Source organism: Citrobacter sp. RHBSTW-00986, assembly GCF_013783065.1.
Classification (GTDB): domain Bacteria; phylum Pseudomonadota; class Gammaproteobacteria; order Enterobacterales; family Enterobacteriaceae; genus Citrobacter; species Citrobacter braakii.
Genome location: NZ_CP056200.1, coordinates 1 through 57,671, shown reverse-complemented (window position 1 = coordinate 57,671; position 57,671 = coordinate 1). Strand labels below are relative to the sequence as shown.

Below are 57,671 nucleotides of genomic sequence, written 5' to 3'. Positions count from 1 at the left end.
AGCGAGACAGAATATATTGTTCTGGAAACTCTCTGGCAAACCCCAAAATAGCAATCGTTACTTTTTTATCGGTTTTTTTTATTTGTGATTCGGTTAATTGTATTATTTCAACTTTTCTAACTAACTCTTTTATTTTCAATAAAACTGATAATATAGAAAAAGGTGACAGTAAATTCCTCATTACAATGCTCTTTCAGGATAAAAAAATAAAAAGACGCTTTTTTTTATTGACTGGATCTGATTTTCATTTAAATGTCATTTATTTAAGCGGATAGTGACTGGGGGAAACGTGAATAAGATATACGCGATAAAAAAGAACAGTAAAGGTGAGGCGGTGGTCGTTTCAGTAGTCAGTGAAGGTATAAGGAAGAACATCACTCCACGGGTATCAATAAGCGTACTGCTAGTGAGTATGTTGGGGATATTATCTTCTGCTGTATCAAATGCTTCTGTTGTCAGCAGTGGGGTTAATTATCAAACATATCGCGATTTCGCTGAAAATAAAGGCTCGTTTAAACCAGATGCAGAAAACATCCCGCTATATGATAAAAATGGAAATGTCGTCACCACGTTAAATAAAGCGCCCATGATAGATTTCAGTTCTAATGACAGGACTGGGGTTGCTACATTAGTTGCGCCACAATATATCGTCAGCGTTAAGCACAATGTGGGCTATAAAAAGGTGAAGTTTGGTTACAACGACGACACTACCTACACCCTGGTTGACAGAAATAACCACAAGCGAGACTTCCATACCCCCCGACTAAACAAAATTGTGACAGAGGTTAGCGCGCTGGATATGACTGACGCGGGAACGGCCAAAGGCACATATCAGAATCAGGAACGGTTCCCCGTTTTCTATCGGGTCGGTACGGGAACGCAATATGTAAAAGATGAGAGTGGTAAACTGACTAAGCTGGCAGGGGCATACTCGTATAAAACCGGGGGGATCGTAAATCATCCGTTTATTTCGGACTGGAGTTTTGTCACTAATACAACAAATACGCCACTTTCCACCTATGGCACACCTGGCGACAGTGGTTCCCCACTTTTTGCCTGGGATGCTAAGCAAAATAAATGGGTTGTCACTGCCGTGCTCAATTCTTACGCGGGTGTGAATGGAAAAACTAACTGGTATACGATCATCCCTGTCGGAGATGTGGCTGATACCATGAAACAGGACGCTGATGCTCCCATTAAATCACAACAAAATGAGGGAGATATTCGCTGGTCATATGATGATAACACAGGCGTTGGCACATTAACCCAGGGTGCAGCCTCATGGTCAATGCATGGCAATTTCGGCCCTACAGCGCCAACCTCATTAAACAGCGGTAAAGATCTCACCTTCCAGGGCGGTGGCACCGTTGTATTAGAACATGCCGTTAACCAGGGTGCAGGAACGCTGACTTTTGATGACGATTATACGGTAAAACCGCTCGACTCTCAGACCTGGAAAGGTGGTGGGATCATTATCAACGGCGATCATAGCGTTGACTGGCAAGTTAATGGTGTTCAGGGCGATAACCTGCACAAACTTGGTGTCGGGACATTAAAAGTTAACGGCACGGGAATCAACCCCGGAGGGCTGAATGTTGGCGAAGGAACTGTCGTCCTGGCACAACGGCCGGATAGCGATGGTAATGTTCAGGCCTTTAATAATGTCAGTATTGTAAGCGGTCGCCCAACCGTTGTTTTAAGCGATGACAAACAGGTTAATCCCGACAATATCAAATGGGGCTATCGCGGCGGTAAGCTCGATATCAACGGTAACAGCCTCACCTTCCATCAGCTGAACGGCGCCGACGATGGGGCGATTCTGACCAACAGCGGGAGTCAGGCCTCCGTCAACCTGGATTTCAACAAGCCAGATGTCACGACGGCGGTTGCCAACATCTGGCATGGCCATTTTACCGGTAATGTTGATGTTAAAAATACCGTGACGCCCGGAACGCAGAACGACTTTGTCATGGATGGAGGGATGAACACGGAGGGAAACTTCACCCAACATAATGGCCGCCTGTTTATTCAGGGGCATCCGGTTGTACATGCCGTCAGTACTCAGGCTGTCGCGGATAAGCTGAAGGCGCTTGGCGACAATTCTGTCCTCACTCAGCCGGTTTCCTTTACCCAAAGTGACTGGGAGACCCGCCAGTTCAGCCTGAAACAGCTTAATCTTTACAATACTGATTTCAGTTTGGCGAGGAATGCCAGCCTCAATACAACGCTTTTTGCAGACCATTCTGCCGTGACGCTGGGTAGTGAAGATCTCTATATCGATCTCAATGACGGTAACGGTGTGAAAACCACGCCGTCATTCGGGCAGTCAAAAGCGACAAACGACGCCGATCGGAGCCGTTTCACCGGCCGCGTACAGCTGAATAACGGTTCTACTCTTAACATTAATGAGCATTTTACCGGCGGGATTGACAGCGCAGACAGCTCGGTGACGGTGGCGTCCACCGATGCCGTTCTCAACCAGAAAAGCAGCTTCAGCCACTCATCGCTGTCGCTGGCGGATGGCGCGAAGCTGACGGCAACCTTGGGTCTGATTTCTGACAGTGAAGTGGCTGCCGGTGCGGGATCGACACTTTCGCTGTTGTCCGGACAGTACTCGTCTGAGCGCTGGCGCTTTAACGGCCAAGGCACCACGCTGAATGTCGGCACGGGTAGCGTAATAACGGGAAATATTCAGGCGAATGATACTGCCAGCCTGAATTTTGGTACAGCAGAGGAAGCCAGTGAGAATCTGTTCACGGCTTATGGTGGCAACCTGAATGCGCCCCTCGCCGGTGCGACGATGACGAATACTCTCTGGCAGGCAGACGGACAGTCCATGGTGAAATCCCTCAACCTGGACGGTTCGCAAGTGCGCTTCAGCAAAGCCGGCTCACCAGGCTCTCTGACAGTAGACACCCTGACTGCAAGCAACAGCCAATTCGTCATGAACACTGATGGAAAAACGGTAGATACGGTAACGGTTAACCAGTCGCTGTCCGGTAAAAACAATGCGCTGGTTGTTGTCCCGTCTGTGGCTTCAGTGAGCCAGGGAATGTCATCCGTAGCGTTAGTCACAGCGCCGAAAACGACGGCTGCCGATGTGTTCACGCTCAAACCAGTGACACAGCGCGCGGGTATTCATACCTTCACGCCGCAATTGGGCATCGTGGAGAGCGAAAACAGTAAACAATGGCGGCTGGAAGGATTTGACGTGCAGCAGGACAACGCGGCGCTGCAGGCCAGCAAATCAGTTATGAATGCGGGATTTAAAAATTTCCTGACAGAGATGAACAACCTGAACTACCGCATGGGCGATCTGCGCAACACCCACGGTGAAACCGGGGCGTGGGCGCGAATCTTCAGCGGTACGGGTTCCGCTGAGGCGGGCAATTCCAACAGTTGGACACATCTGCAGATTGGAGCCGACAGAAAGCACGCGTTTGACGGCGGTGATCTGTTTACCGGTGTGACGGCAACGTTCACTCACAATAGCAGCCATGGTGATGGCTGGTCCGGTCAGACAAAATCAACCGGTATCGGTTTCTATGCTTCCGCGATGTTTGACTCCGGGCTGTATGTGGATGCAATCGGTAAATATGTCCGCCACGATAACCACTATTCGGCAAGCGAAATCGAAATGCCGGAGCAGGATTACCGCTCACATTCCTGGTATCTGGGCGCAGAAACCGGCTGGCGCTTCTCGTTACCTGACGAAACCTTTATTCAGCCGCAGACGGAATTGGTTTATGGCTCGGTGTCAGGAAACCGGTTTGACTGGCAGTCTGCAGGCTCAGACATCCGTATGCAGCGTAAGCAGGATAATCCATTGATAGGTCGTACCGGCGTTGATATCGGTAAAACCTTCACAGGTAAAGACTGGAAGTTGACCGCGCTGACGGGCGTTCATTATCAGTATGACCTGTTTAATCCTGCGAAGACGGTCATTCGTGATTTTGCCGGGAAAACGTCCATCAGAAATGGTAAAGATAGCCGGGTAAACTTTAATTTCGGTGTCAATGCTGAAATAAAAGAAAACACCAGGATTAGTCTTAATGTTGAGCGTTCGGCGTTTGGTCATTACGATATTGATAAGGCAATTAACGCCAATATTCGTTATTCATTTTGATTTTAAATTTTGAGCAAGTAAAAGCCTGAATCGATAGTTCAGGCTTTTTTATGGATTAATTGCAAGTGATAATTAAATCCATTTACACTATAAATTGTGGTACATAATTTTATCGCAATGGACTATTTTTTAGGGTGGTTTTTGTACTTTTCATACCTTATAGTCACTTTTAGTTAAGGTGTCTAATACATTTGATAGCGAAGAGTTCTTATGTCCATTGCTTTTTTATTGGCAAGTAAAAATGCTTTTTTCAATTACGGATTATCATTGCTCGCCAATGACAATTCAGATATTAAATGTTACGAGTACAGGAATTTTTATTCTGCTCATGAAATACTGAATAAATATAAAAAAGTCTATTTGGTTTGTGACAGGGATGATTACTTATCTTACTGCTTTTTGATGGAAAAATTCCCGGTAACCTGCCTCTGCTTTAAGCAGGTATCATACCAGAATGAGAAGCTACGTGTGTTCTCAAGCCGAACACCTTCGCCTGCTTCAGTGTTCAATGGCTTGACGGATGATGAACGAAAAATAGTCTATCTGTATTTTTTTAAGAGGAAGAGAATCGGAGAAATCGCGACGCTAACGCAGCTAAAAGAGAGCAGTATTTATTATAAAATACAATCGATTAAACGCAAACTGGGGGCTGAATCCAGCCGAAAGCTTCCGATATTGCTTAAGAATTTTTTTCTTGCACCGAATGTGTGATTACCATATTTCCGCACTATTTCTAATTGAAAATATTAAAATTGTTAATTATCTCACCAAAGCCACTGGGTAACTCTTTGTATTTTAAAAAAATACATAGTTAAAAAACAAATAATTAGAATTATACACTTTTTCTATTATTAAAAAATTCCGAGTTTACATGGCTGATAACCCATGAAATTATATGCATGCAAAGCATGGGGGTGACTGTATGAATAGCCAAAGTGCTTTAAGTAACCTTATTTTCCCGGCTAAGGAAAATTTTGCACACAACAATCTGTTGGTGCTGAAAAAAATCCGTTTTTATAACTGTGCGATTATCTATCTGCGGGATGCGCAACTGCTTATAAAAACAAAAGATGGGCAGTCCTTTAATGTTCCCCCTGAATCACTTTGTTACGTCGAAAAAAACACCGTGATTGATATTACATTAAAAGTGTTAGGCAAAGGTGTTCCCTATGAGCTCTATCAAGTTGACAGTGATGTATTGAGTTGTATCTGTAAAGTGATGGAACCGCTTCTGTTGGATCCGCAAAGCGTTAACCAGATGCGGCGTAAAATATTTACTTGTCCTGTTGATGAAACAGATACAAAAATTTTCAAACGATTAACTGGAAGCGATGTCCCACAACACCGACAAGTTTATAAAATAACTTATCTTCTTTCTAAAATGAGGGATATAGAATCGTTAGTTTATTCCTTGTCAGTATCAACGGATACCACCTTTACTGAGCGGCTGAAGTCAATCATTGAAGCTGATCTCTCTAAATCTTGGAAGCTGGCAGATCTGGCGAGCATTTTACATATGTCGGAGGTATCGATTCGTAAAAAGCTGGAGAAAGAGAGTAATAATTTTAATACGCTAGTGCTGGATATTCGCATGCATCAGGCAGCAAAACTCATCACCACTACCGAGAAGCATATTAATAGAATCGCCAATGAAGTGGGCTACACCAGTACATCTTATTTTATTCGTAACTTTAAAGAGTTCTTTGGCATTACACCGAAGCAGTTTGCTTTGAAAGTAAAAAAATAGTCCTGATGATTTATACATACAATTTTCCTTAAATTATTCTTCTATATCTTTAAGGAACTCCACAGAAAAAAACGGCTTTGGCGCAACAGGTGGGGGGATTGCTGAAATCTTTATCCGTCCTCCCCCCCACAAAAAATAAAGCCGCTGACCCATTAATCAGCGGCTTTTCCATTACCTGCAACTACGTCAGAAGTTATATTTCACGCCCAGCATACCGCGAGTATCGCTGTAGCCTTTGTCACCAACCTGTTGGGCCACGTTGCTCCACACGTTGAGGCGCGGAGTGATTTGACCTTCAACGCCGACTTTCAGCTCGCCAATGTTCTTGGTGCCACGCATGTCGTTGCTCACATCATCCATCTTCACGCGAGTCGTCTGCGTGTTGTGGATCCAGTTGGCTTCAACAAACGGCTGGAACTCACGAGATTTACCGTCGTCGATGGCGTTGTGACCGTTGATAAAGGCTTTTACCCCCAGACGGGTCATCAGGTTGCCATCGGTGTTGTCCTTCACGCGGGTACCGTTCGCTTCACGGTGGCTGTCGGCCTGCACGTCCATCCACACCACCTGAGCTTTCGGTTGCAGCCAATAGCTGTTGCGCTCGTTTTCACCCAGTTTGAAGCTGTAACCGGCTTCAACAGAAGCGGTGATCCCGCTGGATTTATATTTCTCCGTCGCCTGCTCCTGACCCATCACCTTGTTATCAAACCAGTTGTACAGCATCCAGGTGTCTACATAAGTGCCGGTCTTGTCAGCGTCATTAGCATACCAGGTGCCGTACAGTCCCACGCTGTAACCAGTGACCTGACCACGTGAATGGTAGCCGGTCAGACTGGACTGCGTGCGGTTCTGGCTGTTGGCATAACCAGCCATCGCGCCGAGGTGCCAGCGGTCGAGGCCGTCGCTGCTCCACTGCGCCAGGTCACCGCCTAACTGCAAGACATAGCTGTTGCTTTGGGTTTTCAACTGCCCGCTACCGTCTTTGAAGCGGGTATGTGCCCCGACGTTACGCATCCACAGACTGGTGACTTTTTTCTCGCCCGTCAGCATATCGACGTACTGCGTTTCCCCCAGACGATCGTGGAGTCGGGTCATGAACAGCGTGTTAGCAGCGTAGTTGTTCGCCAGATAACTGCCTGCTTCCGGGCGGTACTGCTGCTCAGTGACAGGGGGCGCAACAGGTTCTTCCGGCTCAGGGATAATCGGGTCGACAGGATCGACCGGGTCTGGGTCAACAGGACCTGGGTCAATAGGGTCAACCGGGTCCGGGTCAACGGGATCTGGGTCAATAGGGTCAACCGGGTCCGGATCGACGGGGTCCGGCTCTTCCGGATCCGGCGGAGCAGGAATAAAGCTCGTCAGATACCAGTTGCTGCCCTTTTGCACCACGTTATAGTCGTACGCACCGGCAACAATACGGCCCGCTTTCTCAAAAGTACCGTCAGAATTACCGGCCACTTCGATGATCTCAATTCCCTCAACGGTTTGCGCCCCGGTTCCGCCAATATTGTTCACTGCCACAAATGCGTTACCCGCGGTGTTGCCGAGCACTTTCAGCTTGTCGGTTTCGGAGGCATCGTCATTCAGGACGGTATTGAAAACGAGTTTTCCGCCGTTGCCGGTAAAATCTTCATTGATAGTAAGCGTCTGCCACGGTTCGCCGTCAGCATGCCCAAAGTTCACCACTGACCCGCCGTTCAGCGTCAGGTCAGTGAGCGTTGAGCTGTTGGTCATGTTCCAGGTCGCATCGCTCATTTGCAGCGAGATAACCCCGGTCCCGGCAGTGGCGCTGGTGACGTATGACGCCCCACTCCACAACGAGTTGTCAGTCATATTGAGTTTGATGGTACTGTTTTGCTGCGGCTGGGTGTTGTTTGCGGCAGTAGCACCGGCGGCGTGAAGATCGCCGTCGATAAGGAAACGCCCGCCAGCAGAGCCGTCAACAGTGCCGCCCGTTTCTGTACTGATGGCATAGCTTTCATTGCTGTGATTGCCCGCCATGGTAATGGCGGAGCCACCTGCCAGGTTTATCGTACCGCGTGAAATCGCATACAGGCCGCGTGGCGCTTTGCTGTATGACGCCGCTTTCGCCGAATTGTTGACGTTGATCGTAGCGTTTTCGCCGAGATTCACGGTCGCATTGGTGGAATAAACCGCATGTGCGCTGACGCCGTTGACCGTAATCGTGGCATTGTTGCCCAGTTCCGTTTTGGAAGATGAGGCGGCATAAATCCCTGTCGAGGAAGCACCCGACGTCTCGATGGTGGCGTCATTGCCAAGGCGGATTGAGGACCCGCTCTGCCCGGTGCGGAGACCTTCTGAGCTGCTACCGGTCGTCACAATGTGTGCCCGGTCGCCGACGATAATCGTATTTTTAGCCAGCGTTTCGTCTCTCATCGCGTTTGCCGTGATGCCGCGCCCCTGGTTACCGGTGGTTTGAATATACAGATCGTCGCCGACGTAAATGTTGGCCGAGCCTTTCCAACCCTGCCCACCATTATAGGCGTTGTAACCGGCGTTAATACCATCACCATCCTGGCCGTCCACATAAATACTGGTGCGATCCCCGGTGATAATAAAGACTGGATTATCCGGCGTATTAGCCCCGTGTGTGCGGATACCGTCAACATCTTTACCATTATTAGTGGCATTCTTTGACTGTGTGCGAATCGTCAGGTCGTCACCGAAAATAACGCCCGGGCTACCCGTCGTGCTGTTCTGAATAACGGTAACAGAGTGTTCAAAAGCTTCTTCACCGGGCCCATTCAGCGTTAACCCATGGCCAAAAACGGGAATGGTACCGGCATTCCACTGATAAACATAATTCGGCGTAGCGCTTTTTTTTTCGAAACTGCCATTTGCCTGTGCAGGAAATAAAGCCTGCAACTCCGGCGAAAGACTGCTCACCAATCCACTGGCAGGAAGACTATCAATATCAATCCAGGCCGCGTGGGTTGAAAATACCATTGACGTTAACGCGGTTGATACCGCTATCGCAATGCGTGAGTAATGCTTAGGTTTTTTCATAATAGCCTCCTGCTTTCGGGCGTAGGGCGTCCACCACATCGCAAAGATGTGAAAATAGTAAAAATCAAAAATACGTTATAAAATATTCGACAGTATTTGATGAATGCTATGGCCTAATTTATCTTCAAGCCTGAGCTTGTAGACATATATTTTCTTAATATCTATATTATCTATTTTGGTAATTTGCTGAATACTTTTCCCTGACACAAACCGCTTCAGTAATATCATTTCTGTATAGTTGAGTGAGCGTCCGCGTTTACTGTTCGCAAGGTGGCCGGTAAATAATCGGCGAATTTTCTGATGCTGAACTTCATCATCATCATCGGAATATATAATCCCTTGTATTTTATTGCTTTTCGACAGCCAGTAGTTGGCTAACGGCGCGAGATTCCTGTCCGCTATCAACACAATATACATACCGCTGTAGGCCAGCCGGTCAACCCATTGCGGGTCGGCGAACAGGCGCAGGTTTGGGAAGGAAAAGTCCACAAAAATAAACCCACGCGACAAATGATTTTGATTATTAAGGAGAAGTTTTTCAATAATTCCTTTTTGCAGAAAACAATTTCCCTCTGGCCAGATCGCAAAAGTGGCTCGGTGACAGTAGCTGGCGCGTACCACAGTATCCGGAAATAATTGACAGGATAATTCACAGCTTATGCAACGAACACTCTGTGATGGTGATCTCTTCATCAAAAATGACTCCTGTTATTTTTCCATAAATATTTCATTGGTAAATAAATGTGTCAATCCGACACGTATGACATTCCTTGTCAGTTAATAACAGTGACACCTAAAAAATGTAATAAACTCCTGATATGTTATTATGTATAGGCTATAAGTAATGCGATTGCGCTAAGCTTTTTTCTGCTTTATCTCAGAATAACAGTCTGGGTATTAGGAATTTTATGCATAAATCCAAATCCCAGAATAAAAATTAAAAAAGCACTATTTGCTAAAAATTAACCAATGAAAGGGACTCTTATTAATTACACAATCCTGATAACTCAATCCCCCTTGAAGTGCTGTTGATAAATATAATGAGAATTCAGATAAAACTGTAATGAATTCTCATTATTTAACATTAGTTAATACTCACCTAAGAATTTACACACGTAACACATTGTATTTAAAGTGTTTTTAATCCTTAAGTGAAATTCTTATCTTCGATCACGTACAAAGAGTGAGGCATATTCACGATTTGGATGTAAAATTTAAGGTATGTGTAGGCACACGCGGTGATACGTTATAGTTACTGAGGGCTGGGCAATTGTACCTTATCAATCAGTTGGTCGAATTTAATCCTGACAGCAAAAGTCTGGTCAATCGTCAGACCGGGCGGTCAATACAACTTCAGCTCCCAGCTTCGCTTTGCTTTCTCTATTTAATTACTCACGCAAGTGACATTGTTTCGCAGAACACATTGATAAAAGTGGGTTGGGGTGAGAGAAATAATGTGACCACAACCAACACATTTTACCAGGCTATTCTGACGCTACGTAACGCGCTGGCGGATGTGGGTCTGCCACGTGATACGGTGAAAACTATTTCACGACGCGGACTCAGATTAAATGGAAATACGCAGATAGAGGCGATAACGCATCCTCAGAGTGAAGTTTTCCAGCAACCGCTAATAGAGGAATACGCGCCCCCAAAGATAATTCCTCCCGCGGCACAACAAACGACGCGGGTCCCCTGGTGGAATATTATATTTAGCGCTGGCATCGTTATTGCCACCTTGTTTATCTGGCTGGTGTGGTATCAGACACGTCCTGTTATGCCGTTTAGTAAATTCATTTCTGTTTCTATGCAGGTCCCATCTCGGCAAAACTGTAAAATTTATTACTCACTGAATGATCACGATCAGGAAAATTATTTCAATCTGATACAACTGCACCCTTCTCTCTGTGAAAACAACAAGCATGTTTTCCTTTCTGGCTACCGTAAAGCGGAGAGGATCGTGGCATTTGTTTGTGATAAAGATGCACGGGTAGATGCGTACGCGTTTTGTACTACCCATTATTACTGGATGCGCGGGCAATGAAAAAAATACACCACCTTATTTTAATCGTAATCGGCGTGGCGACATTGCTCGGCTCAGGCGGATGGCTATGGCATTCACGCTATGCCGAAAAGCAGCTAAATTGCGTTGGAAATGTCGAATGGAATATTGGCAGCAACCGCTTTGCAGGTACGGTTTCATTTCGGATGTACAAAGATGCAGGGCTAGCGACCATTACCGGAAAACTGTACGGACGTAATACCTCAGACATTAGCAGGAACATCTATTTCAGTTATACCCGGCAGCACGAAGCCCGAGTGCTACAGGCAATGCAGGTGGTCAAAACCTTCGCTGATAGCGCCGATGAAGCTGATATTAACAACACATTACCCGGATTTTACCGTCAAAGCGGACGAAACCTGAGCCTGGTTATGGAGGAGTATAAGGGCGCATGGATTTTTGCCAGCTCAAATGTCCCCTCACTGTATTGCCGCAAAAGGTAACGTCATATCCGGATACAAAAAGCACGCCCCCTTCAATAGAATTCATATTTGCCATCATCGACTTACGCGACATGGGTCACTGAATCCACTCATATCCCATTGCTATTCTTCATCCCGAATCAGGAAACATCCTGAATACCACGATATCCATTGCGCAATAATTAAGCGAAATGGGCGTTTTATTTTGCCCAGAAGACTTCAACCTACGGATGGATATTTGGAGAAGACGTGGACAGGGGCGTTTATCTCTCTCGCGAGCAATGTCTGAGCGTTCAGGCGTTATCGCATTTCAGGAAACGGTGTGTTTCCGGTGTATTTTTGGCGTACATATGAGGGATACGTAATGTTTACTTTTAAAAAGTGCCTGATTGCACTTTCTATAAATTTGGCCGTTGTTTCATCAGGTTTTGCTTGTACGACCCTATTGGTCGGTAATGAAGCATCAGCGGACGGCTCCATGCTGGTAGCCCGTAGCGCTGACAGCGATGCCCTGAAAGCGCAGCATTTTGTCATTCATCCGGCCAAGCAGAATCAGACCGGGGTATACAGCACCAAAGCACATAATGGCGCGAATGACTTTACCTGGCCGCTACCCAAAAACTCTCTGCGTTATACCACCGTTCCAAACTGGAAAACCCAACTGCACGGCGCGACCGGATTTAACGAATTGGGCGTTGGCGTGAGCGGTACAGAATCTATTTTTGCCTCAGCAAAAGCGCTGGCTGCCGACCCCTACGTTGAGGATAAAGGGATCACCGAAGATGATATCCCGGATATTCTGTTGTCCCAGAGCAAAACCGCGCGTGAAGCCGTGGCGCTACTGGGTCATATCGTTGAGACCGTCGGCGCTGGGGAAGGTTTTGGCGTGGCCGTCGTCGACGATAACGAAATCTGGTACCTGGAAACCGGCAGCGGTCACCAGTGGATGGCGCAGCGCCTGCCGAATAACCAGTATTTTGCCACTGGTAATCAGGGCCGCTTACAGGATTACGACCCTAAAAACCCGGACATGATGGCGTCAAAAAACCTGATTCAATTTGCGACCGAAAAAGGTCTCTACGAACCGGCAAAAGATGGCAAATTCAACTTCTCCAAAGCCTATACCCGTGATGATGAGCGTGACCGCACGTATAACGATCCTCGCGTATGGACCATCCAGAAAGAGTTCAATCCTTCCGTAAATCAGGATATGGCCAAAGGGCGCGAATTCCCGGTTTTCATGACGCCAGAGAAGAAGATGACGCTGGATGATGTGAAGGCCGTGCTGCGTAACCATTACGAAGGCACCAGCCATGACCCGTACACCAACGGTCTGAACGGCAAAGAGCCATGGCGTCCGGTTAGCGTCTTCCGCACCTATGAAGCGCACGTGATGCAGGTCCGTCCGTGGTTGCCAAAAGAGATTGGTGAAACGACCTACATTGGTCTGGGTATGGCCGACCTCACCGCGTTTGTTCCGTACTACAGCGGCCTGAAAGCGTATCCGGCAAACTATACGATGGGTACCGATAAAGCGGACGATCAGTCCATTTACTGGAAATACCGTAAGTTACAGACGCTGACGATGACCGATTATCCGAAGCTCGCGCCAATCGTCAAAAAAGCCTACAAAGCATGGGAAGATAAAGTGGCGAAGGAGCAAAAAGAGGTCGAAGCAAAATATCTGAAGATGGCGAAAACCGATAAACCTGCCGCAGATAAGATGCTGAATGACTTCAACTTGCGCATCATGGCCGATGCCGAGAAGCTGACGGAAGATCTGACTAATCAGCTCTTTACCATCCGCACTAAAGACATTCAGTCTGATATCTTCTTCGCAAACGCTGCGAAAAAAGACTGAGTAACGACACGATGACATGCTGGCGCAAAGCGCTTATTAGCTTTGCGTCAACGTGTCACACCGCGCCTTCACGGCGTCATGCAGCAGACGGACAGCCGTTGAAAGCTGCTTACGATGTGGGCAAATCATATTCAGCGGGGCTTTCTCGCCCAGGTAATCAGGCATCAGTAGCTGCAATCGTCCATCACGCACATCCTCGCTGACATCCAGCCACGACTTGTACGCGATGCCTTCTCCGGCAATCGCCAGCCGTCGGATTACTTCAGCATCGTCGCTCATAATGGTGCCGTTAACCTGCACACTGCTAATCTCGCCGTTATGCGTAAACGTCCAGCGATCGTGCAGGCGTCCGCGTAAGACGAAGGTCATGGCGTTGAGCTGTGTTAAATCATCCGGAGTTTGCGGCGCGCCGTTTTGCGCAACCCATTCCGGTGATGCCACCAGCACGCGTCGGTTACCCGGTGCGACAGGCAGCGCAATGTAAGATGCGTCTTCGGTGTTGCCATAGCGAAACGCCACATCGACGGGGTCTTTAAAGACATCCGTCACCTGGTCGGAGAAAAAAATCCGCAGGCGCAGCGCGGGATAGCGGCGTCGAAACGACTGAAAGACCGGCAGCAGTAGGTTCCGACCGAGATCGGAAGGTACAGCGATTTGCAGCGTGCCTGAAACTTCATCTTCCGGGGTCTGAATTTTTTGCAGTCCGGCATGCATCACGTCCAGCATCTGGCGGGCATAGGGTAGCCAGACCTCACCTTCCGGCGTCAGGCGCAGACTGCGCGTGGAGCGGGCGAACAAGCGGATAGCCAGCGTAGATTCCAGGCGCTTAATAGCAGAACTGACCTGAGCTGGCTGAACGCCGACTTCGCGTGCGGCATCGCTAAAACTATTCAGCGCCGCGGCGCGGACAAACAACGTGAGATCTTCAAGCCGGAACATTTTCACTCCCCGAGTATAAGTCCTGTCGCCGAAGGGCTATTTTTCCCGTTCTGCTACCGGTTTACCATCGAATTATTCAACAGATAGAAGGTTTATTAACCGGAGAGATTATGAAAGCCATCGCTATTACCCGCGCCGCAACCGACGGCAGTAACATTGAATTTTTACAAGAGATTGACCTGCCCATGCCCGTCGCCTCCGGGCACGATCTACTGGTTGAAGTGAAGGCCATTTCCGTCAATCCCGTAGATACCAAGGTCCGCGAAGGTTTTAACGCTGATGTGCCCCGCGTGCTGGGTTGGGACGCCGTTGGCGTAGTGAAGTCCGTGGGTGAAGCAGTCACCCTGTTCGCTCCTGGCGATGAAGTCTGGTATGCCGGTGCGCTGGGTCGTGCTGGCAGTAACAGTGAATTTCAGCTGGTTGATGAACGTATTACCGCGCTGAAGCCGCAATCGCTGGACAATGCTTCTGCCGCGGCACTGCCGCTGACCGCCATCACCGCCTGGGAAATGCTGTTCGACCGCCTGGGCGTTGAGGAAAATGGCAATGAAAATGATGTGTTATTGATTGTTGGCGCTGCTGGCGGCGTCGGTTCTATCCTGACGCAACTGGCCAGTAAGCTGACCAAAATGACAGTCATCGGTACCGCTTCACGTCCACAGAGCCAGAAATGGGTCCGTGAAGCAGGCGCTCATCATGTGATTGACCACAGCAAGCCGCTGATGGAAGAGCTGGCTCGGATAGGCATTAAAGAGGTGACGCACGTTGCCAGTCTGAACAATACCGAGCAGCACTACCCGCAAATTATTGCCGCCCTGGCGCCGCAGGGCAAACTGGCGCTGATTGACGATCCGCAAACCCTCGATGCACGTCCACTGAAGGCCAAAAGCATTTCGCTGCACTGGGAATTTATGTTTACCCGTTCGATGTTTACCACCCACGACATCATTGCGCAGCATCAGCTATTAACCCGCGTGGCACAGTTGATCGATGACAACACCATTCGCACCACGCTGGGCGAGCATTTTGGCGCAATCAACGCGGCGAATCTGCAAAAAGCGCACGCGCAAATTGAAACCGGTCGTTCAGTGGGCAAGATTGTGCTGGAGGGGTTTTAACATGTCTGATTCAGAGGTGATTTCAATTATTGCGGTACTGAAAGCCAGACCGGGGAAAATCGACGCACTAAAACAGGCGCTGCAGGCTCTGCTGCTGCCCACGCGCCAGGAGCCGGGCAATATTGAGTATGCCCTGTTCCAGTTGCGCGACACACCGGATGTCTTCTACGTTCGTGAATCCTGGCGCGGTCAGGCCGGTCTGGACGAGCATATCGCCCTGCCCCATTTCCAGGCGTTTATTCTGCAAATGAACGAGCTGCTGGCCGAACCGCTACGACTGGATTATCTGACGCCGATTGCGCCGTAAGATGACTGCCGAAGCCCCCTGCGGTGTGGGGGGCTGTGCCCGTCATGTCTCACTCGCTTCGCTATCTCTGCTATGATGCCTGCACACAAATAAAACAAAACAGCATGCAGAGGGAAAGATGAGTTCCACCAGAAGAGGGATGATGAACGTCCTGATTGCCGCCGTATTATGGGGAAGTTCAGGCGTTTGCGCGCAGTACATCATGGAACAAAGCCAGATGTCGTCGCAGTTTCTGACCATGACGCGCCTGATTTTCGCGGGGCTCATTCTGCTGATGCTCTCTTTCGTTCACGGCGACAACGTATTCTCCATTATCAAAAACCGCAAGGACGCCATCAGCCTGCTGATTTTTTCCGTGGTCGGGGCACTCACCGTACAGCTAACCTTCCTGCTGACCATCGAAAAATCCAACGCCGCCACCGCGACGGTGCTGCAATTTTTGTCACCGACCATTATCGTGGCGTGGTTCTCCATGGTGCGCAAAGCGCGGCCGGGGATTTTAGTGCTGACGGCGATCTTCACCTCGCTCATCGGTACCTTCTTACTGGTCACCCACGGTAATCCGACGTCGTTATCTATCTCAGCTGCCGCGCTGTTTTGGGGAATAGCCTCGGCGTTTGCCGCCGCGTTCTATACCACCTACCCCTCAACGCTCATCGCGCGCTACGGCACGTTGCCGGTCGTCGGCTGGAGTATGTTAATCGGTGGAATGATCCTACTGCCGTTCTATGCCGGGCAGGGAACTCATTTCGTGGTGAATGGCAGTTTAATTCTGGCGTTTTTCTATCTGGTGGTCATCGGCACGTCACTCACGTTTAGCCTGTACCTAAAAGGCGCGCAGATGATTGGCGGACCGAAAGCGAGCATTTTAAGCTGCGCGGAACCGTTGAGCAGTGCGTTGCTGTCCCTGCTGCTGTTAGGCATCACCTTTACCCTGCCAGACTGGCTGGGTACGCTTTTGATCCTCTCATCGGTCGTGCTGATCTCAATGGACTCACGTCGCCGCGCCAGAGCGGTTTAACCCCAACCGGCGCGGCAACGGGTGACGATTACCAGCCCGGAACTGCGCCGCCGTTAAAGATAGTTTCAGCCGCCTTCGCCACTTCCGGTGACTGATAAGATTGCAGGAATTCTTTCACATTCTCGGCATCTTTATTGTCTTCTCGCGCCACCAGAATGTTCACGTACGGTGAATTTTTGTCTTCGATAAATACGCTGTCATGTACCGGAGAAAGCCCGGTTTGCTGGATGTAGGTGGTACTGATAATCGCCACATCCACTTTTTGATCGTCCAGCACGCGCGGTAGCTGCGCCCCTTCCAGTTCCATAATTTTCAGATGTCGCGGATTATCCGTAATATCCAGCGCCGTTGGCAGCAGGCCGGTATCCGCTTTCAGAGTGATTAACTTCTCTTTTTGTAGCAGCAACAGAGCCCGCCCAAGGTTGGTCGGATCGTTAGGTATCGCAATCGTCGCACCGTCTTTTAGTTCAGCAACGGTTTTGATTTTCTTCGAATAACCCGCCATCGGGAACACAAAGGTATTGCCCACCGCTACCAGCTTATAGCCGTGCGCTTTATTATCTTGTTCAAGGAACGGACGATGCTGGAAGACGTTGGCATCCAGCTCACCATGATTAGTGGCATCGTTGGGCAGCAGAGAACCGCTAAATCCCACCAACTCCACCTCCAGGCCATATTTTTCTTTAGCGACTTTCTTCGCGACTTCCGCCACATCCTGCTCAGCACCGTTAATCACGCCCACTTTAATATGCTTTGCATCATTGTTCTGCTGATCGCATCCTGCCAGCAATAATCCCGCCAGTAATAACGCCGCCCCAGCCCCGAAATAAGGTATCTTCAGTTTCACGTTTTTTCCTTTTGCAATAACCGCCTGATGAGTAATGAAATGACTATAGCGGGAAGGCCGCTGCGGTTTAAAAAACGAAAAAGCATCAGCAAGAATAAAAAAGCATAATGCGAAAAGGAAAATGAGTCGGAATGTGCCGTTAGGTCATCCCTTTTGCAGTCCTTCCGGTCATCAAAACGTTTTCGACAAATAATGGCGCGCGGAACCGGTTTCTGGAAAGTTATCGAGGGTCATTTGCAACTGATAGCCGTTTTTCTGATAAAACGGCAGCGCCTGGAAACTCATCGTGTCCACCAGCGCATGCAGGCATCCTCTCTCACGCGCCGTCTGTTCAGCGGCCTGCATCAACTTTGTGCCGTAACCGCCTTTACGCAGCGAGTCATGCATCCACAGGAAATCAATGCACAGCCATTCGCCTTTGATTTTACCGATCAGCCCGCCCAGTATTTTATTGTGCTCATCGCGCCAGTACACCGCCAGGTCGCCAAAATTGGTGGTCCTCAGGAACTGGCGATTGTAGGCGCGCAATCCAACAAGCAGAGCATTTTGATCGTCTTCAGTAATGGTATCTGTAATCTGTATTTGCATCCTATCCTCCTGAAAAACTAAAACTTCTGGCTGATTTTCTTTTTAGAAATTAACACAGGCTGATGAGTGAGGCGCATGCCGTCTACACTTACTCTTGAGATGATGCGCATCGACAACAAGGATTATTATCATGAAACAAGCCGTTTTACCGCTTATTGCCATTCTTTTCATGCTGCCGGGTTTGGCGCAGGCCGATTCGGCTTATGGCTCTCTACAGTCCGTTCATGAAAAAAACACCGTATTGAAGGATTTACGCAAGATTTGTACCCCGCAGGGGTCGCCATCGGATGAGGTGTGGGAAAAAACGATTATGGCTGATACGCGTAATCAGCAACACATCCGCGAAGCCATTCTGGCCATACAAAGAAACAATCAGAACAACTACTGGGAAGCGCTGGGCAAAGTTGAATGCCCGGATTTGTAACTATCGCATTGAAAAACGAGTGCTGTAACCGGTTTCTGTTTTGCAAAATCGCCTATTGTGTAGGGAAATAAAACACATCAAGGAGCAAGATAATGCGATACCGTTTTCCCGAAAACTTTTGGTGGGGCAGTGCCTGCTCGGCGCTGCAAACCGAAGGGGATAGTCTGAACGGCGGCAAAAGCCAGACGACATGGGACGTGTGGTTCGACCGCCAGCCTGGGCGTTTCCATCAGGGGGTTGGCCCGGCGAACACCTCAACCTTTTATCAGCACTGGAAACAGGACATCGCACTGCTCAAACAGCTGAAGCACAACAGCTTCCGCACTTCAATCAGTTGGTCACGACTGATCCCGGACGGTACTGGCGACGTCAATCCGCAGGCGGTTGATTTCTATAACAACGTCATCGATGAGCTGCTGGCGCAAGGCATTACGCCATTTATCACCCTGTTTCACTTCGATATGCCGATGGTGATGCAGGAGAAAGGTGGCTGGGAAAACCGTGATGTGGTTGAGGCGTTTGGTCGCTACGCACAAACCTGTTTTACCTTGTTCGGCAATCGGGTGAAGCACTGGTTCACCTTTAACGAACCGATTGTCCCGGTAGAAGGCGGCTATCTGTATGACTTCCATTACCCTAATGTGGTGGATTTCAAACGCGCGGCCACCGTGGCTTATCACACCGTACTGGCGCATTCCACGGCGGTGCGCGCGTACCACGCCGGAAGTTATGACGGTGAAATCGGTGTGATTCTGAATTTAACGCCCTCTTATCCGCGCTCACAACACCCGGCGGATGTAAAAGCTGCGCACCATGCGGATCTGCTGTTTAACCGCAGCTTCCTTGACCCGGTGCTAAAAGGTGAATATCCGGCGGATCTGATAGAGCTGCTAAAAGAGTACGATCAACTCCCAGCATGTCAGCCAGGCGACAGTCAGCTCATCGCCGATGGCAAAATCGACCTGCTCGGTATTAATTATTATCAGCCGCGCCGCGTGAAATGTCGTGATACTGCCGTCAATCCTGACGCGCCGTTTATGCCGGAGTGGCTGTTTGATTATTACGAAATGCCGGGGCGTAAAATGAACCCTTACCGTGGCTGGGAAATTTACGAGCCAGGTATTTACGATATTATTACTAATCTGCGTGATAACTACGGCAACCCGCGCTGTTTTATTTCTGAAAACGGCATGGGAGTCGAAAATGAGCAACGTTTTATTCAGCAGGACCAAATCAACGACAGCTACCGTATTGAATTTGTTTCCGCGCATCTTAAATGGCTACATAAAGGCATTAGCGAAGGGTGTAATTGTCTTGGCTACCATATGTGGACCTTTATTGATAACTGGTCCTGGCTCAACGGATATAAAAACCGCTACGGTTTTGTCCAGTTAGATTTAGATACGCAAAAACGTACGGTGAAGAAAAGCGGCGAATGGTTTGCCCATACCGCCGAAAACAAGGGTTTTGATTGAGTCAGCCGTCAGATAGCGGTGTTGCCTGAAAGCTGCGCGCCATCAGGCAACAATCTCACTGTATTCTGACCTTCATCGTGACCAGAAGCGCCGTCAGCAGCATCAGGCTGCCGGAAAGCATCAGGGGCGAAAGCAGTCCGAGGTTATCGAGCGCATAGCCTCCCACCGCTGCCCCGCAGGTATTGGCAAGCTGGATCACGGCGACCTGGACGGATCCGGCTTTTTCTGCCTGATCGGCAAGCGATCGGGTGATCCACGTCGACCAGCCGACCGGAACCAACGCAAACGCCAGGCCCCAGATAATCGCAATACCTGCCGCCACAACTTTGTCGCTACCCCACAGGATCAGGACCAGCGCGCTAAGCGCCAGCACCAGCGGCGCACCGGCTAAGGCCAGTTTGACCGAGCGCTTCAGGACCACCGAGGAGAGCGACGTCCCGACAAAGCTGGCGATACCAAAACTCAGCAGCACCAACGTCAGGCCATCAACTTCAAAGCCTGCCAGATTCATATAGATCGGGCGAATATAGGTAAAGAAGGCGAACTGTCCGGCAAAGGACATAAAGATGGCAATCATCCCGGCCATCACCCCCGGGCGCTGCAGCAGGCTGAACATATTTTGTTTCTGATGCGAAGGTTCACCTGGCAACGACGGCAGCGCTCTCACCACCCAAATCGTGCACAGCACGCCCATTACCGCCGCCGCATTAAACACGTTGCGCCAGCCGATAATACCGCCCAAAAAACTCCCCAGCGGCGCGGCAATCACCAGCGCGACAGAGACCGCACCAAAAATCACCGACAGCGCTTTCGGTACCGTACGGGCGGGAACCAGACGCATGGTCAGCGACGCTGACATCGCCCAGAATCCGCCAAGCGCCAGACCGAGGCAGGCGCGGCCAATGAGCAGCAGTGAAAAAGAGTTGGCAAAGGAAACCAGCAGGCAGGAGAGCGTCAGCAGCACCGAAAACACGATCACCACGTAGCGACGATCGGTCGCCTGGATAATTTGCGTCACAAACAGGCTGGCGAACATGGCAACAAATGCCGTCACAGTCACCGATTGTCCGGCAACACCTTCAGAAATCCCCAGATCCTGCGCCATCGGCGTTAACAGGCTAACGGGCAGAAACTCAACGGTTATCAGGCAGGCAACGCAGAACGCCACAGCGAATACCGCCGACCAGTTCGGTCGGGCATTTGCCTCAGCGCGGGATTTTTGTTCAACAGCTTCACTCATTTTGTTACCTGCGTGGGGTTATTGCAGAAAAGTTACGCAGTGTAACACTAAATTTGTGACGCATTTAACGTTTTGGCAACTACTTTCATCTTACACAAAATCCAGGCCACACGGATTTTTAAAGATGAAACGCGACTCTTTTACCTGTCGGTAACTTAACATCAATGCTCAGTTCGCCACCTAACGCTGTGACATAACGCTTAAGCGTCGACAGACGAGGATCGTTATCCGCCTGTTCCATTTTTGCGATTGTTGGCTGCTTAACGCCCATTGCCGAGGCAAGTTCCGCCTGAGAGAGATTCAGTTCTTCCCGTAACATATTTAACGCAATCACCTGACGTAGCACTTCTACTTTTTCAGCAATGCGCTCCTGGCTTTCCGGGCTTTGTTTCGCCATCAATTCTTTAAGCGTCGCCATAATTTTCCTTACTTATTAAGGTGATTTCGGTACTCAGCGTCAGCAAGCCTGATCATCTCTTTATAGAATTTCTTCTCGTTTAACCCTGTTTTATCGCCTGCGCATAACACGATGCCATGGCGAGAAGGATCAAACACGAAGAACGCCCGAATCGGGTTGCCCTGATGCTGCACTCGCAACTCTTTCATATTTGAAAAAGCAGAAGCATTTACCGTATCAGCAAACGGCCTGCCTAACTGAGGACCATACTCGGATAAAATCATCATCGCTGCGAGCATATCTTCCTTGAGCGCCTCGGTCTGTACGTCAAACCATTTATCGAAAACATCCGTTGTTTCCACTTCCCACATCAACGATCCCTCATAGCTAATAAGCTATAGGTAAATTATAGCCCATTAGCTATTAAATCAATTTATATTTGCACAATTAATTCGCCAACAGGCATGACTGTCAGTGCAGCCAGTGCACGCCATCTTCGGGCTGGAAAAAGGCGTTATAGCGCATCTGAAACGCATTAAACTCCTGCATATCCGGCTCTATCTCGCGCAGAAAACCGAGCGCCAGACGCACCTGTGCGTCAGTAATCAGCGTGGCCAATCGGGCTTTTTGCAGCCAACGGTGCCATTGCAGCAGATTCGACTCACTGCCGTCGACAATAACGATTTGCCAGATCAACAACACCTGGGCAGCATTTTGCAGATGTGATTCATCTGGACGGTGGAGATACTGTAAAAAAGCCTCACCCTGTACTTTTCCCATCTGATCGATCATCGACTCTACCGGCACAACATCAATATTCAGTCGCTCGCTCAGACGGCGAATTGCCCGTCGAGATCCGGACGTCAACACCCGAAAACCCACTACAAAAACAACGACCAATGTGGCCAGCATTATCCAAATCATGCGCACATCCATTACCAGACAGGATGCCCATCATAACGGCAAATTCCTCTCTGTCGACGACTGAACGTATCAACACGATTCAGGATGGATCCGCGACATAAAAAAGCCCGCCATCCAGGCGGGCAAAAGTTACCAATGCACACTTAACTTAAGCGACTTTCAATTGTTGAATTTTTTTCTCGCGGCGAATTTTACGTTCTTCAAACACGGCCACGATGGCCATCAGGCAGATACAACCGATGGCGGCGGTATCCAGCGCGGCGAACGTGCCCGCCCAGCCGGTCAGACCGAAAATCGGCGTGCCGTCGGCAATCATCCCCAGACCCAGCTTGGCGAAGCTGTCACCAATCAGATATGCGAAGGTGCCTTTAATCCCATCGGCTGCGCCGATCGCTTTTTTCGGTACGAATCCGACGGCTGCAACGCCGATTAACAGCTGAGGACCAAACACCAGGAAGCCCAGCGCAAACAGCGAAGCCAGATAGACATACTGGTTGCTGGCGTGCTGATAAACGCCCAGGGTCGCGATAATCAACGCCAGCGCCACGCAGGCTACCAGCGCACGACGACCGTTAGCCAGGTCAGAGAGCCAACCCCACAGTAACGTGCCGACCAACGCGCCCACTTCAAACAGGGTAAAGCCCTGAATCGCCACCTCTTTGGAGAGCTTCAGCTCCTGGAAAGCATAGACAGTGGACCACTGGTCGATACCGATGCGCACCACGTACAGGAAAATGTTGGAGAAGCACAGCAGCCAGATCACTTTGTTTTTCAGCACGTACTCAACAAAGATCTGCCATTTGGTCATCTCATTTTCTTCAGTCTCTTTGTCCTCTTCACTTATCTCCTCGCCGAACAGCTCTTCAGCTTTACCGAGGCCATAAGACTCCGGGGAGTCGCTGCCGTAGCGCAGGCCGATAAAGCCGACAATCAGGGCGATAATCGACGGGAAGATAAACATACCAATGACGTGACCGTCGAACAGATAGTTGGCGCCAAACAGCGCCACGCCAGCCGCACCCGCACCACCGAGGTTATGGGAGATATTCCACATGCCGAGGTAAGAACCCCGCTTGCGACGCGGCGTCCATTTGGTGATGGTGGAATAGCTACACGAACCACCGGTACTCTGGAAAAAACCGCTCAGCGCGTAGAAGGCGATCATCAGGAACAGGCTGGTTGAACCCGCCCCCATGCTGGCGCTGAAGCCGAGCATACAGATGGCGGAGAGGATCAGCATAAACGGCAGGAACTGCTTGGTATTTTTGCCGTCTGCGTAGTAGGAAACCAGCGTTTTACCCACGCCGTAGGTGATGGAGAAGCCCAGGCCAATCATTCCCAGCTGCGTCATGCTCAGCCCGTAGGTGGAGATCATGTCATTCTGCGCGATGTTGAAGTTTTTGCGGATCAGATACATGGTCAGGTAGCCAATAAAGACCACCAGATAGGACTGCATGAACGGTTTGAACCACATTTTGCGCCGCACATCGAGCGGCAGATCCAGGGTCGGCTTGCGTACCTGGTTTAGAAAGGCCAGCATTTGACACTCCCGAGCTAATTTTTATACCTGCGAATGGCAGGCATTGTAAAAATCAGCCGGGAGACGCGCCTGAGACAGCGTCCAGGTGAAACCGGGAAAATTTCTTAGTTTTACCCTACTCGGGGCAAAAAGGTGAGGTGCATCACGCTTCGTTGAGTTCGCGTGGAGCCTGGGCGTTCAAAAACGGCAGCAGCAGCAGCGCGGAAATCCCCGCCGCAATGGCGATCACCACAAAGAATCCGGTCCAGTGCCAGACCTCCATCACCTTCGCCAGCGGCCAGCCGGAAAGCGATGCCCCCAGATAGGCAAACAGCCCGACAAATCCGGTTGCCGCGCCCGCTGCCTCTTTGTGCGAGCACTCCGCCGCCGCCATGCCGATCAGCATTTGCGGGCCGAAGACGAAGAATCCGGTGGTGAAGAAGCACGCCGCCTGCATCACGTAACTGGCGAACGGCATCAGCCACAACGAGCCCACGGAGAGCAAAATTCCGGCAGCGAAAATCAGGTTCATTGGACCGCGGTTGCCGTTAAACAGTTTGTCCGAGCCCCAGCCTGCGACCAGCGCGCCGATAAATCCGCCCAATTCGAACATGGTCACGGCGGTATTGGCGGTCACCAGATCCACGCCGAGCGTCTCCGACATATACAGATTGCCCCAGTCGTTGATGGCGGCGCGGACGACGTACACCAGCACGTAACACAGCGACAGCAGCCAGATATAGGGATTCAGCAATACATAGCGGGTGAGGATCTCTTTACGGCTCAGCCCTGCGCCTTCCTGCTGCTGGGCGATTTCCAGCTCATCATGGCGCCAGTCGCCAATCGGCGGCAGACCAATCGCCTGCGGCCTGTCGCGCAGCCGCCAGCAGAGAAAAATCCCCACCACAATCGCCAACAGCCCGGCGATCATCATCCCGGCACGCCAGCCGTAGTGCAGCGCCGTCGCCGCCATCACGATAGGGATTAGCGCCCCGCCAACATTGTGCGCAGTATTCCACAGCGCCCACCAGCCTCCGCGTTCGGTACGCGAATACCACGCGGTCAATAAACGCGCGCAGACCGGCGATCCCCAGCCCTGGAAAAAGGCGTTCAGCGCCCAGAGCACCGCAAAAGCCCAGAGCGAGGTGGAGAAGCCAAACAGAATGTTCACCACGCCGGTGGCGATAAGCCCAAACCCCATAAAATAACGGGCGTTGGAACGGTCACTGACGATACCGGAAACAAACTTCGACAGGCCGTAGGTGATGTAAAACAGCGTCGCCAGCAGACCAATGTCGCTGCGGGTCAGCACGCCGCTGGTGAGGATATCCGGTACGGCGGCGTTGAAGCTCTTGCGTGTGAAATAGAACAGCGCGTAGCCGAGCCAGATAGTGGTCAGAATATGCCGCCGCCAGTAGCGGTAGAGGGCATCCACTTCACGCTTATCGGTGATGAGCGGCGCGCTGACTGGGGATTTTAAAAACGAAAACATGACCGCTCCTTACACATAACGCTGGGGTAACGACACGCTGACCCGCGTGCCGTGCGTACAGGAAATCGAGAGCGATCCCCCGAGGGCGGTAATACGTTCACGCATCCCGGTGAGGCCAAATCCCTGCTGATTCGACCCCGGCGGCAGGCCGCTGCCGTCGTCCTCAATCACCAGCATCAGCCGTTCATCCTGCTGCCAGCCCTGAAGCGTCACCGCGCTGGCGTTGGCGTGCTTAACGATGTTGTTCAGCCCTTCCTGACAGACGCGAAACAGCGTCACCCGCTGACTTTCGCTGAGTGCAAATTCGTCAATTCGCCAGTCAAGGTGGCTGACGATGCCACGGCTTTCCAGCTCCATTTCACGCATCAATGAGCGGATCGCTTGTTCCAGCGTGAGATCATCCAACTGGCGCGGACGCAGACGACCCAACAGACGACGCACCGAATCGTACACGCCAAGAGAAAGTTGTTCGATATGCGCCCCGCTGCGCTTCACCCCTGCGTTTTCCGGCGCCAGCCGCTGGACAATGCCCGCCTGGGTGCGAATGGCGGTGATGGTCTGACCGATATCATCGTGCAGTTCGCGCGCCACATCCCGGCGCACGCTCTCTTCGGTCTCCAGCAGGCGTTCCGCCAGACGGTGGTTGCGCGCTAATTCGTTTTGCAGCGACTGGTTAAGCTCGCGCAGACGCTGGATCCCCGCGCCGAGCAGCAGCCCGGTCAGGCTTTGCACCAGCAGGGAGAGCAACAGGTCGACGGGATGATCGTGCCAGGTCTGGCTGGCAATCAGCGCAATGGCGTTCATTAACGTGGCAATCAGCGCCCCCTGCCAGCCGTAGTGCCAGGCGAGCGCAATGATCGGCAGCGCGAGGCAAAACGGCGTGAAGCGTGACAGTTCATCGGGCAGGCCAAGCTGCAACCACAGGCTGACGCTAAACAGCAGCAGATACCAGACCAGATGCCGTCCGCGCCAGTTCACCGGCTGAGACACCACCGCCGGGCCCAGCGGCAACCAGGTGGTGCTGGTAAGATAGTGCCAGAAAACCAGACAGATCGGAGCCAGCGTTAATCCACCAGTGAGCGTCAGCAGTAGGGCATTCCACGCCTCTTCGCCTTGCCCAAGCCAGGGCAGCGATTGCAGCAACGCCGCCGCCGTCAGCGCCGCGCCCTGCAACAGCAGCGTGCGCCAGTCGCGCTGATGGCGGTAGCGTGAAATCAGCATCACCGGGAGTAACGTGAGGAAGCTCCCGATCATCAAAAGTGGCAAGTGAGCCAGCGCCACTTCCTGCGCCAGCCAGAAAAGAAGCAGCCATTCCGCACCCAGCAGCACCGGCCAGTAGCCGCGTGGACATTGCAGCATCAGCCCCAGACGCAGGCCAAACGGAAACAGCAGTACCGCCAGCTCCGGGCGCTCAACCAGGTGCAGGCTGATACTCCACAAGCAGAACCACGCGGCAGAGAAGATAAAGAAGCAGGCAACAACGGTGATTAACCGGGAACAGAGCGTGTTCATTGCCAGCCGTCAAACATCCGGCGGGCCAGTTCGACATCGTTGCTAACGCCCAGTTTTTCCATCAGGTTAGCGCGATGCACGTGCACCGTTTTCGGCGACAGGCCCAGTTCGGCGGCAATCTCTTTGACCGCCATGCCTTGCGCCAGTTTCTCCGCCACCTGACGTTCGCGTTTGGTCAACGGATCCTGACGACCAGCCGCCAGTTTGACGGCGATATCCGGCGTCAAATAGCAGCCGCCGGTCGCCACGGTATGCACCGCCGCGATCAGCTCATCAGGGCTACAGCGTTTAGAAAGGAAACCACGCGCGCCCGCGTTGAGCGCCTGCTCCACCAGCGCCGGGCTGTCGTGGACGGAGAGCATGATAATCGCCATCCCTTTTGGCAACTGGCTTAACAGTTCAAGACCGGAGATATCAGGCATCGAGATATCACAGATACATACCTGCACGCCACGTCCCGGTAATCCCACCAGCGCCTCACTGCCTGAGCCGAACTCAGCCACAACCTGCAAATCAGGTTCCAGCCCCAGCAACTGGGCAAAGCCGGAGCGGACGATAGTGTGGTCGTCAATAAGGGCAACGGTGATCATGGGTTCTGTCCTGGGGGATAAAAAACGTGCTTACCTTAACGATATACACTTTATCCTTCAAGCAGCCTCTGCGTTGGCTTGGTCTGCTCACCCCAGTCACTGACTTGAGTAAGCTTCTGAGGTGAGCAGACTTGCCGCCTTATGCAGCTTGAAGGATTTTGTGTACCGACGCGCTGCTGTTTAAGCCTTGAGCGATCAGGCGATGCCAGTTGTGACGGTAAATGTGCGGGTGTGCTGCGGTTCTAGCTGAATCAACGTGCCTTTTCGCTGTGCCGCCAGGAAGCCTTCAGGGCGACAGGTCGCAGGTAGGGCGAAGGCTGCCACCTGTTGATCGCCGTTATAGAGGATCCAACGGGTGACATAATTCAGCTCCGCGCTGAAGAAACGCGTCACGAACGTGGTGCCATCAGGTGCGATCATGCGAAATTCAGGCTTGTCCGTGTATCGGTCCAGTTGGTCAGCGAAGAAAACGATTTCCGGATCGTAAAAATCGGGCTCGTTGAGGCGCCCCAGCGAGGCCTCGCCCTGGATGATCCGCTGATTAAACGCCAGCCACTGCTCGGTAGGTTTAACATGCGCGGGTACCGACTCACGCAACTTCATGGCTTCATCCGGGATATTCTGGCTGAAGGTCGCTTCCGGTACGTAGGCATAGTTCATATGGCACATATACTGTAAAGGCATTGCCACTGAGGCGAGGTTGGTGACCGCCATCTGAATATCAAACAGCGCACTCGCTTTGCGCATAACCACCGCAGGATGCGCCTGATAATGATGACCGAACCCCATCACATACTCGTAGCGTCCGCTCACGCGCAAATTCTCTCCCTCCAGCTCCAGCCAGGCCTCATCCATCGCGGCACAGGCCATTTCGCCATGCAACGGGTGAGAATCTTCCGGCGAAGGGCAGCCATTAGCCAATATACCCGAGTGGAAAGCAAAGCAGCCGTAAGTCGCTACCACTTCCGCAGCCGGTTTTGGCTGACTGAACATGTTGCGCATGGTCAGTTCATGCCCGTCAAACTGAGCATCCCAGATCATCTGCCCCATCCAGGGCAGAATAACCAGATGTCCACGACTGTTTTCTATCTTCAGCCCTTCCACACCGCTGGCGTAACGAAATGCGGTAACCGTGAAGTCGCTATTCTTCAGTAAGATTCGCGGATGCTCTGCAAAGAGTTCCCGCCACAGCATGATACGTGTTGTCATGATCGCTCTCCTCAGGAAACAGTCGCTTCAGCCAGGTTATTGCGCACTTTGCTTTCACGCCAGAAGTAGATACCGACGTACACGAAGCACAACATGGAGACCAGGAACGAGAGTTGTAGCGAGTGGAACATATCGGCCACATAGCCCTGAATTGCCGGAACCACCGCTGCACCAACAATCGCCATGACAATGACTGCTCCCGCCATTTCAGTATGTTCGTTATCCACGGTATCCAGCGTACCGGCATAGATTGTCGCCCAGCAGGGTCCAAACAGGACGCTCACCAGTACGGCAACGTACACGGCGCTGAAGCTTGGCGCCAGCGCAACATAGACCAGAAACAGTGCGCCAATGATGGAGTAGAGGATCAGCACTTTTTCCGGATTGAAGCGTGTCATCAATATGTTGGCGATAAACTTGCCGATAAAGAAGCAGGCAAAGCTATAGACCATGAAGGTTGAGGCGTCGCGCTCGTTGATATCACCCAATTCCAGCGCCAGACGGATGGTAAATGACCACACCGCGACCTGCATCCCCACGTACAGGAACTGCGCCACAATCCCACGGCGGAAACGGGCATTGCTGGCCAGATAACGCAGCGTATCCATCGCTGACGGACGTTTATGACTCGCCGTTTGCGCGACTTTACAGGTCGGGAAGCGGGTCAGCAGGAACAACACCATCACCACAACCAGCACCATAATCATGTACTTGTAAGGCTCAAGGGTATTTTCCAGCATCAACACTTTAAAGTTGTGGATCTGCTCCGCGTTCATCCCAGCCATCTGTTTTTCCAGACTCTCGCCTTCAGAGAAGACCAGATATTTACCCAGCAGAATACCGGCGGCTGCGCCAATGGGGTAAAAGGTCTGGCTGATGTTCAGGCGCAGGGTGGCATACGCTTTTGGGCCAATCATGGAGCTGTAGGTGTTGGCTGCAGTTTCCAGGAAGCTCAGGCCAATCGCAATCGCAAAAATTGCCGCGAGGAACATGGTGTAGGTGGCCATGTGCGATGCCGGGAAAAAGAGCGTACAGCCAACAATATAAAGGGTCAGTCCCATTAAGATGGCGATTTTATAACTGGTCTTTTTAATCACCAAAGATGCCGGAATCGCAATTAAAAAATAACCGCCATAAAAGGCACTCTGAACTAATGCCGAAGCAAAGTTGCTGAGTGAAAATACGCTTTTGAATTGCGTAATCAGAATATCATTTAATGCGGCTGCGCATCCCCATAAAGGGAATAAACAGGATAACAAAATAAACTGGAACAGAGGCGTCTTATTCAGATAGCCGTCGGGCATCTGAATGATGTTTTTATCGTTCATAGTGCTACCTTTTACAATGCAGGAGTATTATTCGTTTAAGGTAAGAAACTCATTAAATTGTTCGATGCTTGGATAAGATGATTGAGTGCCTTTCCCGGTAACGCTGAATGCAGCGAAGAGAGCGGCTTTTTTCATGGCGGCTTCGACATCACCGCTTTGAACGTAATAGTGGGCAAAACAACCGATGAAAGCGTCACCTGCGCCACTGGTATCGACAGCGTTCACTTTAAACGCCGGGACATGGACTTCCTGGTCACGCGTCATCCACAGAGCGCCTTTCTCCCCCATGGTGACGATAATATTGTTCAGACCTTTATCGACCAAAGAACGTGCCGCGGCGCGAATATGGTCATAGGTATCCACCGGCATACCGGTTAATATTTCGAGCTCGGTTTCATTTGGCACGAAGAAATCGCATTTACAGGCATAAGACATATCTAATTCCCGTAATGCAGGGGCGGGATTTAATAACACTTCAATACCGTGTTTTTTACCGAATTCAATCGCGTGATAAACCGTTTCCAACTGTACTTCCAGCTGCAGGACAATAAGTTGACACTTTTTCAGATCTTCCGCCGCGCGATCGATATCTTCCGGGGAGAGAAACTTGTTGGCACCTTTAATAATCAGAATGCTGTTGCTGGAGTTTGCATTAACAAAGATCGGTGCAACGCCGCTGCTGGTGCAGGGTACCTTTTCGACATAGGTCGTATTAATCCCCCAGGATTCGAGATTACGAATGGTGTTATCCGCAAAAATATCATCACCGACTTTCGTCAGCATCAGCACTTTGGAGTTGAGCTTAGCAGCCGCAACGGCCTGATTTGCCCCTTTACCGCCACAACCAATTTTAAAGGCGGGTGCTTCCAGCGTTTCCCCTTCTTTGGGCATCTGGTTGATGTAGGTGATGAGATCCACCATGTTGGAGCCAATAACCGCGATATCCATTTTACTACCTCTCAGAAACAATCACACAACAATGATATTAAAATAACATTATCATGTTACTTCCGTATCATTTGTGACTAGGATCGCGATTGGAGGATCATTTTATTGTTTATTTATTATGCTAAATGTTGCGTCTCTATCACACTCAAAATGATTAACTTGCTTACAATTGACTGAAAACTCGCTGCTTATAATCAATAAAACGTGTAAAAACACGCTTTTATTTCCCAATGGTCAGACGTATAGTAATGCAGCAATGTCATGTTCCCAGAAACACATAAATGTTACTGAAGGAACATGAAAACATGATTCGTGGAGAGTGTGCATGGAAACCAAGCAAAAAGAACGTATTCGACGTCTGATGGAATTGTTGAAGAAGACCGACAGAATCCATCTGAAAGAGGCGGCGCGCATGCTGGAGGTTTCCGTGATGACCATCCGTCGGGATCTCAGCCAGGATGACGAACCATTGCCGCTTACGCTACTCGGTGGTTACATCGTGATGGTGAACAAGCCCGCCACCCTCGTTAACGCTCCGCTCCCCGTGCAAAAGCAGTATCATCGCGACGATTTACCGGTTGCCATTCTGGCCGCGGGACTGGTCAGTGAAAACGATCTGGTCTTTTTTGATAATGGTGCGGAAATGCCATTAGTCGTCAGCATGATCCCGGACGATATTACCTTTACCGGAATTTGCTACTCACACCGGGTATTCGTGGCGCTAAATGAAAAACCCAACGCCACGGTGATTCTTTGCGGGGGCACCTATCGGGCGAAAAGTGATGCCTTTTACGACACCAGCAATCCCTCTCCGCTGGATGCGCTCAACCCACGAAAAGTGTTTATCTCTGCCAGCGGAGTCCATGAGCATTTCGGCGTTAGCTGGTTCAATCCGGACGATCTGGCCACCAAACGCAAAGCGATGGAACGCGGATTGCGCAAAATTCTGCTAACCCGCCACGCCCTGTTTGATGAGGTTGCTCCCGCCAGCATTGGTCCGCTTTCCACTTTTGACGTACTGATAAGCGATCGCCCGTTGCCGGCAGATTACGCAACCCACTGCCGGAACGGCTCTGTCAAAGTCATCACCCCGGATTCAGACGGCGACTAACTCACTCAAAGAAAACCGTGATTTTGTTAAACATCGACGGGTCGGACTGGTTGCGGGCCACTTTCACCACATCTTCCAGCTTGTCGATCTGGCTTATCATCTGCTCAAGACGCTGATCGTCGTTGACCAGTAGCCAGATGCGGCTCTTGTCGCTGTCCTGAATCGGTAGACAGAGAATGCCTTCCACGTTGAACGCGCGGCGGGCAAACAGCCCGCAGACGTGGGTCATTACGCCCGGATGGTTGCGTACGGTGAGTTCCAGGATTACGTTGTCATGAGTCTGCTGTTGCATGGCTTATTCCCCCACCATTTCTGTGTTTGCCGCACCCGGCGGCACCATCGGGTACACTTTTTCTTCGGCATCGATGCGCACGTGGATCAGCGCAGGTCCAGGGCGATTAATAATCTCCTGCAACGCTGCCTGTGGATCCGCTTCGTTATTCAAATCGCAGGTTTCGAGGCCAAACCCGGCGGCTATCTGCATAAAGTTAATCATCCCCGGATATGTCGCCGCAAAAACGCCCTGCTTATAGAACAAACTCTGCTGCTGATACACCAGACCCAACGCTTCGTTATTCATCAGGATGATTTTAATATCCAGCTGATTTTCGCTGGCCGTTGCCATTTCCTGAATATTCATCATCAGGCTACCGTCGCCGGAGAAGCACAGCACCTTTTTGTCCGGGTTGACCAGCGCTGCGCCAATTGCCGCCGGCAGGCCAAAGCCCATGGTTCCCAGACCGCCGGAGGTCAGCCACTGACGAGGACGGTTCAGCGGGTAAGCCTGTGCGGCCCACATCTGATGCTGGCCTACGTCGGTGGTGATAATGGCATTGTCATCCACGCAGGCCGCTACGGCGTTGATCAGCCCATAGTGGCTGAGCGGGTCGCTTTCCTGCGGAATGCTGCAGGGGAATTCGCGTTGTAAATCGGCCACCATTTGATGCCACGACTCTCGCGGCTGCGCGTCAATTAATGGGATCAGTTGCGCCAGAACCTCATCGACATCCGCCTGAATCGCCACATGCGGCTGTTTGATTTTACCCAGCTCCGCGCGGTCGATGTCCACGTGGATGATTTTGGCGTTCGGACAGAACTGCTCGGTTTTACCAATCGCCCGGTCATCAAAACGTGCGCCCAGAACAATCAATAAGTCCGCTTCTTGCAGAATAAAATTAGTGCTGCGCGCGCCGTGCATACCCAGCATGCCTAACGACAGCGGATGCGCTTTCGGCAACATACCGAGCGCCATTAAGGTCATGGTGGTGGGCAGCATGGCTTTTTCTGCCAGTTCACGAACCCGCTCAGGCGCGTTAATCACGCCGCCGCCGAGATACAGCACCGGACGCTGTGCGGCGTTAATCATAGCTGCGGCATCGCGAATGCTGTCCTGGCTGAACGCCGGTGCCGCCATTTTCTGCGCGGGCTCCGGCATCTCTTCAATCTCAAAAACGGCGGTTTGAATATCCTTAGGAATGTCTATCCACACCGGGCCCGGACGGCCGGACTGCGCAATGCGGAACGCATCGCTCATGACCTGCGGTAATTCACTGATATGGCGGACCAGATAGTTGTGCTTGGTGATGGGGATAGAGATGCCGTAGGTGTCGACTTCCTGGAAGGCGTCGGTCCCGATCATTGAGGCCGGAACCTGCCCGGTGATACACACCAGCGGGATGGAATCCAGCCGCGCGTCGGCAATGGCGGTCACCAGGTTGGTCGCGCCCGGTCCGCTACAGGCCATACAGACGGCGGGTTTACCATCGGTTCTCGCCATCCCCTGCGCGATAAACCCCGCGCCCTGCTCGTGGCGCGCCAGGATATGACGGATTTGCGTGCTTTGGCTTAAAGCGTCATAGACGGGAAGAATCGATCCGCCAGGAATACCGGTGACCACCTGAATCCCCTGGCGTTCCATGAAATGAACGATGAATTCTGCGCCCGTAAAACGCGTACGCTTGGATGTTATGCCCGAACTTGCCATGCTCCAGTCCTTTTATTCTGGGCCTTTGCTTCGGGCAGGTCTCTTAAACGAAAAACCCCGCCCGGTTTGCGCCGGCGGGGTTTTGGAATCGTGTGTTGATCCGGACCCTACGGCGCATTGCCGACGACCACCACCACACGCACGACGACCGCTGCGCGAGATGGCGCAGTTTTTAGTAGGGTCGCAGTCAGCATGGAAGGGTTCATTAGGGACCTGTCTGTTTGTTGATTAACTGGATTTATACAAACACAGGTTTTTCAGCGTGACAATGGAAAAATTTTCATCTGCATAAAAATGCGTCAACGATCACATTTCGCTGTGCAGAGTCGGAAAACAAAAAACCCCGCCGGAGCGAGGTTTTTTTCAGCGCTGTGCGGTTGGTAGCCGCCGAACACACTGTGTTATGTCAACGGAAAAAGTATACGCGTTCTGCGAAGAACACGCAATTTCGGCACGAATTTTGATGGTTTTGAGTATGGAACATGAATGGCACAATGTCCACAAAATACTGTTAATTTATACAGTGTTTATCTATAATGTCTCGGTACGCAATGTGTTATGCGGGGGCCGCATCGTAAACCGGCGCATCAAAGTCCTGGCTGAAACGGGTGGTGCCGTCAGCGCCTTAACCCCCGTGTGAGCACACTGTGTTATGTCAACAAAGGTGCTGGCAACAGGCAGCGGCGAGGTACGTCAGCACCGTGCTCCTTGTACCAAAAGGAGAGCGTATGAGCCTCGTGGATATCGCTATTCTTATCCTCAAACTCATTGTTGCAGCACTGCAACTACTTGATGCCGTTCTGAAATACGTTAAGTAATTCGGATTCAAGTCGCACCTAAGGGGAGCGGGTAACATTCCGCTCCCCTTTCACCTTCTCCCTGGTGCTTGTCTCGCGCCAATATGTTACGTTTTTATGACATTCTCAGGGAAGAACGCCACCATGACGCTTTCTGTTTTCTGCATTTTGCTGTTTGCCGCGCTGCTGCATGCCAGTTGGAATGCCATTGTTAAAGCTGGAAACGATAAACTGTACTCGGCGATTGGCGTCAGCGGCTCCGCGGCGATTATGGCATTGATCTGCTTACCCTTCGCGCCTCAGCCTTCCGCCGCCAGCCTGCCGTTTTTGGCCGTCTCAACCGCGTTGCAAGTGGTGTATACGGTCCTGGTCGCCAAAACCTATCAGGTTTCGGATATGAGTCAGACCTATCCTCTGATGCGTGGGACAGCACCGCTGCTGGTTGCGATTATCAGCGTCTTGTTCCTTGGCGATAGCCTGTCTGTGTTTGCCTGGGTGGGGATTGCTACGATCTGTCTGGCCATTCTAGGCATGGCATTTAACGGACGCAGCAGCTCACAACGCGGGATCGTACTGGCGCTCATTAACGCCTGCTTTATCGCTGGTTACACGCTGGTTGATGGCACCGGCGTACGCTTATCAGAAACCGCGCTCGGTTATACGCTGTGGACCTTCTTTCTGAACGGTTCCTGTCTGCTGGGCTGGGCGATGATCGCCCGGCGCCGGGAAGCATCGCGCTATCTGGTACAGCAGTGGAAGAAAGGTATTCTGGGCGGGATTGGCACTATGGGTTCTTACGGTCTGGCGCTGTGGGCCATGACCCAGGCTCCGTTGGCGGTGGTCGCAGCGCTGCGTGAAACCTCCATTCTGTTTGGCGCTCTGCTCGCCTGGCTGCTGCTGAAAGAAAAGGTTGCCGGAATACGCCTTGTCGCGGCCGCCGGTATTGCCGTAGGCGCTGTCTTACTTCGCTTGTCATGATCGCGCCGTAAAGCCGATGCAATCCGGCAACATTTGTTGCCGCTTTTTGTTTACATTTCCTGCCGTTCATCGCGTAAACATTCCAGCCCACTATCTGGCCTTCTTTTTCTGTTGTGGTAGATTCCACGCGCATTTACGGGAAAGTACAGCATCTTATTCTTCTTTTTTCTCTTTTTTAAAAGTAATCAGCGAAATGAAAAGGCATAGAAGCGTCAATTTGTTGTTGATGTTGGTATTACTGGTGGCGGTAGGTCAGATGGCGCAAACCATTTATATCCCCGCGATTGCTGATATGGCGCGTGAACTGAACGTTCGCGAAGGAGCGGTGCAAAGCGTAATGGCCGCCTACCTGCTGACCTACGGCCTGTCACAACTGTTTTACGGCCCACTTTCCGATCGCGTTGGCCGCCGTCCGGTGATCCTCGCCGGAATGTCTATTTTTATGCTGGCCACGCTGGTCGCGATTACCACCCACAGCCTGACGGTACTGATTATCGCCAGTGCAATCCAGGGCATGGGCACAGGCGTCGGCGGTGTAATGGCGCGAACCTTACCGCGCGATCTGTACGAAGGCACGCAGCTGCGCCACGCGAATAGTTTGTTAAACATGGGAATTCTGGTGAGTCCGCTGCTGGCCCCGCTGATTGGCGGCATGCTGGATACCCTGTGGAACTGGCGCGCCTGTTACATCTTCCTGCTGGTTCTGTGCGCGGGCGTCACGTTTAGCATGGCGCGCTGGATGCCGGAAACGCGTCCTGCAGGCGCACCGCGTCCACGCCTTATCGCCAGCTATAAAACGCTGTTTGGTAACAGTTCTTTCACCTGTTACGTGCTGATGCTGATCGGCGGCCTGGCGGGCGTTGCGGTCTTCGAGGCCTGCTCCGGGGTATTGTTGGGCGCAAGGCTCGGTTTAAGCAGCATGGTGGTCAGTATCCTGTTTATTCTGCCCATCCCGGCGGCATTTTTCGGCGCCTGGTTCGCCGGTCGCCCGAATAAGCGTTTCTCGACGCTGATGTGGCAGTCGGTTATCTGCTGTCTGGTAGCCGGTTTAATGATGTGGATCCCGGGTCTGTTTGACGTGATGAACGTCTGGACGCTGCTGATTCCCGCCGCACTATTTTTCTTCGGTGCCGGGATGCTGTTTCCGCTGGCAACCAGTGGCGCAATGGAGCCTTTCCCATTCCTGGCAGGCACTGCCGGTGCGCTGGTTGGGGGATTACAGAATATTGGTTCCGGCGTGCTGGCGTGGTTCTCTGCAATGCTGCCGCAGACCGGGCAAGCCAGTCTGGGCCTGCTGATGACCCTTATGGGACTGTTGATTTTTGTTTGCTGGCTTCCGCTGGCGTCACGCGTATCGCATCAGGGGCAGGCGGTTTAAGCGTATGATGGCCCGGCTTATCGCCGGGCTTTTCGCATTCAGGCGCGATCATCGTCGTCAGTAACGGCTCCAGCGCCGGACGCCAGGCGCCTTCCTCGCCATCATAAAACTGCGTATCCGCATTGATAGCATAGGGAATTTTCGCTTTTTTCAGTTCGCACGCCATAAATCGGGCAAACGCCATTTGCGAGGCAGAAGGCGCGTTCCTGATAGTTTCTCCTGGCGACCAGCCTCCCACCCAACTGACATGACCCGTTTTCTGCTGCCAGTGAATGGCGGTATTGATACGGGCGCGAATAGCGGCCTTTTCTGCCGCTGTGCCTGAGGTCCACGGATATTTACCATTATTTTTCAGCGGCCCCCACGGAAAAATATGCCATTGAGCCAGCACGGTATTCTGACTTTGCGGGGGCAGTTTCAGGTCAGGCAAATCTTCCGGCGCGGCGCGTAGTCGCGGCGCGATAAAAATCATCCGCTGCGGGTCGATGGCATGGACAGTACGAATGGTTTTGTCATACACCCGATTGAGCAATACCTGATTATGGTTGAGCTTATCAGAGGGTTCGTATATCAGGTCGAAACCCAGCAACGGCGAGCTTTGACCAAAGTAATGCGCCACCGCCACCCACCAGTTAACCACCTCTTTTTCGTTACCGGTACTGGGATCTTTTTTATATTCGTCAGCCTGATAGGCAATTATCGGGATCACGCCATACTGCTCGCAGGCTTCCACCAGCTTGCGCAGATGTATAAGCCGCGCCTCCGTGGGCTCTCCCGCCACGCGAATGCGCACGTGGGTTAACCCTTTCGCCTTGTAATCCCGCACCACCAGCGGATCGAATTCACGAATACCCCGATCGGTGCGCGCCCAGTCTACGTCCATCCCAACGCCAAGCTGCTGCGCATACTGCGCCGCGGTCAGCACAGGTTGCGCGGCACACACGGTGGCGCTGGCTAACAGTAAAAGGGAAACAATCGGCTTTAACACGGTCGTCCTTACGCAAATCATCAGGAGTGATATCACGTATTTAGCATGCTTTTTCACTTTGCGTGTAGCGAGAAAGCGTAAAAAATATTCGCGGCCCGCTTATTTAACCTGTTCCTGAAGCCAGCGAATAAACGCCTCGATTTTCGGCCACTGTCTGCCTGGCAGGGTGGTGATGTAGTAGTGCTGATGGCATTTCAGCGCCATATCGCCAAAAGGAGCAACCAGCTCTCCGCTGTCGAGGCGTTTTTGCACCAGCCGCTTTCGGCCCATCGCCACGCCGATATGATTCATCGCCGCAATCACCGCCAAATCAGAACGATCGAAACCAATTCCCGACGATGTCGGCAGATTCACCGAAAAATGCTGCGCCCAACTGTGCCATTCATCGGTCCCGGAGTCGTTACTCCACGCCTGTCTGTCATGCAGCAACGTACAGTGCGGTAAATTCACCAGCGAACCGGTTAGGTCATGGCGGCGAGCGTAGTCCGGGCTGCATACCGGCAGGATCTCTTCATCCATCAGGAAGTGGTGCGTGAGCTGCGCGGAGGGTGCGTCGTCAAAATAGATAGCCAGATCGACCCCGGCACGCTGCAGATTGACGTTGTCGTTCCCGGTCAGCATGGTCAGCGAAATCGACGGATAGCGACGGGTAAAGTCGCCGAGCGCCGGAACCAGCCAGCACTGAGCGATAGAAGGCCGTGAGTACACAGTAAGGGTCCCGGACAACTCCTGATTTTTAATATCAAGGATTTCCTGATTCAGCGTATCCAGCGATGATTTCAGCGCCCAGAACACCCGCTTGCCCTCGTGGGTGAGTTCCACTTTACGATGCGAACGAACAAACAGCTGAATACCCAGCTCATCTTCCAGCTGATTAATGCGATGGCTGACAGCGCTGGGGCTTAATGACAGCTCATCTGCCGCCAGCGCAAACGACTGATGTCGGGCCGCCACTTCAAAGGTATACAGCTTTGACAACTGCCAGCCGTTGAGCAGCCGATTTCTGACCTCGCGTAAGGGATCCATGTTCACCTCCTGTCCTCCTGATTCATTCGCCGGAGTGTAAAAAAGTTCGCTGCAAAAATCAGCACAAAGATGAATCAAGGTGAACCATATCGCATAAACAAAGCGTAATTAGACGTAAATCACCTACTTGATGCAATCTAGCTCATGTGAAAGGGGATTTATATCGTTTGTCAGACCATGCCTTATTTTTGTCCAATAACCCTATATTAATCACAGGGCAAGGTGAGTTATGCACTCTCAAATCTGGGTTGTGAGCACGCTGCTGATAAGCATCGTGTTAATCGTTTTGACCATCGTGAAGTTCAAATTCCACCCGTTTCTGGCGCTGCTGTTAGCCAGCTTCTTCGTGGGTACGATGATGGGTATGGGGCCGCTGGATATGGTCAATGCCATTGAGAGTGGCATCGGCGGTACGCTGGGCTTCCTCGCCGCGGTTATCGGTCTTGGGACCATTCTTGGCAAAATGATGGAAGTGTCCGGCGCGGCCGAACGTATCGGCCTGACGCTACAGCGCTGTCGCTGGCTTTCCGCTGACGTCATTATGGTACTGGTCGGGCTGATTTGCGGGATCACACTGTTTGTTGAAGTCGGCGTAGTGCTGTTGATTCCTCTGGCCTTTTCAATTGCCAAAAAAACCAATACCTCGCTACTGAAGCTGGCGATTCCGTTATGTACAGCGCTGATGGCGGTACACTGCGTCGTGCCGCCGCATCCAGCCGCCCTGTTCGTGGCGAACAAGCTGGGCGCGGACATTGGCACCGTGATTGTCTACGGCTTACTGGTGGGCTTAATGGCCTCGCTGATCGGCGGTCCGCTGTATCTGAAATTCCTCGGTAACCGTCTGCCGTTTAAGCCGGTTCCGGCTGAGTTTTCCGACCTCAAGGTGCGCGACGAAAGTACGCTGCCATCGTTGGGCGCTACGCTATTTACCGTACTGCTGCCGATTGGCCTGATGCTGGTAAAAACCGTCGCTGAGCTGAACATGGCGAAAGGCAGCACGGTTTATACGCTGTTGGAGTTTATTGGTAACCCGATCACCGCGATGTTTATTGCCGTTTTCGTGGCCTATTACATTCTCGGCCTGCGTCAGCACATTGGCATGGGTGCGCTGCTGACCCACACCGAAAACGGTTTTGGCTCCATTGCTAACATTTTGCTGATTATCGGCGCAGGCGGCGCATTCAACGCTATCCTCAAGAGCAGCGGACTGGCGGATACCCTCGCGCTGATCCTCTCGAACATGCATATGCACCCGATTCTGCTGGCTTGGCTGGTGGCGTTAATCCTGCATGCTGCGGTGGGCTCTGCCACGGTGGCGATGATGGGTGCGACGGCAATCGTGGCCCCGATGCTGCCGCTCTACCCCAACGTTAGCCCGGAGATCATCGCCATTGCCATCGGTTCCGGCGCGATTGGCTGCACGATCGTCACCGATTCCCTCTTCTGGCTGGTGAAGCAGTACTGCGGCGCCACCCTAAATGAGACGTTCAAATATTATACGACCGCGACATTTATCGCGTCCGTTATTGCACTGGTTTGCACATTCCTGCTTTCCTTTATTATTTAAGCGCAAAGAGACTGACTATGGAAAACATTCAAACACTTATCGCCCAGCATCCTTTAGTGGAAGATCTGGTCGCTCTCAAGGAGACGACCTGGTTTAACCCTGGCACTACCTCTCTTGCGGAAGGTTTACCGTATGTTGGCCTGACAGAGCACGATGTTCAGGATGCCCACGCTCGTCTGACGCGCTTCGCGCCGTATCTGGCGCAGGCATTCCCGGAAACCGCAGCCACCGGCGGCATTATCGAATCTGAACTGGCCGCGATCCCAACGATGCAAAAGCGGCTGGAAAAAGAGTATGGGCAGCACATCAACGGCGAAATTCTGCTGAAGAAAGACAGCCATCTACCGATTTCCGGCTCAATTAAAGCGCGTGGCGGTATTTATGAAGTGCTAACCCACGCGGAAAAACTGGCGCTGGAAGCCGGTCTGCTGACCACACAAGACGATTACAGCATTCTGCTTTCGCCTGAGTTTAAACAGTTCTTCAGTCAGTACAGCATCGCCGTAGGCTCCACTGGCAACCTTGGGATGTCGATCGGCATTATGAGCGCCCGTATCGGCTTTAAGGTGACGGTTCATATGTCTGCCGACGCTCGCGCATGGAAAAAAGCCAAACTGCGCAGCCACGGCGTGACGGTCGTGGAGTATGAAGAAGATTATGGCGTGGCGGTTGAGCAGGGCCGTAAGGCGGCACAATCCGATCCGAACTGTTTCTTTATCGATGATGAAAATTCCCGCACGTTGTTTTTAGGTTATGCGGTAGCCGGCGAGCGTCTGAAGGCGCAGTTCGCGCAGCAGGGGCGCGTGGTGGATGCCGACCATCCGCTGTTTGTTTACCTGCCGTGCGGCGTCGGCGGTGGGCCTGGCGGGGTGGCGTTTGGCCTGAAGCTGGCATTCGGCGATAACGTGCACTGCTTCTTCGCAGAACCTACCCATTCACCGTGCATGCTGCTGGGGATTTATACCGGGCTGCACGATACGATTTCTGTGCAGGACATTGGTATCGATAACCTGACAGCGGCTGATGGGCTGGCGGTGGGCCGCGCGTCCGGCTTTGTTGGCCGAGCAATGGAACGTCTGCTCGACGGTCTGTACACCCTGGACGATCAGACTATGTACGACATGCTGGGCTGGCTGGCGCAGGAAGAAGGCATTCGCCTTGAGCCATCGGCGCTGGCCGGGATGGCCGGTCCGCAGCACGTTTGCGCTTCTGCTGACTATCAGCAAATGCACGGCTTCAGCGCGGAGCAGCTCAATAACGCCACCCACCTGGTGTGGGCGACCGGCGGCGGCATGGTGCCGGAAGCCGAAATGGCGCAGTATCTGGCCAAAGGACGTTAAACGCCGCTGAAATTAACGCAGCATCGCCATCAGTTCCATCGGTGAGCGATGTTGCTTCAGAAGGTCACGCATCACGCGCATATGCGGCGCGGTATGATTGAAGAAAGCGCTGTATCCGCCGCAAATCGCACTCTTTCCACTGCTGTCGCGATGCTTTGGGCAATCACCATGGCAAAAGCGTAATAGCGAACACGCCTGGCATTCCGCGCTCAGCGTGGTTCTCTTGGACTGACCAAACGCCGCTGCCCTCGGGCTGGCGTTGAGCTCACTCAACGACGTGCGATGAATATTACCCAGGCGAAAATCTGGGTGGACATAGTGATCGCACTGATACAAATCGCCATTCGCTTCCAGAGCAAAAGCATGTCCGCAGGTGGAGCTTAGCGAACACATCTGCGCCGGGTGTCCGCACCATACGCCCAGAGTTGAATCAAATAACTGGATGAATACGCGGCCAATATCCTCTCTGACCCAGATATCAAAGACGGAATTCAGGAAGGTTCCCCACGCCTGAGGCGGGACGGATTCGGCGGTAAGCTCGCCGTCTTCATCATATTCAACCAGCGGAATGAACTGCAAAAAAGGCGTGCCAAGCTGGCGAAGGTAGCGATACATCAACTCAGGTTGCTGGCTGTTCAGAGAATTAACCACTACCAGCAGATTGAACTCCACCTGATGCTTACGGAGCCTGGCAATGGCGTCCACCACCTTATGGTGAGTCGGTTTTCCGCTGCGGTTAACACGATAAGCATCGTGCAACTCGGCGGGGCCATCCAACGAAATCCCCACCAGCCAGCCGTTATCGTGCAAAAACTGACACCATTCGTCGTTGAGCAAAATCCCGTTGGTCTGGAACGCGTTATGGATTTTCTTCCCTTCCCCGTACTGTTTTTGCAACGTCACTACGCGGCGAAAAAAGTCGATGCCACAGAGGGTTGGCTCTCCGCCCTGCCAGGCGAACATCACGTCAGCCCCCGGCTGTGCGGTGATATGCTGACGAATAAACGTCTCTAAGGTGGCGTCATCCATTTCGGGTTGAGTGGGTTTATCGATGTAAAAACAGTAACGACAATCCAGGTTACAACGAGAGCTGGCTGGTTTGGCCATGACCTGACATCCTGTCATGCTAAATTCCCGATAAACGCAATAAGTTGGCGGACATGCGTTACAGCAAACAGTATTGCGAGGGATAACACCGCGAGGGAGATCATAAATTTGTCACGCACCGCGCGAGATTCAGAAAAATCGCTATGCGTAACATCCATCAGATTACGGCTGCGGGTATAGCGCCACAGAACGATCGCCACCATCGCCAGCACCACAATTGAAACCCAAAACAGGAAGCCCGCCTGATGCCAGTTGTGCTTCAGCGCCAACGCCATTAGCGCGCCATAACCCAGAAGCGTACGAAACCAGGCCAGCGATGTTCGCTCCGGTTGTAACCCCGGATCGGCGATACGTCGCGACTTACGGCTATCCGGCATACAGTACCAGTCCCATGACAATCACCGCGACAATAAACAAAATCAGACTGATGATTAACAGGCTATGGGTATAGGGCAAATCCTCTTTCAGGCGCATCGCCCTCTCATTACGCAGCCAGCGCAGGTAGCCATAAATCGCCAGACCACCGGCAAACAGGCACAGCAACAGCGCCAAAAGCTCACGAATTACCGGCGTGGCAAAATCCGGAGCCAGTTGGTCGAGACCAACCCCCGCCGCCAGAAACCCCAGCGCGGTACGGATCCACGCCAGAAAGGTACGCTCATTTGCCAGTGAGAAGCGGTAATCCGGGGCTTCTCCAAGGCGGGAAATTTTCATCAGGACTCCTTTTTACTTTCACAGTTCAGCTGCAACGCTGCTCACTTTCAGAATTGCGAACATGGTATTGCTGATACTCTTTATGCCATCCAGCACAAGGAGGTCTGATGGACATATTATCGCAAAACAAATGTAGCTCATTGGGAATGCTTTTTGGCGCCATTGCGTTGATCCTTGGCATTTTTCATTTTTCTTTCGGCCCTTTTTCCGCCCCACCTCCTACGCTTGAAAGCGTGGTATTAGAGAAGGTATCTGCCGTTAAAAAAGGTATTCTTGCTGGACTGAAAGGCGAACAAGCGTCTGCCGCAGTGGAAAAACCAGCAACAGATATCGATAAGATACTGGATAACAGCGGCATTGCTCTTGCCGTCATCGCGCTGGTATGTGCATTTATTGGCGGCATGCGCAAAGAAAATCGTTGGGGTATTTGTGGTGCGATGTGCTTTGGTGGCGGAACGCTCGCCTTTCACGCCCTGCTTTTTGGTATTGGAATTATCTGCGCCATCATCCTGCTTATTCTGATCTTCTCCTTTCTCGGCAACGTTTCACCGGTTTAGTTTGCATGCCAGATGGCGACGTTCATCTTACCCGGCCTACAGGTGATGCAGGCCGGATACTCGCTCTTTAACCCATCCCCCAGAAAATCACCGCCAGCAGTTGCGGCGTGATAATTCGCAGGAACATCACCAGCGGATAAACGGTCGCATACGACAGCGCCGCCGCCCCGCTGGTGGCATGCAGGTTGTTAGCAAATGCCAGTGCAGGCGGATCGGTCATTGAGCCAGCCAGCATGCCGCACAGCGTGAGGTAGTTCATTTTGACGAAAATCCTCGCCAGCAGCCCCACGGTAATCAGCGGAATCGCGGTGATGAAAATACCGTAGCCCACCCAGCTCAGGCCATCCCCCTGCGTCAGGGTATGAACAAAATCACCGCCTGACTTCAGACCAACCACTGCGAGAAACAGCACGATACCCAACTCTCGCAGCGCCAGGTTAGCGCTGGGGGGCATAAACCAATACAGCTTACCAATGCTGCCAATACGCCCCAGGATCAACGCCATAATCAGCGGCCCACCGGCCAACCCCAGTTTTAGCGCCACCGGGAACCCCGGAATGAATAGCGGGATTGAACCCAGCAGAACACCCAGCCCGATCCCGATAAATACCGGCAGCATCTGCACCTGCTGCAGTTTTTGCTGGGCGTTACCCACCACATTGGCAACAGCATCAATCGAGGAAGGTCGACCGACCAGATTGAGGATGTCGCCAAACTGCAGGCTGGCGTCGCTGCTGGCTACCAACTCAACCCCCGCACGGTTCAGACGGGAGATAACCACGTCGTAACGTTCTTTGAAATGCAGGTCGCGGATTCGTTTCCCCAGCACCTGTTCGTTGGTCACCACCACGCGCTCAACGCGTAAATCGGTGCCTCGCGTCGACAGCGATGTGTCCACCTCCTGCCCAATCACCACCTGCGCGTTGTGCAGATCAGCAGGCTGACCAACCAGGTGTAGCAGGTCGCCCATCTGGATAATCGTCCCCGGCGACGGCACCATCAATGTTTCTTCACGTTTTAAACGTGAGCAGATAATTTTGTCGCTGTTCAGGATTGGGACATCATGAATCGCCATATTGTTGAGGTTCGGGTTTTCCACACGGATATTCATCGTCTGAATCAGCGCGTGTCCGTTGGTCAGCGTGGATTCATGCTGATGGGCTTCGGCATCGACGTTAACGCGAAAAATTAGGCGCATCAGCCACATAGTGAGCAAAATACCGCAGATACCAAAAGGATAAGCCATGGCATAGCTCATCCCCATCTGATCCACCACATCAACAGGAGTACCCAGATCGCGCAGAATCTGCTGCCCCGCGCCTAACGCCGGAGTATTGGTGACCGCACCGGAAAAAATGCCCAGCACCACGGGAAGGGGAATGGCAAAAATCTTATGCAGGATCGCGGTGACCAGGCCACCCATGATAACAATCAGCACGGCAAACAGATTCAGCCGCAGGCCCGAAACGCGCAGTGACGCAAAAAAGCCCGGCCCCACCTGAATACCGATGGTGTAGACGAAAAGAATCAGGCCAAATTCCTGAATAAAATGCAGCATGTCACCGCTCAGGGTCATCCCTGCCTGATCGACAAAATGCCCGACAATAATACCGCCGAACAGCACGCCTCCGATGCCAAAACCAACACCACGTATTTTTATGTTGCCGATCCATAATCCGACAACTGCCACCATTGCCAGAACGCTGACCGTCAATGCTATATCACTCATTTTCCTGTTCCCTGTGAATAACATTTTATTTAACGAAGATTATGACTGAACCGTTCAGGCATGAATGTAGAGTGGCGCACATTATCATGCTACAAAGCGCCCAGGAGCGCTTGAGAAGGGCGTTCTTTACTGTTTTTCTTCACGTCGATTTGAAATTGCTGAATGCTTTTTTCTGGCAATGGCAGCGCTTCCGGCATCCTGCCCTCCCAGATAATAGTTTCATGTGGGCTGACGCACAAAAAAGCCCCGTCATTTCTGGCGGGGCAAAGGCATGGAGCTATTTAACTGTCTAATGCGGGACGTTCGCTGATGGCGATACGTTGTGGAGCGATGGTTTCAGGTTCATTCCGGGTCAAATCGATATGCAGCAAGCCGTTAGTGAAGCTTGCGCCGGAGACTTCCATATTTTCAGCCAGCGTAAAGCTCAGGCTGAACGGCTGAGTGACCAGCCCCTGATGCAACCATTTGGTCTCTTTTTCCGGCTGCTGTGGCGTACCTTTCACGGTCAGGCGTGTGCCTTCCAGTTGAATATCCAGATCTTCCTGGCGGAAACCGGCTAACGCAAGGGTAATGCGGTAGTGGTTATCATCGCTCTTTTCGATGTTATAAGGCGGGAAGCTCTGGCTTTCGCCCGTGTTTTGCAAGGCATTGGCCAGTTTGTCAAAACCGATCCATTGACGCAGCAGTGGGGATAAATCGTAGTTACGCATAATAATCTCCTTCTAAGAAGCGAGTAAGTACCTTTTGGCTCCCTGACGGCAAGCCGATTGCTTAGCAGGGCCGCCTGAAGCGGCCCACAGAATTAGTTGATTTCAATGCGGCGCGGCTTATTCGCCTCGGGAATCACGCGTTCGAGATCGATATACAGCAGACCATTCACCAGGTTCGCGCCGCGAACATGAATGTTCTCCGCTAACTGGAACTTACGTTCGAAGTTGCGCTCGGCAATCCCCTGATACAGGTAAGTACGTTCTTTTTGATCGTCCGCATGGGCGCCTTTCACCACCAGCAGATTGTCCTGGGCAGTAATTTCCAGTTCGCTTTCAGCAAAACCAGCAACGGCAATCGCAATTCGGTAATGGTTTTCGTCTACCAGCTCAACGTTATACGGAGGGTAGCCGCCATTGCTCTGGCCCTGATTGTTTTCCAGCAGGTTAAACAGGCGATCAAAACCAATAGCAGAACGGTACAGTGGGGATAAATCAAAGTTACGCATAATCAATAGCTCCTGAAATCAGCGAGAATAATAGACCTTCCATCATGGACAGGTCAGGTAGCCAGGACACCCATCAGGCATGCCCTTCATTTGTCTACACTCTAAAAATGGGTCTTAATACAAACTTTTCAAGCGTATTCATCTGACTTTTTTTGCAGTTTGTTGTCTATTGCATACACTGGTGTGAGCAGTTGTTATCGTTAAATCGCGATAGCCGCCACAGTGTGACGAAATGGTGATGTTATTTTCGCAACGGATCGCTTTAACTCACCATGCAAACACAATAAATACAGATGAAAAAAATGATGATAAAAAAAATGTTGGTAACACTGACAATGTGCAGCGGGATGGCGTTTGTGAGCGGCTGTTCCAGCATTATGTCGCATACCGGAGGCAAAGAAGGGACATATCCTGGCACGCGCGCCAGCGCCACAATGATTAGCGAAAGTGATACAAACTGGGGAACCAAGTCACTGGCGATTCTGGATATGCCGTTTACCGCAGTACTGGATACAGTATTACTTCCGTGGGATCTCTTTCGCAAAGATAACTCGGTGAGATCCCGTGTAGAAAAAAGCGAGGAGAGAACGCAGGCCGCGAACGCCGTTATCCCTCCGGCTGAAATGCCTGCTCCTTAAGTTAACGCCCTGTCTCTGTCACCCACAACTGGCGGAAACCCTCGACGTCTTCCATCCACGCAACCTGTCGACCATCAGGAGAGAAGATGATCGCATCGCCCGATGGTGGGTTGCCGTGACGGTCCGTTAGAAAATCAACCTCTCCCGTCTGAGCATCACAACAAGCAATTTTGTTATCCAGTACAAACCCCAGCCATTTCCCTGACGGATGCCAGTTGAATGCTGACTGAATATCCGTGGCGCAGCGGGTAAGCTGACGCGGTTCTCCTCCTTGTGGGGAAATCAGCCACAGTTGCACAATGCCGACGTCATCACGCATTAAAAATGCAATCTCAGATGCCTTTGGATTACTGCGCACCCAATGGCGCGGCTGATTTACCAGACCGGGAAAGGCGCGTGCATGAGTAAACGTCAGGCGGCGTTGATAAATACCGAATGGCGGCGCAGGCATTGTTGCCTCAGTGCCCTCCAGCGGAGTGTCGCCCGGCTGTTTCCAGCCGCTTTCATCCTGTGGTAAATCAACAATAAATAACTCCGGCACTTTCTCGCCCGTGACTGATAACGTATCACCGATAAACGCCAGCCTGTTTTCCCCTACCCAGCCCTCTTCATAGGCGCGGTTAATCTCATCGCTACCCGGTTCAGGCGTGGGTGTCGTCTGGGTTACCAGCACGCACCAATGGCTCCCGCTGTACTCACGGGGATGCAGCGCGGAGACCGTCACCGGACCATAGGGCGCAGCCACACCGACATTGCGTAGATCCAGCGCCGGTGAGCGCTCATGCAGCACATGGTCGTTATAGGTGAAACTGACAAACTCGCCGCTCGGGCTAAATACATGCACATGACTACCGCCACGCAGCGCGCCCGGCGTATATGGGGCGGTAATATCCATTGCATCCAGATTCTCCACTTTTGCCTGCGTAGCTATCACCCCACGCCGATGATGGAAGTCGTAATACCATGTTTCATCAGGATTTTCAGGCCCATGAATAAACACATATTTTTCCAACTTTGGATGAACGGTCACCACGCCAACGTGCGATCCCTGCATGGCCCGATAAATCACCTCCAGCTCGCCAGTATGAATATTGACGCGCTCAATTGTGTCGCCGGTAAAAGAGGCACCGGAAGGGCGCACATCAAAGACCAGCCACTGGCTGTCCGGTGTCCAGGTATTAATATTGGTAAGCTGATGATTACGCGGCGTAAAGGTGATTTGCTTCATGGAATGCCCTGATACAAGACGATTTCAGCAATCATACTTCACAAGCACTTCACTTTCAGGCTTTAGCGTATCGCCATCTTCATTTTTGCGGACAGAAAGATGGAACATTTTGACGTAGCCATTATCGGGTTAGGCCCGGCAGGCGCAGCGCTGGCGCGGCAGTTGAGTGGGAAAATGCGCGTGATCGCGTTGGATAAAAAACACCAGTGCGGCAACGAAGGTTTCACCAAACCCTGCGGCGGTCTGTTGGCCCCGGATGCCCAGCGTTCGTTTATCCGCGACGGGATAACCTTACCCGTTGATGTCATCGCTAACCCACAGATATTTAGCGTTAAAACAGTTGATGTTGCAGCCTCTTTGACGCGTAACTACCAGCGCAGCTACATTAATATCAACCGCCATGCTTTTGATTTATGGCTTAAATCTCTCATTCCTGATGATGTACAGGTGTACCACGACAGCCTGTGTCGGAAAATCTGGCGCGAGGGCGATAAATGGCATGTCATCTTCCGCGCCGACGGTTGGGAGCAGCAGATCACCGCGCGTTATCTGGTGGGAGCCGACGGCGCGAACTCACTGGTACGCCGTCATCTCTATCCCCGGCACCAGATCCGTAAATATGTTGCTATTCAACAATGGTTTGCGGAAAAGCATCCCGTCCCGTTCTATTCCTGCATTTTTGATAACGACGCAACCGACTGTTATTCCTGGAGTATCAGCAAAGATGGCTATTTTATCTTTGGCGGTGCCTACCCGATGAAGGACGGCCAGGCGCGCTTTGACGCGCTGAAAGCGAAGATGGAAGCGTTCCAATTTCAGTTCGGCAAACCGGTGAAAAGTGAAAAATGTACTGTGCTGTTTCCTTCACGCTGGAAAGACTTCGTCTGTGGCAAGGACAACGCATTTTTGATTGGCGAAGCGGCCGGTTTTATCAGCGCCAGCTCACTGGAGGGGATTAGCTATGCGCTGGACAGCGCGGAGGCGCTCAAATCTGTATTGTTGCGGGATGCACCAGATATGAATCACGCTTACCGCAATGCCACCCGCAAGTTACGTCTCAAACTGTTTGGCAAAATCCTGAAAAGTCGGGCCCTGACGTCGGCGTTTTCCCGTAAATGGATAATGCGCAGCGGCGTGGCGCATATTCCTCAAGGTGACCACTCAGTATCACAACTAATTGCTGAAACAGGGCAAACGCGCCAAGGCATTTGCCCATAACATCTTATTTCAGCGCAAACTTCTCAATGGCATACGCGACGCCATCTTCAAGATTAGATTTCGTCACAAAGTTGGCGATTTCTTTGACTGACCCAATAGCGTTGTCCATGGCAACGCCCACGCCTGCGTATTCAATCATCGCGATGTCGTTTTCCTGATCGCCAATCGCCATCACCTCTTCAGCTTTTATACCCAACGCATCGGCCAGCGATTTCACGCCAGTCCCTTTATTGACGCGTTTATCGAGGATTTCGAGGAAATACGGTGCACTTTTCAGCACGGTGTACTTCTCTTTTACTTCCGCAGGTATGCGCGAGATAGCTTTATCGAGGATCTCCGGCTCGTCAATCATCATCACTTTCAGGAACTGGGTTGCGGGATCCATTTTCTCGGCTTCACAGAACACCAGCGGAATCGTCGCAACAAACGATTCATGCACCGTGTAGTAGCTGATATCACGGTTCGCGGTATACAGGGTGTTGCGATCGAGAGCGTGGAAATGCGAGCCAACGTCCCGGGAGAGCTGCTCCAGATAACGATAATCATCATAGCTCAACGCGGTTTGCGCGACAGTACTGCCATCCCCTGCTTTCTGCACTAGCGCGCCATTGTAGGTAATGCAGTAGTCACCGGGTTCTTCCATATGCAATTCTTTCAGATAGCTGTGGACGCCGGCATACGGGCGCCCCGTGGTCAGCACCACATTTACGCCACGCGCGCGCGCTGCGGCAATCGCCGTTTTGACCGCGGGTGAAATGGTGTGATCGGGCAGCAGAAGTGTGCCATCCATGTCGATAGCAATAAGTTTGATAGCCATGAGTTCCCCGGATTAAATGAGTCCGTCCTCATGCTAACGCGATTCCGCTCAAAAAACAGCTACGAAAAGGGGGATAGAAAGGGGAATCGAGATTCCCCTTTTGCAGGACGGTTGTAGAGCTGGGTGCAAGTTAGATATCGATGTTCGCCGCTTTCAGGGCGTTTTCTTCGATAAACGCGCGACGCGGTTCAACGGCATCGCCCATCAGCGTAGTGAACAGCTGGTCGGCGGCAATCGCATCCTTCACGGTAACGCGCAGCATACGACGGCTTTCCGGATCCATGGTGGTTTCCCACAGCTGATCCGGGTTCATCTCGCCCAGACCTTTATAACGCTGGATAGCGAGGCCGCGACGTGACTCTTTCTGCAGCCATTCCAGCGCCTGCTCAAAGCTGGCAACCGGCTGGCGGCGCTCGCCACGTTCGATAAACGCATCGTCTTCGATCAGCCCGCGCAGCTTCTCACCGAGCGTACAAATACGACGGTATTCGCCACCGGTAACAAACTCGTGGTCCAGAATATAGTCGGTATCCACACCGTGAGTACGGACGCGCACAATCGGCTCAAACAGGTTCTGCTCTGCGTTGTGGTGGATATCAAACTTCCACAGGCTGCCGTGCTGTTCTTTTTCGTTCAGCTCGGTAATCAACGAATTAACCCAGCGGGTAACGGTCTGCTCGTTCGCCAAATCAGCTTCCGGCAGCGTCGGTTGATAAACCAGTTCTTTCAGCAGCGCTTTCGGGAAACGACGTTCCATACGGCCAATCATTTTCTGCGTCGCGTTGTATTCAGAAACCAGTTTTTCTAACGACTCACCTGAAAGAGCAGGTGCGCTGGCATTAGTGTGTAGCGTTGCGCCATCCAGAGCGATAGAAATTTGGTACTGATCCATCGCTTCGTCATCTTTAATGTACTGTTCCTGCTTGCCTTTTTTCACTTTGTACAGCGGTGGCTGTGCAATGTAAACGTGGCCGCGTTCCACAATTTCCGGCATCTGACGATAGAAGAAGGTCAACAGCAGCGTACGAATATGCGAGCCGTCGACGTCCGCATCGGTCATGATGATGATGCTGTGATAACGCAGTTTGTCCGGGTTGTACTCGTCACGACCGATGCCACAGCCGAGCGCGGTGATCAGCGTTGCCACTTCCTGAGAAGAGAGCATTTTATCAAAGCGCGCTTTCTCGACGTTGAGGATTTTACCCTTCAGCGGCAGAATCGCCTGGTTTTTACGGTTACGGCCCTGCTTCGCAGAACCGCCCGCGGAGTCCCCTTCCACAAGGTACAGTTCGGACAGCGCCGGGTCGCGTTCCTGACAGTCCGCCAGCTTGCCCGGCAGGCCCGCTAAGTCCAGCGCGCCTTTACGACGGGTCATTTCACGCGCGCGACGTGCCGCTTCACGGGCACGTGCAGCATCAATAATTTTGCCAACGACAATTTTCGCGTCAGACGGGTTTTCCAGCAGGTATTCGCTCAGCAGTTCGTTCATCTGCTGTTCTACCGCCGATTTCACCTCAGAGGAGACCAGCTTGTCTTTGGTCTGTGAGGAGAACTTCGGATCCGGTACTTTCACGGAAACAACGGCAATCAAGCCTTCACGGGCATCATCACCGGTGGCGCTGACTTTGGCTTTTTTGCTGTAGCCTTCTTTGTCCATGTAGGCGTTCAGGGTACGGGTCATCGCCGCACGGAAGCCTGCAAGGTGAGTACCGCCGTCACGCTGCGGAATGTTGTTGGTGAAGCAGTAAATGTTTTCCTGGAAACCATCGTTCCACTGCAGCGCAACTTCAACGCCGATACCGTCTTTTTCGGTGGAGAAGTAAAAGATATTCGGGTGGATCGGCGTTTTGTTTTTGTTGAGGTATTCAACAAACGCCTTGATGCCGCCTTCGTAGTGGAAATGGTCTTCTTTACCATCGCGCTTGTCGCGCAGACGAATAGAGACGCCGGAGTTCAGGAACGACAGCTCGCGCAGACGCTTAGCCAGAATCTCGTATTCAAACTCAACGACGTTGGTAAAGGTTTCGTGGCTTGGCCAGAAACGTACCTGAGTACCCGTCGCTTCTGTTTCGCCGGTTACCGCCAGCGGCGCCTGCGGCACACCGTGCACGTAAGTTTGCTGATGCACTTTGCCTTCACGACGAATCACCAGCTCCAGTTTCTGTGACAGGGCGTTTACTACGGACACACCTACGCCGTGCAGACCACCGGAAACTTTATAGGAGTTATCATCGAATTTACCGCCTGCGTGCAGAACGGTCATGATAACTTCCGCCGCCGAAACGCCCTCTTCCGGGTGAATACCGGTTGGGATACCACGGCCATCATCGGTAACGGACACGGAGTTGTCAGCGTGAATCGTTACAACGATATCTTTACAGTGACCCGCGAGCGCTTCGTCGATAGCGTTATCTACCACCTCGAATACCATGTGGTGCAGACCGGTGCCGTCATCCGTGTCGCCGATATACATACCCGGGCGCTTACGCACCGCATCCAGTCCTTTCAGGACTTTGATACTGGAGGAGTCATAAGAATTCGACATCAACGTTTCTCGCTCATTTAAACTTGGGTTAATCCGTTATTTTACCCTTTTCCACGGTGAACATCTTCGAATTTTTGTCCGACATGTCCAGAACGTGTTCAGCGCTGATTGCGCTGACAAAGACCTGAGATTGCGTCGCTTTTAAGCGGCTGGCTAACAGCCCACGACGGGCATCATCAAGTTCAGAGGCAAAATCATCTATCAGGTAGAGACACCGCCGCCCACTTTCGCGGGTGAGGAACTCCCCTTGCGCCAGACGTAAGGCGCACATCAGCAGCTTTAGCTGCCCACGCGACAACGTGTCTTCCACCGGCGCACCGTCAGCGCGAATGCGAAAATCCGCTTTGTGCGGACCGTGTGCGGTGTAGGTCAACATGCGATCGCGTTCAAAACTGCGTTCCAGCACTTCGGCATAATCGGTCTCTTTCTCCCAGCCACGCTGGAATGAGAAGGAGAGAGAAAACTCGGGTAGAAACTGCTGACAGGTATCCGCCATATCCTGCGCGATACCGGCGCTGTACTCCGCGCGCCAGGTGCTGATTTGTTCCGCCAGCGGGATCAGTTCTTTATCCCACGGACGCAGTTGCTCATAACGACTCACCTGGCGCAGGGCCGCGTTGCGCTGCTTGAGCAGTCGCTTCAGATTGCTCCAGGCGGTGAAAAATCCGGCTTCATTGTGAAAGCATCCCCAGTCAAGGAATGCTCTTCTGTATTTGGGGCCGCCATTGAGTAAAGTAAACCCCTCTGGCGTGATCAGCTGCATTGGCATCAGGTGCGCCAGTTCCGCGACCTTGTGCCCGTCAGTGCCGTCAATGCGCACTTTGCTGTCGCCCAGTTTGTCTTTCGTCAGGCCAATCGATGTCTCACGCTCTTCCCCCTGCAAACGCCCGTGTAAAACAAACGACTCCTGCTCGTGGCGAATTACGCGGCCAATCTGCAAACTGCGAAACGCCCGGCCGTGGCCGAGCGTATAGATGGCTTCCAGCACGCTGGTTTTGCCGCTGCCGTTCGCGCCAACCAGGAAGTTAAAGCCAGGGGATAAAGCGAGATCCGCGCTTTCGATATTGCGAAAGTCGCGGATCAACAGACGGGTGAGCGACATTACAGTCTCATTGGCATAACAACATAAGCCGCGCTCTGGCTGGCAGCATCTTCAATCTGTACGCTCGATACGGAATCGGTCAGCAGAATACGAACGTTCTCGCACTTCAGCGCGTTCAGTACGTCCAGTACGTAGCTAACGTTAAAACCGATTTCCAGTTCGGTACCAGGATAGGAGACATCCAGAATTTCTTCCGCTTCTTCCTGCTCCGGGTTGTTGGCGGTGATTTTCAGCTGGTTTTCACTGACATACAGACGCACGCCGCGGAATTTCTCGTTAGAGAGGATCGCCGCACGAGCAAATGCCTGTTTGAGGATATCGCAACCGGCTTCTAGATGTTTGTCCGGATTCTTCGGCAATACGCGGCGATAATCCGGGAAACGGCCATCAACCAGCTTGGAGGTAAAGATGAAATCACCCACGTGCGCACGAATGTTGTTGCTGCCAATCTGCACGCGCAGCGGGTTGTCGCCGCCGTCGAGCATACGCATCAGTTCAATCACGCCTTTACGCGGAACGATCACCGAATGGCTGGGTAACTGCTGACCGACAGGCATTGAACAGACCGCCAGGCGGTGACCGTCGGTCGCCACGGTACGCAGCTCTTCTCCTTCGGTTTCAAACAGCATGCCGTTTAAGTAGTAACGCACATCCTGATGCGCCATCGAAAACTGCGTGGCTTCAATCAGGCGCTTCATCGTGGCCTGCGGCAGAGTGAATTCGACTTCGCTCTGCCAGTCGTCCAGATTCGGGAAGTCGGCGGCAGGCAGCGTAGACAGCGAGAAACGGCTGCGGCCAGAACGCACCAGCATGCGATCGCCTTCCAGTTGAACGGCAATTTCCGCGCCTTCCGGCAACCCACGACAAATATCGAAGAATTTACGCGCCGGAACGGTGGTCGCACCAGGTTCATGAGGCTGGATCAGCGCCACGCGCGCCACCATCTCCATTTCGAGATCGGTACCGGTCAGAGAAAGCGCACCGTCAGCAACCTGCAGCAGCAGATTTCCGAGAATAGGCAGTGTAGGACGTCCACCCAGCGGGCCGCTGACCTGCTGAAGCGGTTTTAATAAATGTTCACGTTCAACGGTAAATTTCATAGCGTCACGAAGATAATGTTCTGATTAAATTGGAGAAATCTTCTTTAATATCATGGCTTTCTTCACGCAACTGCTCAATCTTGCGACAGGCATGAAGCACGGTAGTATGGTCACGCCCACCAAACGCGTCGCCAATTTCCGGCAGACTGTGGTTAGTGAGCTCTTTTGCCAGCGCCATCGCCATCTGGCGCGGACGAGCTACCGAGCGAGATCGACGCTTAGAAAGCAGATCCGCAATTTTGATTTTGTAATACTCCGCCACCGTCTTCTGAATATTGTCGATGGTGACCAGCTTTTCCTGCAAAGCCAGCAGATCGCGCAACGCTTCGCGCACGAAATCGATGGTAATCGCCCGGCCGGTAAAATTAGCGTTGGCGATCACACGGTTCAGCGCGCCTTCCAACTCACGTACGTTAGAGCGTAGACGCTTGGCAATAAAGAACGCCACTTCACCCGGCAGACGAATGTCGTTTTCGTCGGCTTTTTTCATCAGGATCGCAACGCGCGTTTCCAGCTCAGGCGGCTCGATCGCAACAGTCAGTCCCCAGCCGAAGCGGGATTTCAGACGATCTTCAACGCCGTTGATCTCTTTCGGATAGCGATCCGAAGTCAGGATGATCTGCTGATTGCCTTCCAGCAGGGCGTTAAAGGTGTGGAAAAACTCTTCCTGCGATCGTTCTTTATTCGCGAAGAATTGGATATCGTCAATCAGCAGCGCATCCACGGAACGGTAGTAGCGTTTAAACTCTTCGATCGCGTTGTTTTGCAGGGCCTTAACCATGTCCTGCACAAAACGTTCGGAGTGCATATACACCACTTTCGCGTTTGGCTTACGCGCCATAATACCGTTACCGACAGCGTGCAACAGGTGGGTTTTACCCAGACCCGTACCGCCATAAAGGAATAACGGATTGTAGGCACCGCCAGGATTGTCCGCCACCTGACGTGCCGCCGCGCGCGCCAGTTGGTTAGATTTACCTTCAACGAAGTTATCAAACGTGTGTTTGACGTTGACGTTAGAACGATAGGTAGGTTCTGCCGGTGCCGGGACGTTATCCCAGCCTGAGCGCGCCGCCGGAGCGGCACGTTGCGGTTGCACTTGCTGAGCCACGTAAGCGGGCGCAACAACGTTGTTCACCGGCGTTTTCAGCGTTTGCGTGACGGGTTTAGTACCGACTTCAAAGCGCAGTTGCGGGGCATCCGCTCCACAGAAGTTATTGAGTAATCCATTAATATTATTAAGGTATTTATCCCTTACCCAATCAAGCACGAAACGGTTTGGCGCATACAAAGCCAGCGTGTTATCGCTCAGTTCCGCCTGCAACGGGCGTATCCACATACTGAACTCTGTGGCTGGTAACTCATCCTGCAATCGGGCAAGACACTGCTGCCAAAGCGAAAGTGACAC

The 57,671-nt window shown here is 52.0% G+C and carries 54 protein-coding genes and 1 other annotated feature (1 of these 55 running past the window's edge); of the genes, 20 read left to right on the top strand and 34 right to left on the bottom strand.

Annotated elements, in window-relative coordinates:
- Window positions 1–181, bottom strand: the 5' portion of a protein-coding gene (locus HV345_RS00270) for a hypothetical protein (protein ID WP_181636134.1). 17 nt of this gene lie to the left of the window's left edge; the window shows 181 of its 198 coding nt (coding positions 1–181); its start codon is at window positions 179–181; the stop codon falls past the left edge of the window.
- 108 nt (window positions 182–289) lie between these two features.
- Between HV345_RS00270 and HV345_RS00265 the strand changes: the two genes are divergently transcribed.
- Window positions 290–4,126: a S6 family peptidase gene (locus HV345_RS00265; protein ID WP_181636133.1), complete on the top strand. Its 3,837-nt coding sequence runs from the start codon at window positions 290–292 to the stop codon at window positions 4,124–4,126.
- 922 nt (window positions 4,127–5,048) lie between these two features.
- Window positions 5,049–5,873, top strand: a complete 825-nt coding sequence (locus HV345_RS00260; RefSeq protein ID WP_049282827.1) for an AraC family transcriptional regulator — start codon at window positions 5,049–5,051, stop codon at window positions 5,871–5,873.
- A gap of 186 nt (window positions 5,874–6,059) precedes the next feature.
- Here the strand turns inward: HV345_RS00260 and misL are convergent, their stop codons facing one another.
- Together misL and HV345_RS00250 are read right to left on the bottom strand one after the other, a co-directional pair.
- A complete protein-coding gene (gene misL, locus HV345_RS00255) occupies window positions 6,060–8,900 on the bottom strand; it encodes an intestinal colonization autotransporter adhesin MisL (protein WP_181636132.1) in 2,841 nt (946 codons plus the stop codon).
- Window positions 8,901–8,975: 75 nt separating this feature from the next.
- On the bottom strand, window positions 8,976–9,593 hold the full coding sequence (locus HV345_RS00250) for a helix-turn-helix transcriptional regulator (protein ID WP_181636131.1): 618 nt from the start codon (window positions 9,591–9,593) through the stop codon (window positions 8,976–8,978).
- Window positions 9,594–10,170: 577 nt separating this feature from the next.
- Here HV345_RS00250 and HV345_RS00245 point away from each other — a divergent pair.
- From HV345_RS00245 to HV345_RS00235, 3 genes are all read left to right on the top strand, one after another.
- Window positions 10,171–10,944 carry a winged helix-turn-helix domain-containing protein gene (locus HV345_RS00245; protein WP_181636130.1) on the top strand — a complete coding sequence of 258 codons (774 nt, stop codon included), beginning with the start codon at window positions 10,171–10,173 and terminating at the stop codon, window positions 10,942–10,944.
- Window positions 10,941–11,405 carry a hypothetical protein gene (locus HV345_RS00240; RefSeq protein WP_016155024.1) on the top strand — a complete coding sequence of 155 codons (465 nt, stop codon included), beginning with the start codon at window positions 10,941–10,943 and terminating at the stop codon, window positions 11,403–11,405. The genes HV345_RS00245 and HV345_RS00240 overlap by 4 nt, the downstream gene beginning before the upstream one ends.
- A gap of 343 nt (window positions 11,406–11,748) precedes the next feature.
- On the top strand, window positions 11,749–13,245 hold the full coding sequence (locus tag HV345_RS00235; RefSeq protein ID WP_016155025.1) for a C69 family dipeptidase: 1,497 nt from the start codon (window positions 11,749–11,751) through the stop codon (window positions 13,243–13,245).
- A gap of 36 nt (window positions 13,246–13,281) precedes the next feature.
- Here HV345_RS00235 and HV345_RS00230 read toward each other — a convergent pair whose 3' ends face one another.
- Complete coding sequence (locus HV345_RS00230; protein WP_181636129.1) at window positions 13,282–14,184, bottom strand: LysR family transcriptional regulator; 903 nt, start codon at window positions 14,182–14,184, stop codon at window positions 13,282–13,284.
- Between the two features lie 110 nt (window positions 14,185–14,294).
- On the opposite strand from HV345_RS00230, the gene HV345_RS00225 reads away from it, so the two are divergent.
- The 3 genes from HV345_RS00225 (at window position 14,295) to HV345_RS00215 (ending at window position 16,630) form a co-directional block, all read left to right on the top strand.
- Window positions 14,295–15,302 carry a zinc-binding alcohol dehydrogenase family protein gene (locus HV345_RS00225; RefSeq protein ID WP_016155033.1) on the top strand — a complete coding sequence of 336 codons (1,008 nt, stop codon included), beginning with the start codon at window positions 14,295–14,297 and terminating at the stop codon, window positions 15,300–15,302.
- A gap of 1 nt (window position 15,303) precedes the next feature.
- A complete protein-coding gene (locus HV345_RS00220) occupies window positions 15,304–15,609 on the top strand; it encodes a putative quinol monooxygenase (protein WP_046276186.1) in 306 nt (101 codons plus the stop codon).
- 118 nt (window positions 15,610–15,727) lie between these two features.
- A complete protein-coding gene (locus HV345_RS00215; protein ID WP_047415725.1) occupies window positions 15,728–16,630 on the top strand; it encodes a carboxylate/amino acid/amine transporter in 903 nt (300 codons plus the stop codon).
- A gap of 28 nt (window positions 16,631–16,658) precedes the next feature.
- On the opposite strand, the gene nlpA is transcribed toward HV345_RS00215, so the two are convergent.
- Window positions 16,659–17,477, bottom strand: a complete 819-nt coding sequence (nlpA, locus tag HV345_RS00210) for a lipoprotein NlpA (RefSeq protein WP_016157795.1) — start codon at window positions 17,475–17,477, stop codon at window positions 16,659–16,661.
- Window positions 17,478–17,648: 171 nt separating this feature from the next.
- Window positions 17,649–18,065: a GNAT family N-acetyltransferase gene (locus tag HV345_RS00205; protein ID WP_016157796.1), complete on the bottom strand. Its 417-nt coding sequence runs from the start codon at window positions 18,063–18,065 to the stop codon at window positions 17,649–17,651.
- 130 nt (window positions 18,066–18,195) lie between these two features.
- Between HV345_RS00205 and HV345_RS00200 the strand changes: the two genes are divergently transcribed.
- Both HV345_RS00200 and HV345_RS00195 read left to right on the top strand, forming a co-directional pair.
- On the top strand, window positions 18,196–18,489 hold the full coding sequence (locus tag HV345_RS00200; protein WP_019078023.1) for a YicS family protein: 294 nt from the start codon (window positions 18,196–18,198) through the stop codon (window positions 18,487–18,489).
- Window positions 18,490–18,581: 92 nt separating this feature from the next.
- Window positions 18,582–19,964: a glycoside hydrolase family 1 protein gene (locus HV345_RS00195; RefSeq protein ID WP_047358473.1), complete on the top strand. Its 1,383-nt coding sequence runs from the start codon at window positions 18,582–18,584 to the stop codon at window positions 19,962–19,964.
- 55 nt (window positions 19,965–20,019) lie between these two features.
- Here HV345_RS00195 and nepI read toward each other — a convergent pair whose 3' ends face one another.
- The 11 genes from nepI to rbsK form a co-directional block, all read right to left on the bottom strand.
- Window positions 20,020–21,204, bottom strand: coding sequence for a purine ribonucleoside efflux pump NepI (nepI, locus tag HV345_RS00190; protein ID WP_016155040.1), 1,185 nt, complete (start codon window positions 21,202–21,204; stop codon window positions 20,020–20,022).
- A gap of 118 nt (window positions 21,205–21,322) precedes the next feature.
- Window positions 21,323–21,622, bottom strand: coding sequence for a helix-turn-helix domain-containing protein (locus HV345_RS00185; RefSeq protein ID WP_016157799.1), 300 nt, complete (start codon window positions 21,620–21,622; stop codon window positions 21,323–21,325).
- Window positions 21,623–21,630: 8 nt separating this feature from the next.
- Window positions 21,631–21,972: a type II toxin-antitoxin system RelE/ParE family toxin gene (locus HV345_RS00180; protein ID WP_016157800.1), complete on the bottom strand. Its 342-nt coding sequence runs from the start codon at window positions 21,970–21,972 to the stop codon at window positions 21,631–21,633.
- Window positions 21,973–22,072: 100 nt separating this feature from the next.
- Entirely contained in the window at window positions 22,073–22,525 is a 453-nt protein-coding gene (locus HV345_RS00175) for a DUF1198 family protein (protein ID WP_181636128.1), read from the bottom strand.
- Window positions 22,526–22,673: 148 nt separating this feature from the next.
- A complete protein-coding gene (gene uhpT, locus HV345_RS00170; protein ID WP_003023929.1) occupies window positions 22,674–24,065 on the bottom strand; it encodes a hexose-6-phosphate:phosphate antiporter in 1,392 nt (463 codons plus the stop codon).
- A gap of 142 nt (window positions 24,066–24,207) precedes the next feature.
- Window positions 24,208–25,536: an MFS transporter gene (locus tag HV345_RS00165; protein ID WP_046276191.1), complete on the bottom strand. Its 1,329-nt coding sequence runs from the start codon at window positions 25,534–25,536 to the stop codon at window positions 24,208–24,210.
- Between the two features lie 9 nt (window positions 25,537–25,545).
- Window positions 25,546–27,048 carry a signal transduction histidine-protein kinase/phosphatase UhpB gene (gene uhpB / locus HV345_RS00160; protein WP_046276192.1) on the bottom strand — a complete coding sequence of 501 codons (1,503 nt, stop codon included), beginning with the start codon at window positions 27,046–27,048 and terminating at the stop codon, window positions 25,546–25,548.
- Entirely contained in the window at window positions 27,045–27,638 is a 594-nt protein-coding gene (gene uhpA, locus HV345_RS00155; protein ID WP_016157803.1) for a transcriptional regulator UhpA, read from the bottom strand. Before uhpA ends, uhpB begins: the two co-directional genes overlap by 4 nt.
- Window positions 27,639–27,833: 195 nt before the next feature.
- On the bottom strand, window positions 27,834–28,847 hold the full coding sequence (locus HV345_RS00150) for an aldose 1-epimerase family protein (protein WP_181636127.1): 1,014 nt from the start codon (window positions 28,845–28,847) through the stop codon (window positions 27,834–27,836).
- An 11-nt stretch (window positions 28,848–28,858) separates the two neighbouring features.
- Complete coding sequence (gene fucP / locus HV345_RS00145; RefSeq protein WP_003023919.1) at window positions 28,859–30,175, bottom strand: L-fucose:H+ symporter permease; 1,317 nt, start codon at window positions 30,173–30,175, stop codon at window positions 28,859–28,861.
- A 27-nt stretch (window positions 30,176–30,202) separates the two neighbouring features.
- Entirely contained in the window at window positions 30,203–31,123 is a 921-nt protein-coding gene (gene rbsK / locus HV345_RS00140) for a ribokinase (protein ID WP_003827124.1), read from the bottom strand.
- A 325-nt stretch (window positions 31,124–31,448) separates the two neighbouring features.
- Between rbsK and HV345_RS00135 the strand changes: the two genes are divergently transcribed.
- On the top strand, window positions 31,449–32,234 hold the full coding sequence (locus HV345_RS00135; protein ID WP_016157805.1) for a DeoR family transcriptional regulator: 786 nt from the start codon (window positions 31,449–31,451) through the stop codon (window positions 32,232–32,234).
- A gap of 1 nt (window position 32,235) precedes the next feature.
- On the opposite strand, the gene ilvN is transcribed toward HV345_RS00135, so the two are convergent.
- The 3 genes from ilvN to ivbL form a co-directional block, all read right to left on the bottom strand.
- A complete protein-coding gene (gene ilvN, locus HV345_RS00130; protein WP_003023914.1) occupies window positions 32,236–32,526 on the bottom strand; it encodes an acetolactate synthase small subunit in 291 nt (96 codons plus the stop codon).
- 3 nt (window positions 32,527–32,529) lie between these two features.
- Window positions 32,530–34,218: an acetolactate synthase large subunit gene (gene ilvB / locus HV345_RS00125; RefSeq protein WP_016155049.1), complete on the bottom strand. Its 1,689-nt coding sequence runs from the start codon at window positions 34,216–34,218 to the stop codon at window positions 32,530–32,532.
- A gap of 107 nt (window positions 34,219–34,325) precedes the next feature.
- The gene (gene ivbL, locus HV345_RS00120) at window positions 34,326–34,424 is read right to left on the bottom strand and encodes an ilvB operon leader peptide IvbL (RefSeq protein WP_003827118.1); all 99 of its coding nucleotides are present in this window, start codon (window positions 34,422–34,424) and stop codon (window positions 34,326–34,328) included.
- A 522-nt stretch (window positions 34,425–34,946) separates the two neighbouring features.
- Here ivbL and tisB point away from each other — a divergent pair.
- The 3 genes from tisB (at window position 34,947) to emrD (ending at window position 37,371) form a co-directional block, all read left to right on the top strand.
- Window positions 34,947–35,036 carry a type I toxin-antitoxin system toxin TisB gene (tisB, locus tag HV345_RS00115; protein WP_003023909.1) on the top strand — a complete coding sequence of 30 codons (90 nt, stop codon included), beginning with the start codon at window positions 34,947–34,949 and terminating at the stop codon, window positions 35,034–35,036.
- Window positions 35,037–35,159: 123 nt separating this feature from the next.
- Window positions 35,160–35,993 (top strand): DMT family transporter, encoded by an 834-nt coding sequence (locus HV345_RS00110; protein ID WP_016157806.1) that lies wholly within the window; start codon window positions 35,160–35,162, stop codon window positions 35,991–35,993.
- Window positions 35,994–36,186: 193 nt separating this feature from the next.
- Window positions 36,187–37,371 carry a multidrug efflux MFS transporter EmrD gene (gene emrD, locus HV345_RS00105; RefSeq protein WP_046276195.1) on the top strand — a complete coding sequence of 395 codons (1,185 nt, stop codon included), beginning with the start codon at window positions 36,187–36,189 and terminating at the stop codon, window positions 37,369–37,371.
- Here the strand turns inward: emrD and HV345_RS00100 are convergent.
- Together HV345_RS00100 and dsdC are read right to left on the bottom strand one after the other, a co-directional pair.
- A complete protein-coding gene (locus HV345_RS00100; protein WP_181636126.1) occupies window positions 37,298–38,380 on the bottom strand; it encodes a cellulase family glycosylhydrolase in 1,083 nt (360 codons plus the stop codon). The two genes, emrD and HV345_RS00100, sit on opposite strands and share 74 nt — an antisense overlap.
- A 78-nt stretch (window positions 38,381–38,458) precedes the next feature.
- Window positions 38,459–39,385, bottom strand: coding sequence for a DNA-binding transcriptional regulator DsdC (gene dsdC, locus HV345_RS00095; RefSeq protein WP_016155054.1), 927 nt, complete (start codon window positions 39,383–39,385; stop codon window positions 38,459–38,461).
- Between the two features lie 229 nt (window positions 39,386–39,614).
- Here dsdC and dsdX point away from each other — a divergent pair, with 229 nt between their 5' ends.
- Complete coding sequence (dsdX, locus tag HV345_RS00090; RefSeq protein ID WP_016157809.1) at window positions 39,615–40,952, top strand: D-serine transporter DsdX; 1,338 nt, start codon at window positions 39,615–39,617, stop codon at window positions 40,950–40,952.
- A gap of 17 nt (window positions 40,953–40,969) precedes the next feature.
- Window positions 40,970–42,292 (top strand): D-serine ammonia-lyase, encoded by a 1,323-nt coding sequence (gene dsdA, locus HV345_RS00085; RefSeq protein WP_181636125.1) that lies wholly within the window; start codon window positions 40,970–40,972, stop codon window positions 42,290–42,292.
- Between the two features lie 12 nt (window positions 42,293–42,304).
- On the opposite strand, the gene HV345_RS00080 is transcribed toward dsdA, so the two are convergent.
- From HV345_RS00080 to HV345_RS00070, 3 genes are read right to left on the bottom strand one after another with little or no spacing between them, the layout of a single operon-like run.
- On the bottom strand, window positions 42,305–43,417 hold the full coding sequence (locus HV345_RS00080) for an anaerobic sulfatase maturase (protein ID WP_181626761.1): 1,113 nt from the start codon (window positions 43,415–43,417) through the stop codon (window positions 42,305–42,307).
- Window positions 43,414–43,776, bottom strand: coding sequence for a DUF202 domain-containing protein (locus HV345_RS00075; protein WP_019078012.1), 363 nt, complete (start codon window positions 43,774–43,776; stop codon window positions 43,414–43,416). The genes HV345_RS00080 and HV345_RS00075 overlap by 4 nt, the downstream gene beginning before the upstream one ends.
- The gene (locus HV345_RS00070; RefSeq protein WP_016157812.1) at window positions 43,766–44,113 is read right to left on the bottom strand and encodes a YidH family protein; all 348 of its coding nucleotides are present in this window, start codon (window positions 44,111–44,113) and stop codon (window positions 43,766–43,768) included. Before HV345_RS00070 ends, HV345_RS00075 begins: the two co-directional genes overlap by 11 nt.
- A gap of 107 nt (window positions 44,114–44,220) precedes the next feature.
- On the opposite strand from HV345_RS00070, the gene HV345_RS00065 reads away from it, so the two are divergent.
- Window positions 44,221–44,670, top strand: a complete 450-nt coding sequence (locus HV345_RS00065) for a hypothetical protein (protein ID WP_131405456.1) — start codon at window positions 44,221–44,223, stop codon at window positions 44,668–44,670.
- 67 nt (window positions 44,671–44,737) lie between these two features.
- Here HV345_RS00065 and HV345_RS00060 read toward each other — a convergent pair whose 3' ends face one another.
- On the bottom strand, window positions 44,738–46,399 hold the full coding sequence (locus HV345_RS00060) for a putative transporter (protein ID WP_181636124.1): 1,662 nt from the start codon (window positions 46,397–46,399) through the stop codon (window positions 44,738–44,740).
- Between the two features lie 71 nt (window positions 46,400–46,470).
- On the opposite strand from HV345_RS00060, the gene HV345_RS00055 reads away from it, so the two are divergent.
- Entirely contained in the window at window positions 46,471–46,692 is a 222-nt protein-coding gene (locus HV345_RS00055) for a hypothetical protein (RefSeq protein WP_131380377.1), read from the top strand.
- Here HV345_RS00055 and ibpB read toward each other — a convergent pair.
- Window positions 46,681–47,109, bottom strand: a complete 429-nt coding sequence (ibpB, locus tag HV345_RS00050) for a small heat shock chaperone IbpB (RefSeq protein WP_003827096.1) — start codon at window positions 47,107–47,109, stop codon at window positions 46,681–46,683. The two genes, HV345_RS00055 and ibpB, sit on opposite strands and share 12 nt — an antisense overlap.
- Window positions 47,110–47,201: 92 nt before the next feature.
- On the bottom strand, window positions 47,202–47,615 hold the full coding sequence (gene ibpA, locus HV345_RS00045) for a small heat shock chaperone IbpA (protein ID WP_003023882.1): 414 nt from the start codon (window positions 47,613–47,615) through the stop codon (window positions 47,202–47,204).
- Window positions 47,609–47,681, bottom strand: a sequence feature (ROSE (Repression Of Heat Shock gene Expression) occurs in the 5'-region of heat shock genes and acts as an RNA thermometer to modulate expression.). It overlaps the preceding gene by 7 nt.
- 236 nt (window positions 47,682–47,917) lie before the next feature.
- On the opposite strand from ibpA, the gene HV345_RS00040 reads away from it, so the two are divergent.
- Window positions 47,918–48,253, top strand: coding sequence for a YceK/YidQ family lipoprotein (locus tag HV345_RS00040; RefSeq protein WP_016155062.1), 336 nt, complete (start codon window positions 47,918–47,920; stop codon window positions 48,251–48,253).
- Between the two features lies 1 nt (window position 48,254).
- Here HV345_RS00040 and HV345_RS00035 read toward each other — a convergent pair whose 3' ends face one another.
- Entirely contained in the window at window positions 48,255–49,481 is a 1,227-nt protein-coding gene (locus HV345_RS00035) for a DUF3748 domain-containing protein (protein ID WP_181636123.1), read from the bottom strand.
- Window positions 49,482–49,580: 99 nt separating this feature from the next.
- On the opposite strand from HV345_RS00035, the gene cbrA reads away from it, so the two are divergent.
- Window positions 49,581–50,699 (top strand): colicin M resistance lipid reductase CbrA, encoded by a 1,119-nt coding sequence (gene cbrA, locus HV345_RS00030; protein WP_181636122.1) that lies wholly within the window; start codon window positions 49,581–49,583, stop codon window positions 50,697–50,699.
- A 4-nt stretch (window positions 50,700–50,703) separates the two neighbouring features.
- Here cbrA and yidA read toward each other — a convergent pair whose 3' ends face one another.
- The 5 genes from yidA to dnaA form a co-directional block, all read right to left on the bottom strand.
- Window positions 50,704–51,516, bottom strand: coding sequence for a sugar-phosphatase (yidA, locus tag HV345_RS00025; RefSeq protein WP_016155065.1), 813 nt, complete (start codon window positions 51,514–51,516; stop codon window positions 50,704–50,706).
- A 130-nt stretch (window positions 51,517–51,646) separates the two neighbouring features.
- A complete protein-coding gene (gene gyrB, locus HV345_RS00020) occupies window positions 51,647–54,061 on the bottom strand; it encodes a DNA topoisomerase (ATP-hydrolyzing) subunit B (protein WP_016157816.1) in 2,415 nt (804 codons plus the stop codon).
- A 28-nt stretch (window positions 54,062–54,089) separates the two neighbouring features.
- Window positions 54,090–55,163, bottom strand: a complete 1,074-nt coding sequence (recF, locus tag HV345_RS00015) for a DNA replication/repair protein RecF (protein ID WP_016155067.1) — start codon at window positions 55,161–55,163, stop codon at window positions 54,090–54,092.
- Window positions 55,163–56,263, bottom strand: a complete 1,101-nt coding sequence (dnaN, locus tag HV345_RS00010; RefSeq protein ID WP_016155068.1) for a DNA polymerase III subunit beta — start codon at window positions 56,261–56,263, stop codon at window positions 55,163–55,165. Before dnaN ends, recF begins: the two co-directional genes overlap by 1 nt.
- A gap of 4 nt (window positions 56,264–56,267) precedes the next feature.
- On the bottom strand, window positions 56,268–57,671 hold the full coding sequence (gene dnaA / locus HV345_RS00005; RefSeq protein ID WP_016155069.1) for a chromosomal replication initiator protein DnaA: 1,404 nt from the start codon (window positions 57,669–57,671) through the stop codon (window positions 56,268–56,270).

Excerpts from the sequence above, each read along its gene's own strand:
- HV345_RS00260 (WP_049282827.1), top strand. The coding sequence starts at position 5,049 with ATGAATAGCCAAAGTGCTTTAAGTAACCTTATTTTCCCGGCTAAGGAA.
- misL (WP_181636132.1), bottom strand. The coding sequence starts at position 8,900 with ATGAAAAAACCTAAGCATTACTCACGCATTGCGATAGCGGTATCAACC.
- HV345_RS00250 (WP_181636131.1), bottom strand. The coding sequence starts at position 9,593 with ATGAAGAGATCACCATCACAGAGTGTTCGTTGCATAAGCTGTGAATTA.
- HV345_RS00240 (WP_016155024.1), top strand. The coding sequence starts at position 10,941 with ATGAAAAAAATACACCACCTTATTTTAATCGTAATCGGCGTGGCGACA.
- HV345_RS00235 (WP_016155025.1), top strand. The coding sequence starts at position 11,749 with ATGTTTACTTTTAAAAAGTGCCTGATTGCACTTTCTATAAATTTGGCC.
- HV345_RS00230 (WP_181636129.1), bottom strand. The coding sequence starts at position 14,184 with ATGTTCCGGCTTGAAGATCTCACGTTGTTTGTCCGCGCCGCGGCGCTG.
- HV345_RS00225 (WP_016155033.1), top strand. The coding sequence starts at position 14,295 with ATGAAAGCCATCGCTATTACCCGCGCCGCAACCGACGGCAGTAACATT.
- HV345_RS00220 (WP_046276186.1), top strand. The coding sequence starts at position 15,304 with ATGTCTGATTCAGAGGTGATTTCAATTATTGCGGTACTGAAAGCCAGA.
- HV345_RS00215 (WP_047415725.1), top strand. The coding sequence starts at position 15,728 with ATGAGTTCCACCAGAAGAGGGATGATGAACGTCCTGATTGCCGCCGTA.
- HV345_RS00205 (WP_016157796.1), bottom strand. The coding sequence starts at position 18,065 with ATGCAAATACAGATTACAGATACCATTACTGAAGACGATCAAAATGCT.
- HV345_RS00200 (WP_019078023.1), top strand. The coding sequence starts at position 18,196 with ATGAAACAAGCCGTTTTACCGCTTATTGCCATTCTTTTCATGCTGCCG.
- HV345_RS00195 (WP_047358473.1), top strand. The coding sequence starts at position 18,582 with ATGCGATACCGTTTTCCCGAAAACTTTTGGTGGGGCAGTGCCTGCTCG.
- nepI (WP_016155040.1), bottom strand. The coding sequence starts at position 21,204 with ATGAGTGAAGCTGTTGAACAAAAATCCCGCGCTGAGGCAAATGCCCGA.
- HV345_RS00185 (WP_016157799.1), bottom strand. The coding sequence starts at position 21,622 with ATGGCGACGCTTAAAGAATTGATGGCGAAACAAAGCCCGGAAAGCCAG.
- HV345_RS00180 (WP_016157800.1), bottom strand. The coding sequence starts at position 21,972 with ATGTGGGAAGTGGAAACAACGGATGTTTTCGATAAATGGTTTGACGTA.
- HV345_RS00175 (WP_181636128.1), bottom strand. The coding sequence starts at position 22,525 with ATGATTTGGATAATGCTGGCCACATTGGTCGTTGTTTTTGTAGTGGGT.
- uhpT (WP_003023929.1), bottom strand. The coding sequence starts at position 24,065 with ATGCTGGCCTTTCTAAACCAGGTACGCAAGCCGACCCTGGATCTGCCG.
- HV345_RS00165 (WP_046276191.1), bottom strand. The coding sequence starts at position 25,536 with ATGTTTTCGTTTTTAAAATCCCCAGTCAGCGCGCCGCTCATCACCGAT.
- uhpB (WP_046276192.1), bottom strand. The coding sequence starts at position 27,048 with ATGAACACGCTCTGTTCCCGGTTAATCACCGTTGTTGCCTGCTTCTTT.
- uhpA (WP_016157803.1), bottom strand. The coding sequence starts at position 27,638 with ATGATCACCGTTGCCCTTATTGACGACCACACTATCGTCCGCTCCGGC.
- HV345_RS00150 (WP_181636127.1), bottom strand. The coding sequence starts at position 28,847 with ATGACAACACGTATCATGCTGTGGCGGGAACTCTTTGCAGAGCATCCG.
- fucP (WP_003023919.1), bottom strand. The coding sequence starts at position 30,175 with ATGAACGATAAAAACATCATTCAGATGCCCGACGGCTATCTGAATAAG.
- rbsK (WP_003827124.1), bottom strand. The coding sequence starts at position 31,123 with ATGGATATCGCGGTTATTGGCTCCAACATGGTGGATCTCATCACCTAC.
- HV345_RS00135 (WP_016157805.1), top strand. The coding sequence starts at position 31,449 with ATGGAAACCAAGCAAAAAGAACGTATTCGACGTCTGATGGAATTGTTG.
- ilvN (WP_003023914.1), bottom strand. The coding sequence starts at position 32,526 with ATGCAACAGCAGACTCATGACAACGTAATCCTGGAACTCACCGTACGC.
- ilvB (WP_016155049.1), bottom strand. The coding sequence starts at position 34,218 with ATGGCAAGTTCGGGCATAACATCCAAGCGTACGCGTTTTACGGGCGCA.
- ivbL (WP_003827118.1), bottom strand. The coding sequence starts at position 34,424 with ATGAACCCTTCCATGCTGACTGCGACCCTACTAAAAACTGCGCCATCT.
- tisB (WP_003023909.1), top strand. The coding sequence starts at position 34,947 with ATGAGCCTCGTGGATATCGCTATTCTTATCCTCAAACTCATTGTTGCA.
- HV345_RS00110 (WP_016157806.1), top strand. The coding sequence starts at position 35,160 with ATGACGCTTTCTGTTTTCTGCATTTTGCTGTTTGCCGCGCTGCTGCAT.
- emrD (WP_046276195.1), top strand. The coding sequence starts at position 36,187 with ATGAAAAGGCATAGAAGCGTCAATTTGTTGTTGATGTTGGTATTACTG.
- HV345_RS00100 (WP_181636126.1), bottom strand. The coding sequence starts at position 38,380 with ATGATTTGCGTAAGGACGACCGTGTTAAAGCCGATTGTTTCCCTTTTA.
- dsdC (WP_016155054.1), bottom strand. The coding sequence starts at position 39,385 with ATGGATCCCTTACGCGAGGTCAGAAATCGGCTGCTCAACGGCTGGCAG.
- dsdX (WP_016157809.1), top strand. The coding sequence starts at position 39,615 with ATGCACTCTCAAATCTGGGTTGTGAGCACGCTGCTGATAAGCATCGTG.
- dsdA (WP_181636125.1), top strand. The coding sequence starts at position 40,970 with ATGGAAAACATTCAAACACTTATCGCCCAGCATCCTTTAGTGGAAGAT.
- HV345_RS00080 (WP_181626761.1), bottom strand. The coding sequence starts at position 43,417 with ATGACAGGATGTCAGGTCATGGCCAAACCAGCCAGCTCTCGTTGTAAC.
- HV345_RS00075 (WP_019078012.1), bottom strand. The coding sequence starts at position 43,776 with ATGCCGGATAGCCGTAAGTCGCGACGTATCGCCGATCCGGGGTTACAA.
- HV345_RS00070 (WP_016157812.1), bottom strand. The coding sequence starts at position 44,113 with ATGAAAATTTCCCGCCTTGGAGAAGCCCCGGATTACCGCTTCTCACTG.
- HV345_RS00065 (WP_131405456.1), top strand. The coding sequence starts at position 44,221 with ATGGACATATTATCGCAAAACAAATGTAGCTCATTGGGAATGCTTTTT.
- HV345_RS00060 (WP_181636124.1), bottom strand. The coding sequence starts at position 46,399 with ATGAGTGATATAGCATTGACGGTCAGCGTTCTGGCAATGGTGGCAGTT.
- ibpB (WP_003827096.1), bottom strand. The coding sequence starts at position 47,109 with ATGCGTAACTACGATTTATCCCCACTGCTGCGTCAATGGATCGGTTTT.
- ibpA (WP_003023882.1), bottom strand. The coding sequence starts at position 47,615 with ATGCGTAACTTTGATTTATCCCCACTGTACCGTTCTGCTATTGGTTTT.
- HV345_RS00040 (WP_016155062.1), top strand. The coding sequence starts at position 47,918 with ATGATGATAAAAAAAATGTTGGTAACACTGACAATGTGCAGCGGGATG.
- HV345_RS00035 (WP_181636123.1), bottom strand. The coding sequence starts at position 49,481 with ATGAAGCAAATCACCTTTACGCCGCGTAATCATCAGCTTACCAATATT.
- cbrA (WP_181636122.1), top strand. The coding sequence starts at position 49,581 with ATGGAACATTTTGACGTAGCCATTATCGGGTTAGGCCCGGCAGGCGCA.
- yidA (WP_016155065.1), bottom strand. The coding sequence starts at position 51,516 with ATGGCTATCAAACTTATTGCTATCGACATGGATGGCACACTTCTGCTG.
- gyrB (WP_016157816.1), bottom strand. The coding sequence starts at position 54,061 with ATGTCGAATTCTTATGACTCCTCCAGTATCAAAGTCCTGAAAGGACTG.
- recF (WP_016155067.1), bottom strand. The coding sequence starts at position 55,163 with ATGTCGCTCACCCGTCTGTTGATCCGCGACTTTCGCAATATCGAAAGC.
- dnaN (WP_016155068.1), bottom strand. The coding sequence starts at position 56,263 with ATGAAATTTACCGTTGAACGTGAACATTTATTAAAACCGCTTCAGCAG.